General features: G+C 37.4%; 56 protein-coding genes (2 of these 56 only partly in view). 23 read left to right on the forward strand and 33 right to left on the reverse strand.

Going from position 1 to position 57,671, the window contains the following annotated elements:
• A protein-coding gene (locus AA0X95_RS26725) for a histidine kinase dimerization/phospho-acceptor domain-containing protein (protein ID WP_413303727.1) crosses the window boundary here: on the reverse strand, positions 1–252 show its beginning. 1,827 nt of this gene lie to the left of the window's left edge; only the first 252 of its 2,079 coding nucleotides appear in the window; the start codon lies at positions 250–252; its stop codon lies beyond the left edge, outside the window.
• Positions 227–913, reverse strand: coding sequence for a response regulator transcription factor (locus AA0X95_RS26730; protein ID WP_413303729.1), 687 nt, complete (start codon positions 911–913; stop codon positions 227–229). The genes AA0X95_RS26725 and AA0X95_RS26730 overlap by 26 nt, the downstream gene beginning before the upstream one ends.
• A 327-nt stretch (positions 914–1,240) precedes the next feature.
• On the opposite strand from AA0X95_RS26730, the gene AA0X95_RS26735 reads away from it, so the two are divergent.
• Positions 1,241–3,496 carry a PQQ-binding-like beta-propeller repeat protein gene (locus tag AA0X95_RS26735; RefSeq protein WP_413303731.1) on the forward strand — a complete coding sequence of 752 codons (2,256 nt, stop codon included), beginning with the start codon at positions 1,241–1,243 and terminating at the stop codon, positions 3,494–3,496.
• Positions 3,497–3,550: 54 nt separating this feature from the next.
• Here the strand turns inward: AA0X95_RS26735 and AA0X95_RS26740 are convergent, their stop codons facing one another.
• The 5 genes from AA0X95_RS26740 to AA0X95_RS26760 form a co-directional block, all read right to left on the reverse strand.
• Positions 3,551–4,660 carry a PQQ-dependent sugar dehydrogenase gene (locus AA0X95_RS26740; protein ID WP_413303733.1) on the reverse strand — a complete coding sequence of 370 codons (1,110 nt, stop codon included), beginning with the start codon at positions 4,658–4,660 and terminating at the stop codon, positions 3,551–3,553.
• 262 nt (positions 4,661–4,922) lie between these two features.
• Positions 4,923–7,427 (reverse strand): PBP1A family penicillin-binding protein, encoded by a 2,505-nt coding sequence (locus AA0X95_RS26745; RefSeq protein WP_413303735.1) that lies wholly within the window; start codon positions 7,425–7,427, stop codon positions 4,923–4,925.
• Positions 7,428–7,829: 402 nt separating this feature from the next.
• Complete coding sequence (locus AA0X95_RS26750; RefSeq protein ID WP_413303737.1) at positions 7,830–8,039, reverse strand: hypothetical protein; 210 nt, start codon at positions 8,037–8,039, stop codon at positions 7,830–7,832.
• Between the two features lie 473 nt (positions 8,040–8,512).
• Positions 8,513–9,859 carry a GntP family permease gene (locus AA0X95_RS26755; RefSeq protein ID WP_413303740.1) on the reverse strand — a complete coding sequence of 449 codons (1,347 nt, stop codon included), beginning with the start codon at positions 9,857–9,859 and terminating at the stop codon, positions 8,513–8,515.
• A gap of 61 nt (positions 9,860–9,920) precedes the next feature.
• A complete protein-coding gene (locus tag AA0X95_RS26760; RefSeq protein ID WP_413303743.1) occupies positions 9,921–10,634 on the reverse strand; it encodes a GntR family transcriptional regulator in 714 nt (237 codons plus the stop codon).
• Positions 10,635–10,895: 261 nt separating this feature from the next.
• On the opposite strand from AA0X95_RS26760, the gene AA0X95_RS26765 reads away from it, so the two are divergent.
• From AA0X95_RS26765 to AA0X95_RS26775, 3 genes are all read left to right on the forward strand, one after another.
• Positions 10,896–11,582, forward strand: a complete 687-nt coding sequence (locus AA0X95_RS26765) for a GntR family transcriptional regulator (protein WP_413303746.1) — start codon at positions 10,896–10,898, stop codon at positions 11,580–11,582.
• 453 nt (positions 11,583–12,035) lie between these two features.
• Positions 12,036–13,058 carry a zinc-dependent alcohol dehydrogenase gene (locus AA0X95_RS26770; RefSeq protein ID WP_413303749.1) on the forward strand — a complete coding sequence of 341 codons (1,023 nt, stop codon included), beginning with the start codon at positions 12,036–12,038 and terminating at the stop codon, positions 13,056–13,058.
• Between the two features lie 16 nt (positions 13,059–13,074).
• Complete coding sequence (locus AA0X95_RS26775) at positions 13,075–13,836, forward strand: SDR family oxidoreductase (RefSeq protein WP_413310276.1); 762 nt, start codon at positions 13,075–13,077, stop codon at positions 13,834–13,836.
• Between the two features lie 152 nt (positions 13,837–13,988).
• On the opposite strand, the gene AA0X95_RS26780 is transcribed toward AA0X95_RS26775, so the two are convergent.
• Together AA0X95_RS26780 and AA0X95_RS26785 are read right to left on the reverse strand one after the other, a co-directional pair.
• Positions 13,989–14,747: a hypothetical protein gene (locus tag AA0X95_RS26780; protein ID WP_413303752.1), complete on the reverse strand. Its 759-nt coding sequence runs from the start codon at positions 14,745–14,747 to the stop codon at positions 13,989–13,991.
• Between the two features lie 5 nt (positions 14,748–14,752).
• Positions 14,753–15,082 (reverse strand): PadR family transcriptional regulator, encoded by a 330-nt coding sequence (locus tag AA0X95_RS26785; protein WP_413303755.1) that lies wholly within the window; start codon positions 15,080–15,082, stop codon positions 14,753–14,755.
• Between the two features lie 383 nt (positions 15,083–15,465).
• Here AA0X95_RS26785 and AA0X95_RS26790 point away from each other — a divergent pair, with 383 nt between their 5' ends.
• The 4 genes from AA0X95_RS26790 (at position 15,466) to AA0X95_RS26805 (ending at position 18,012) form a co-directional block, all read left to right on the forward strand.
• Positions 15,466–16,110 carry a VC0807 family protein gene (locus AA0X95_RS26790; RefSeq protein WP_413303757.1) on the forward strand — a complete coding sequence of 215 codons (645 nt, stop codon included), beginning with the start codon at positions 15,466–15,468 and terminating at the stop codon, positions 16,108–16,110.
• Between the two features lie 34 nt (positions 16,111–16,144).
• Positions 16,145–16,741 carry a TetR/AcrR family transcriptional regulator gene (locus AA0X95_RS26795; RefSeq protein ID WP_413303759.1) on the forward strand — a complete coding sequence of 199 codons (597 nt, stop codon included), beginning with the start codon at positions 16,145–16,147 and terminating at the stop codon, positions 16,739–16,741.
• A gap of 99 nt (positions 16,742–16,840) precedes the next feature.
• The gene (locus tag AA0X95_RS26800) at positions 16,841–17,347 is read left to right on the forward strand and encodes a GNAT family N-acetyltransferase (protein WP_413303762.1); all 507 of its coding nucleotides are present in this window, start codon (positions 16,841–16,843) and stop codon (positions 17,345–17,347) included.
• Between the two features lie 20 nt (positions 17,348–17,367).
• Positions 17,368–18,012 carry a DUF2306 domain-containing protein gene (locus AA0X95_RS26805; RefSeq protein WP_413303765.1) on the forward strand — a complete coding sequence of 215 codons (645 nt, stop codon included), beginning with the start codon at positions 17,368–17,370 and terminating at the stop codon, positions 18,010–18,012.
• Positions 18,013–18,289: 277 nt separating this feature from the next.
• On the opposite strand, the gene AA0X95_RS26810 is transcribed toward AA0X95_RS26805, so the two are convergent.
• The 3 genes from AA0X95_RS26810 to AA0X95_RS26820 all read right to left on the reverse strand — a co-directional run bounded on the left by AA0X95_RS26810 (position 18,290) and on the right by AA0X95_RS26820 (position 20,901).
• Entirely contained in the window at positions 18,290–18,637 is a 348-nt protein-coding gene (locus AA0X95_RS26810; RefSeq protein ID WP_413303768.1) for a hypothetical protein, read from the reverse strand.
• 432 nt (positions 18,638–19,069) lie between these two features.
• Complete coding sequence (locus tag AA0X95_RS26815) at positions 19,070–19,888, reverse strand: ABC transporter permease (RefSeq protein ID WP_413303771.1); 819 nt, start codon at positions 19,886–19,888, stop codon at positions 19,070–19,072.
• Positions 19,885–20,901 (reverse strand): ATP-binding cassette domain-containing protein, encoded by a 1,017-nt coding sequence (locus AA0X95_RS26820; RefSeq protein WP_413303773.1) that lies wholly within the window; start codon positions 20,899–20,901, stop codon positions 19,885–19,887. Before AA0X95_RS26820 ends, AA0X95_RS26815 begins: the two co-directional genes overlap by 4 nt.
• Before the next feature lie 176 nt (positions 20,902–21,077).
• Between AA0X95_RS26820 and AA0X95_RS26825 the strand changes: the two genes are divergently transcribed.
• From AA0X95_RS26825 to AA0X95_RS26860, 8 genes are all read left to right on the forward strand, one after another.
• Positions 21,078–21,758: a response regulator transcription factor gene (locus AA0X95_RS26825; protein ID WP_413303776.1), complete on the forward strand. Its 681-nt coding sequence runs from the start codon at positions 21,078–21,080 to the stop codon at positions 21,756–21,758.
• The gene (locus AA0X95_RS26830) at positions 21,755–22,828 is read left to right on the forward strand and encodes a sensor histidine kinase (protein ID WP_413303778.1); all 1,074 of its coding nucleotides are present in this window, start codon (positions 21,755–21,757) and stop codon (positions 22,826–22,828) included. Before AA0X95_RS26825 ends, AA0X95_RS26830 begins: the two co-directional genes overlap by 4 nt.
• An 89-nt stretch (positions 22,829–22,917) precedes the next feature.
• Positions 22,918–23,676 carry a hypothetical protein gene (locus tag AA0X95_RS26835; RefSeq protein WP_413303780.1) on the forward strand — a complete coding sequence of 253 codons (759 nt, stop codon included), beginning with the start codon at positions 22,918–22,920 and terminating at the stop codon, positions 23,674–23,676.
• 15 nt (positions 23,677–23,691) lie between these two features.
• Complete coding sequence (locus tag AA0X95_RS26840; protein ID WP_413303782.1) at positions 23,692–24,153, forward strand: hypothetical protein; 462 nt, start codon at positions 23,692–23,694, stop codon at positions 24,151–24,153.
• A 68-nt stretch (positions 24,154–24,221) separates the two neighbouring features.
• Positions 24,222–24,542: a YbjQ family protein gene (locus tag AA0X95_RS26845; RefSeq protein WP_413303784.1), complete on the forward strand. Its 321-nt coding sequence runs from the start codon at positions 24,222–24,224 to the stop codon at positions 24,540–24,542.
• 3 nt (positions 24,543–24,545) lie between these two features.
• The gene (locus AA0X95_RS26850) at positions 24,546–24,773 is read left to right on the forward strand and encodes a hypothetical protein (protein WP_413303787.1); all 228 of its coding nucleotides are present in this window, start codon (positions 24,546–24,548) and stop codon (positions 24,771–24,773) included.
• 75 nt (positions 24,774–24,848) lie between these two features.
• The gene (locus AA0X95_RS26855; RefSeq protein WP_413310278.1) at positions 24,849–25,292 is read left to right on the forward strand and encodes a GNAT family N-acetyltransferase; all 444 of its coding nucleotides are present in this window, start codon (positions 24,849–24,851) and stop codon (positions 25,290–25,292) included.
• Between the two features lie 627 nt (positions 25,293–25,919).
• Positions 25,920–27,362 (forward strand): L,D-transpeptidase family protein, encoded by a 1,443-nt coding sequence (locus AA0X95_RS26860; protein ID WP_413303790.1) that lies wholly within the window; start codon positions 25,920–25,922, stop codon positions 27,360–27,362.
• A gap of 355 nt (positions 27,363–27,717) precedes the next feature.
• Here the strand turns inward: AA0X95_RS26860 and AA0X95_RS26865 are convergent, their stop codons facing one another.
• Positions 27,718–29,220, reverse strand: a complete 1,503-nt coding sequence (locus AA0X95_RS26865; RefSeq protein WP_413303793.1) for a malate:quinone oxidoreductase — start codon at positions 29,218–29,220, stop codon at positions 27,718–27,720.
• A 368-nt stretch (positions 29,221–29,588) separates the two neighbouring features.
• Here AA0X95_RS26865 and AA0X95_RS26870 point away from each other — a divergent pair, with 368 nt between their 5' ends.
• Entirely contained in the window at positions 29,589–30,779 is a 1,191-nt protein-coding gene (locus tag AA0X95_RS26870) for an MFS transporter (protein WP_413303795.1), read from the forward strand.
• Between the two features lie 108 nt (positions 30,780–30,887).
• Here the strand turns inward: AA0X95_RS26870 and AA0X95_RS26875 are convergent, their stop codons facing one another.
• On the reverse strand, positions 30,888–31,073 hold the full coding sequence (locus tag AA0X95_RS26875; RefSeq protein ID WP_413303797.1) for a hypothetical protein: 186 nt from the start codon (positions 31,071–31,073) through the stop codon (positions 30,888–30,890).
• A gap of 287 nt (positions 31,074–31,360) precedes the next feature.
• Between AA0X95_RS26875 and AA0X95_RS26880 the strand changes: the two genes are divergently transcribed.
• Positions 31,361–31,795 (forward strand): hypothetical protein, encoded by a 435-nt coding sequence (locus tag AA0X95_RS26880; RefSeq protein ID WP_413303800.1) that lies wholly within the window; start codon positions 31,361–31,363, stop codon positions 31,793–31,795.
• Between the two features lie 67 nt (positions 31,796–31,862).
• Here the strand turns inward: AA0X95_RS26880 and AA0X95_RS26885 are convergent, their stop codons facing one another.
• The 3 genes from AA0X95_RS26885 to AA0X95_RS26895 are packed head-to-tail and all read right to left on the reverse strand — an operon-like array spanning position 31,863 to position 34,523.
• A complete protein-coding gene (locus AA0X95_RS26885; protein ID WP_413303803.1) occupies positions 31,863–32,426 on the reverse strand; it encodes an SCO family protein in 564 nt (187 codons plus the stop codon).
• A gap of 25 nt (positions 32,427–32,451) precedes the next feature.
• Complete coding sequence (locus tag AA0X95_RS26890) at positions 32,452–33,861, reverse strand: sensor histidine kinase (protein ID WP_413303805.1); 1,410 nt, start codon at positions 33,859–33,861, stop codon at positions 32,452–32,454.
• Between the two features lie 2 nt (positions 33,862–33,863).
• The gene (locus AA0X95_RS26895) at positions 33,864–34,523 is read right to left on the reverse strand and encodes a response regulator transcription factor (RefSeq protein ID WP_413310280.1); all 660 of its coding nucleotides are present in this window, start codon (positions 34,521–34,523) and stop codon (positions 33,864–33,866) included.
• A gap of 250 nt (positions 34,524–34,773) precedes the next feature.
• Between AA0X95_RS26895 and AA0X95_RS26900 the strand changes: the two genes are divergently transcribed.
• Positions 34,774–36,147, forward strand: coding sequence for a PepSY-associated TM helix domain-containing protein (locus tag AA0X95_RS26900; RefSeq protein WP_413303807.1), 1,374 nt, complete (start codon positions 34,774–34,776; stop codon positions 36,145–36,147).
• Positions 36,148–36,174: 27 nt separating this feature from the next.
• On the forward strand, positions 36,175–36,645 hold the full coding sequence (locus AA0X95_RS26905; RefSeq protein ID WP_413303809.1) for a FixH family protein: 471 nt from the start codon (positions 36,175–36,177) through the stop codon (positions 36,643–36,645).
• Positions 36,646–36,735: 90 nt separating this feature from the next.
• Here the strand turns inward: AA0X95_RS26905 and AA0X95_RS26910 are convergent, their stop codons facing one another.
• The 6 genes from AA0X95_RS26910 to AA0X95_RS26935 all read right to left on the reverse strand — a co-directional run bounded on the left by AA0X95_RS26910 (position 36,736) and on the right by AA0X95_RS26935 (position 44,251).
• Positions 36,736–37,869, reverse strand: a complete 1,134-nt coding sequence (locus AA0X95_RS26910; RefSeq protein ID WP_413303812.1) for a Ger(x)C family spore germination protein — start codon at positions 37,867–37,869, stop codon at positions 36,736–36,738.
• On the reverse strand, positions 37,870–39,378 hold the full coding sequence (locus AA0X95_RS26915) for a spore germination protein (protein WP_413310283.1): 1,509 nt from the start codon (positions 39,376–39,378) through the stop codon (positions 37,870–37,872). It abuts the gene before it with no gap.
• Complete coding sequence (locus tag AA0X95_RS26920; RefSeq protein ID WP_413303815.1) at positions 39,368–40,465, reverse strand: GerAB/ArcD/ProY family transporter; 1,098 nt, start codon at positions 40,463–40,465, stop codon at positions 39,368–39,370. The genes AA0X95_RS26915 and AA0X95_RS26920 overlap by 11 nt, the downstream gene beginning before the upstream one ends.
• Positions 40,466–40,605: 140 nt before the next feature.
• Complete coding sequence (locus AA0X95_RS26925) at positions 40,606–41,907, reverse strand: MFS transporter (protein WP_413303818.1); 1,302 nt, start codon at positions 41,905–41,907, stop codon at positions 40,606–40,608.
• Between the two features lie 116 nt (positions 41,908–42,023).
• Positions 42,024–43,241, reverse strand: coding sequence for a MerR family transcriptional regulator (locus AA0X95_RS26930; RefSeq protein WP_413303820.1), 1,218 nt, complete (start codon positions 43,239–43,241; stop codon positions 42,024–42,026).
• A gap of 83 nt (positions 43,242–43,324) precedes the next feature.
• The gene (locus tag AA0X95_RS26935; protein WP_413303822.1) at positions 43,325–44,251 is read right to left on the reverse strand and encodes a DMT family transporter; all 927 of its coding nucleotides are present in this window, start codon (positions 44,249–44,251) and stop codon (positions 43,325–43,327) included.
• Positions 44,252–44,367: 116 nt separating this feature from the next.
• Here AA0X95_RS26935 and AA0X95_RS26940 point away from each other — a divergent pair, with 116 nt between their 5' ends.
• Positions 44,368–45,774, forward strand: coding sequence for a PLP-dependent aminotransferase family protein (locus tag AA0X95_RS26940; RefSeq protein WP_413303825.1), 1,407 nt, complete (start codon positions 44,368–44,370; stop codon positions 45,772–45,774).
• Between the two features lie 36 nt (positions 45,775–45,810).
• On the opposite strand, the gene AA0X95_RS26945 is transcribed toward AA0X95_RS26940, so the two are convergent.
• The 3 genes from AA0X95_RS26945 to AA0X95_RS26955 are packed head-to-tail and all read right to left on the reverse strand — an operon-like array spanning position 45,811 to position 49,466.
• Positions 45,811–46,968, reverse strand: a complete 1,158-nt coding sequence (locus tag AA0X95_RS26945; RefSeq protein ID WP_413303828.1) for a Ger(x)C family spore germination protein — start codon at positions 46,966–46,968, stop codon at positions 45,811–45,813.
• Positions 46,969–48,384, reverse strand: a complete 1,416-nt coding sequence (locus tag AA0X95_RS26950) for a spore germination protein (protein WP_413303831.1) — start codon at positions 48,382–48,384, stop codon at positions 46,969–46,971.
• Positions 48,384–49,466 (reverse strand): GerAB/ArcD/ProY family transporter, encoded by a 1,083-nt coding sequence (locus AA0X95_RS26955; protein ID WP_413303834.1) that lies wholly within the window; start codon positions 49,464–49,466, stop codon positions 48,384–48,386. Before AA0X95_RS26955 ends, AA0X95_RS26950 begins: the two co-directional genes overlap by 1 nt.
• Positions 49,467–49,547: 81 nt before the next feature.
• On the opposite strand from AA0X95_RS26955, the gene AA0X95_RS26960 reads away from it, so the two are divergent.
• Entirely contained in the window at positions 49,548–50,483 is a 936-nt protein-coding gene (locus tag AA0X95_RS26960) for a PD-(D/E)XK nuclease family protein (protein ID WP_413303836.1), read from the forward strand.
• A gap of 23 nt (positions 50,484–50,506) precedes the next feature.
• Here AA0X95_RS26960 and AA0X95_RS26965 read toward each other — a convergent pair whose 3' ends face one another.
• The gene (locus AA0X95_RS26965) at positions 50,507–51,496 is read right to left on the reverse strand and encodes a phosphotransferase enzyme family protein (RefSeq protein WP_413303839.1); all 990 of its coding nucleotides are present in this window, start codon (positions 51,494–51,496) and stop codon (positions 50,507–50,509) included.
• Between the two features lie 165 nt (positions 51,497–51,661).
• Here AA0X95_RS26965 and AA0X95_RS26970 point away from each other — a divergent pair, with 165 nt between their 5' ends.
• Positions 51,662–52,666 (forward strand): TRM11 family SAM-dependent methyltransferase, encoded by a 1,005-nt coding sequence (locus AA0X95_RS26970; protein WP_413310286.1) that lies wholly within the window; start codon positions 51,662–51,664, stop codon positions 52,664–52,666.
• A 159-nt stretch (positions 52,667–52,825) separates the two neighbouring features.
• Here AA0X95_RS26970 and rbsK read toward each other — a convergent pair whose 3' ends face one another.
• From rbsK to AA0X95_RS27000, 6 genes are all read right to left on the reverse strand, one after another.
• Positions 52,826–53,752: a ribokinase gene (rbsK, locus tag AA0X95_RS26975; protein ID WP_413303845.1), complete on the reverse strand. Its 927-nt coding sequence runs from the start codon at positions 53,750–53,752 to the stop codon at positions 52,826–52,828.
• 73 nt (positions 53,753–53,825) lie between these two features.
• Positions 53,826–55,103, reverse strand: coding sequence for a TRAP transporter large permease (locus AA0X95_RS26980; protein WP_413303848.1), 1,278 nt, complete (start codon positions 55,101–55,103; stop codon positions 53,826–53,828).
• Positions 55,104–55,120: 17 nt separating this feature from the next.
• On the reverse strand, positions 55,121–55,597 hold the full coding sequence (locus AA0X95_RS26985) for a TRAP transporter small permease (protein ID WP_413303850.1): 477 nt from the start codon (positions 55,595–55,597) through the stop codon (positions 55,121–55,123).
• A 32-nt stretch (positions 55,598–55,629) separates the two neighbouring features.
• Positions 55,630–56,682, reverse strand: coding sequence for a TRAP transporter substrate-binding protein (locus AA0X95_RS26990; RefSeq protein ID WP_413303853.1), 1,053 nt, complete (start codon positions 56,680–56,682; stop codon positions 55,630–55,632).
• Positions 56,683–56,694: 12 nt separating this feature from the next.
• Positions 56,695–57,171: a ribose 5-phosphate isomerase B gene (gene rpiB / locus AA0X95_RS26995; protein ID WP_413303855.1), complete on the reverse strand. Its 477-nt coding sequence runs from the start codon at positions 57,169–57,171 to the stop codon at positions 56,695–56,697.
• A gap of 88 nt (positions 57,172–57,259) precedes the next feature.
• On the reverse strand, positions 57,260–57,671 hold the 3' end of the coding sequence (locus AA0X95_RS27000; protein WP_413303858.1) for a LacI family DNA-binding transcriptional regulator. The gene runs 590 nt beyond the window's last position; only the last 412 of its 1,002 coding nucleotides appear in the window; its start codon lies beyond the right edge, outside the window; the stop codon is at positions 57,260–57,262.

Raw genomic sequence — 57,671 nt, forward strand, 5'->3', positions numbered from 1 at the left:
CTTTAATACATTTTCTTCACTTTTGTATTCCCCCATCAGGATGGTGAGGTTGTTTATGAGATTCTCACTTTCTCTCGCGTATGATTTGCTAAGAAAGTAGTTATCTTCAAAAATAATATTAACATCCCCATCATTAACTACAATGATATCCACCAGTGCTTTTACGGCACCTGTAAAGCAAGCAATCATCATAATAAAAACGGTCACTTTTATTGAAATTGAGTGACTAAATTTTTTCAACCTTATATCCAATTCCCCACACCACCTTTAAATATTTAGGCTCTTTCGGATTGATTTCTATTTTTTCTCTGATTTTTCTTATATGAACAGTTACGGTATTTTCCGGACTAAAGGATGGCTCGTTCCATACCTTCTCATAGATTTCTTCGATGGAAAATACTCTTCCGGCGTTAGCTGTTAGAAGTTTTACTATCTTATATTGGACCGGAGTTAGATGTACTGCCTCTCCATCGACAGTGACACATTTACTCTCATCATCGATTACAAGCCCCCCCGTCCGATATACAGTGCTCTTTGCTTCAAGACTCCCTAATGTTGTATACCTTCTCAGCTGTGATTTAACTCTAGCAATCAGCTCCAAGGGATTAAATGGCTTTGTCATGTAGTCATCTGCCCCTATATTTAATCCTAAAATCTTGTCGTAATCTTCGGATTTAGCTGAAAGCATGATCAATGGTATGTTATTCTCTTCTCTAATCTTCATGGTCGCTCTAATTCCATCCATTTTTGGCATCATAATATCCATGATAATCAGATGAATCTCTTGATGATCGATTATGTCAATTGCTTCTATTCCATCTGCCGCTTTGAATATTTGGTAGCCTTCATTTTCCAAGTAAATTCCTATCCCATCAACAATTGCCTTATCATCATCACAAACCAATATGTTCATGAACCTTCACTCCTCTATATGCTTCTGATATCCTATCTCTCCTTTATTATTCAATTTTAGATATTTTTCCCCTTTCGACAATCATAAATAGAATTGCATCTACCAGTTTATGACCATCTTTTGCTGATGAGATTCATAGTAACCAAAATATCTTACGAATTGTTAGATAGATTTCTTAAGATTTTCTTAAGGTTTTTTATTTGTATAGAGCATAGAAAAAAATTGGACCCCTGAAATACAAAAATTTCCCTGCAGCCAATCTAAATGAATAAAAATTTCTTATATACGGGCAAATTACTGTAAAAAGATTGAAAGGAGTGTGAATAGATGAAGAAGTCTGGTTGGATTATTATTTTATTATTCCTTTTGCTAATTGCAGGATGTAGCACAACACACAAGGCTGAGAAAAATAGAAACAATGAGGCGAAGTCTGAAGCAAAAAAAGCAGACAAGGGCGAGGACAGTAAGCAGGGAGCCACTGAAAGTAAAACGAAGGAGCAATTGTCTAACACTAACTATCATTCCTATCAGCATATGGATTATAAAAGGAAGATTGCACCGAAGTTTGCACCAAGTGAGCTAGCCAAGCCCCCAGCAGGAAATTGGGCAACACATGGCGGAGATATCCATAATAGCATGTACTCACCCCTTAACCAAATCACTGCCTCAAATGTTAAGAACTTAAAAGTAGAATGGGTTACCAGCCTAGGTTCAGGTTTTGAGTTTAAATATTCTGGTGAGGCGACCCCACTTGTCTATGATGGGGTCATGTTCACCATCACGGGGGCGAATCAAGTCCAGGCCCTCGATGCAAAAACCGGTAAAATGATTTGGGAATATAGACCCGAGCTCACGAATGGGCTGAATACCGTCTGCTGCGGGTGGACAAGCCGTGGTGTAGCGTTAGGAGACGGGAAAGTCTTTGTCGGATTATTAGATGCCAGGCTGGTTGCTTTAGATCAAAAAACCGGTAAGGTAGTATGGGAAACCAGAGTGGATAATTGGGAAAAAGGATATACCATTACCAGTGCCCCACTTTATTATGATGGAAAAGTCTACACCGGAATTGCCGGCGGCGAGTATGGAATTAGAGGGTATGTTGCCGCTTATGATTCAGAACTCGGCAGACAAATTTGGAGAACCTATACACTGCCTGCTCCAGGTGCAAAAGGAAGTGAAACCTGGCCAAAGGGCAGCAGGAATTGGCTTACAGGCGGAGCGCCTGTTTGGCAGACTCCGGCCATTGATCCGGAACTGGGATTCATTTATTTTTCAACCGGGAATACATCGCCGGACCTGGATGGAAGCAAGAGGGAAGGAGATAATTTATTCGCCAACTCGATTCTTGCACTGGATGCCAATACAGGAGAATACAAATGGCACTTCCAAGAAGTACATCATGATATTTGGGATTTGGATCCGGCCAATCCTGTCGTTCTATATGATGTGAAAATGAATGGCCAAATGAGAAAAGGAATTGCCCAAGCAGGCAAAACAGGATGGCTTTATCTTTTGGATCGGACTAACGGTAAGCCGCTGGTTGGCATTGAAGAAAAGCCAGTTCCACAAAATACCAACCAAAAAACATCTCCAACACAACCCTTTCCTATTGGAGATGCATTTGTACCACAAAAGGTTACCGAGGAAGATGTTAAACGCGATTTACCAAAAGATTTCAAGGGGACAATTGGAAGTTTATTTACACCTTTTTGGGATAAGCCGATTACCCTTAAACCATCGCCTCAAGGCGGAGCAAACTGGCCGCCTTCGGCTTACAACCCGAACACAGAGTATTTTTACGTATTAGGAAATGACAATTATTTTGCCTATGCTCATTATGGAGAAGAAGAAAAGGCAAGGTTTGAAGAGGGGAAAGAGTATATCGGCAGTGTATGGCAGCCGGTGGAAAAGTCCCCTAGCCGCGGCACCGTTACCGCACTCGATATTAAAACGAATAAAATCGTTTGGCAAAAGAATTGGGATGCCATCGCCTACAGCGGTCTCTTAACTACAAAAGGAAACCTGGTATTTACCGGCCATAATGATGGAAGGATTATTGCCTACGATGCAGCCAAAGGAAATCAATTATGGGATTTTAAAATGGATGCAGGTGCGAATGCACCTCCAATCACCTATGAAATCGATGGAAAGCAGTATATCTCCATCTACGCAGCCGGAAATACACTGGCTGGAACAAAACATGGAGATAAAATCTACACCTTCTCATTGGAGGGTAAATATGGATCTGTAAAGGATATCCCTAAGGATAAAATCAATATATCCCCTGTAAAACAAGGCGCAGCAGAAGAAAAGCAGCAGGCTGCCAATAATAAAACAAAAAAAGAAGAAACCAACACGGAAGCAGGAGAAACGGTCTATAAAAACAATTGCTTGGCCTGCCATGGTGCAGGTGGCTCAGGTGGGCATAATGGTCCAAGCTTAAAAGATACGAAAATGGATCGGGCTGCCATCATCAAACAGGTGGAAAATGGAAAAGGCCAGATGCCTCCATTTAAAAATACGTTATCTAAGGAAGAAATACAGGCTGTTGCAGATTATGTAAAGAGCCTTGGCGGCCGTTAATAACCGTTTGAAAAAGAAAAAGGTAATCGTCCTATTAATCGGACGATTACCTTTTTAATTAGTAGAAGCCTTTTCTGTTAAAGAAAGGTGGATTAACTGATCATCCTTGTCTGTTGGATTTCCACGGTTATCCCGGTTACTGGTAATTGTATACAACTCATTATTATCGACCAAAACATCCCTTAATCTTCCTGCATTTCCGAAGAACTCCTGAAAATTCTTATTGGCTAAATCATAGGTAAAGATTTGCTTTCCTGCTAAAGAAGCAACAAAAAGTTTTCCATCCTTAAAAGCCATACCTGACGGCGCCCAGGTTTTATCACCTGATTGAAGAATCGGCTTCATCATGCCTTTTGCACCTTCATCTCCTTGAACCACAGGCCAGCCATAGTTTTTCCCAGCTTGAATTAGATTAATTTCATCATGGCCTGACTCCCCATGCTCTGAGCTATAGAGGTTGCCGTCCCCATCCCAGGCTAATCCTTGAGGATTTCGATGTCCATAGGAATAAATATACGAATTTTCAAATGGATTATCCGTCGGAATATCGCCGTTTAGCTTCATTCTTAAAATTTTACCCGCTAAACTATCAAGATTCTGGGCGTTTTCCTTTACGCCGACATCACCTGTAGTGGCATATAGCATCCCATCCGGACCAATTTTTAGCCGGCCGCCGTTACTAACCGTACCTCCAGGTATCTCATCTAAAAGGACTTTGTCTTCCTTCCAGGTGTTATCTTCAAGTTTGAGTGAAATAATACGGTTTAGAGTCTTGCCGTCTTTCTGATAGGTGTGATATGCAAATGCTTTCTTTGTCGTAGTAAAATCAGGTGATAAAGTAAATCCAAGAAAACCGCCTTCCCCTTCATTGACAATATCCTGTGAAACCTTTACTTTCTGCACTTCTACCATACCAAGATTCCCGTCAATTTGAATCACCGAGCCTTCCCGCTGACTCAGGAAAAACAAACTGTTGCTCTTGTTAATAGTCCATGGAATAGACAAATGACTTGCATTCACACTGCCATCATCCGAAAGTGTTACCTCTACTGCCTTTTTCATTACCTCATTTGCATTCTGCTGAAAGGAACCCTGTTTGTTCTCACCAGCATTCCCCTTATCTTCCTTCTCCCAAAACACAGCAAAACCAAGTCCGGCTACCAAAACAACCCCCAAGACACTAAAACCTATTATTCTTTTCAAAATACTATTTAAACTTTTATCATTATTAAATTTTAGTAGGAGGACAACTCTTATGACTTCCAAAGTTTTACTTCATAAACCTTATGCTGGAGAATTCTTATATGAAAGATTGGCTTAATCAAGAAATAAGAATAAATTTTTCATAAACACCACAAAAAAGAATGCCCTTTATTAGGCATCCTTTTTTGTGTTAATTTTGATTGTTTTAGCAAATGTCACTTCGTTACGGTCTTCCTTTATTCGTATCCTTTGCCCCATCATGGTCATCACGATTGTCGTCACCAGGTTCAGCATGATCAACCGTAACCGAAACTGATGTAGGTTCGCTACTACCCGCTTCGTTAAATGCGACTACCGTAAAGACATAGGTTTGACCTGGCTGCGGGTTGGTCAATGTTGCATTTTCTCCAGATAGGGTAGTTAGTGTTTGTGTAGTACCATTCACCGTATAGGTGATAGTATAGTTTACATTTTGAGTGTTGGATTTATCAGCTTTCCAACTAATCTCAATACTATTAGATTTTTTATCATATCGAGCTTTTAAATTGCTTGGACTGCTCGGTATCTCTTTTGTTTCCTTAACTGTTATTGAAGTAGTCGCTGCATCACTTTTAGCTCCATCCGTGATTGCAACGATAGTAAATGTATAAGCTTTCCCTTTCTCTGGGCTTTGAAGAATGGCTTGCATGTCAGTCGTAGCTGGTAAATTGGTTGTTTTCCCATCTACTGTATATGAAACTTCGAATGTGGTTTCCGAACTACTTTCATTAGAGTAGTCCCATGATAATTGAATACTATCTGAAGCTTCATCATAGTTTGCTTGAACCTTTGTCGGGCTATTAGGCTTTGGTGGAGCTGGCTTTTCACCATTTTTCACGTAGTATTCCTTGCCCGATTTTTCAACACTGCTTGGTTGTTTAAATGTTTCTTTGCTCGCAGCTGATCGTGACAGAATTGCTTTAAACACTAACTTAGAGATATCCGCACTTTTACTTCCTAAATAGTCATCTGACGATTTAGTTTCCGGGTAACCTGTCCAAACGGCTCCCGTATATTGTGGTGTATAGCCTACAAACCAAGCATCTCTTGTCGCATTTTCCGGTAGACCATATTTTTTGATGGCAGACTGATCGAAGCTTGTTGTTCCTGTTTTACCTGCTAAATCAAGGTTCGATAGATTTGCCTTGATACCTGTTCCTGCATCCACTACTGTACGTAACATATCTGTGATTAAAAACGCCGTATAATCCTCCATTACTTTCTTTTTTCCAGATGCTAAATCTTCTTCTATTCCATCAGAAGAAACTATTTTTGTGACAGTATAGGGTTCAGTATAATAACCACCATTTCCAAATGCCGCATAAGCGCCCGCCATAATCAGTGGCGATGCAGCATCAATGGCCCCAATTGCATTAGATTCATTAGCTTTTTGTTTATCTGTAATGGGAAAACCAAGGCTATTTGCAAAATCTGTCGCGTAATCTGCGCCAACAGCTTGATAGGCTTTTAATGCAGGAATATTTCGTGACCACGCCAGGTGATCTCTTATGGTTTTATCTCCTGCATAGGAACGATTGGCATTTCGAATGGCGGTGCCATTTGAGTATTGATACTTTTCGTCTTTTAAAATATGTCCTGTAGACCATTTGAATTTTTCAATAGCTGGACCATAGTCAAGTATTGGTTTAATAGTAGAACCCGGATGGCGTTTAATTGATGTTGCGTAGTTATATCCCCCGGTTTGATAATTTCTTCCGCCGCCAATGGCTTTGATGGCACCCGTTTGTGTATCCAAAATAACAACTGCTGACTGCAATTTACTATTATTTGGATAGGTAATATATTTATTTGTTGAAAGGACATCCTCTGTTATTTGTTGGATCTCTGGATCAAGAGTAGTATAGATTTTCAGTCCATCTTCAAAAATATTCCTATTTGTTTTTTCTTGAACTTCTTTAATCACCGTATCAACAAACGCCTGGTATTTATTTGATGATTTTTGCTGAATATGTAACGTTTCTTCTATCGGTGTCTTTTGTGCTCTTTCCATTTCCGCTTTAGAAATATAGTCATGTCTATTCATATAGTAAAGAACCATATTTCTGCGTTTTTCTGCCTGCTCAAGATTCTCTTCCACAGTAGGAATATAGTTATTTGGACTTTGTGGTATACCTGCAAGTAATGCAGCTTGTTCAAGTGTTAATTTATCTAACTCATCTGGTCCTAAACCGAAGAATCGTTCCGCTGCTTTTGCTACTCCATAGACGTCACTGCCATATAAATTTTTATTAAAATACATTTCGAGAATTTGATCTTTAGAGTATTTTTTTTCAAATTGAGTAGCTAAATACCATTCTTGAATCTTCCTTTTTGGCGTCTTATCGATGGTCAAGAAAGAATTTTTCACAATTTGCTGTGTGATCGTACTACCCCCCTGCGAAGAACCTGTCGTGATATTCGTCCAAATGGCAACAAGAGTACGTTTAACATCAATTCCATGATGCTGATAAAAACGGGCATCCTCTGTTGCCAAAACAGCATTTTTTAGCACATCCGGTATTTGATTAATAGTAATATTATCGCGCTTTTCTGAACCAACCTCGGCAATGACGGTTTTCTCATCACTAGCATATAATTGGGATGATAAAGGATCTTTTAATAGTGTTTCGTCAAATTTTGGAGCATCCTTGATAATCCATAGGAAAGCGCCCACTCCAACAAGAATCATAGCTATTCCTAGCGTGAGACAAAAATAGAGAAACTTTCTCCACGATCTTTTTTGTGTCTTCTTTCTTTTTTTCTGATTTGAATTTCTTTGTTGTATTTTTTTTCGCTCTATCCGAGACTGATTATTTTCTGACATGTTACATGTTCCTACCTTTCGAAATCCTTTTACAATTCTATTCTTTGGTTTACTTATATAATAAAATCAATAGTAAGATACTATTAGATTTTATTAGAAAAAATAACACATAAAAATTAATAAATTTATGATAACCCACTGAAAAAATTGTTTCAGCATATTTCAGGAAAGACTTTAATAATATTTTTGTCTCTAGGAACATATTAACATCTATCAAATTAATGGTCAGTTTTAAAGTAAAGACTTCAACAGTAACATGAACACTTATTAATGGTAAACGCTTAAAGCAATAACACGGATGAAGGACATTTTTTCGTTATCCAACCAATTTTTGTCCTTCATAACACTGATGAAGGACATTTTTCTGTTATCTAACTGTTTTTTGTCCTTCATAACACTAATGAAGGACATTTTTTCGTTATCCAACCGTTTTTTGTCCTTCATAACACGGATGAAGGACATTTTTCTTGTTACCAAACCGTTTTTTGTCCTTCATAACACGGATGAAGGACATTTTTCTGTTATCCAACCGTTTTTTGTCCTTCATAACACGGATGAAGGACATTTTTCTTCTTATCCAACCGTTTTTTGTCCTTCATAACACGGATGAAGGACATTATCCTGTTGTCCGACCGATTTTTGTCCTTCATAGCACGGATGCATAAATTTTTTATTTAGGTTTAAATGATCAATTTTTATATCCCCCTAAAATCACATGTATCTCACACAACTAACATATCGTATAAATTGTCTTTTGATTTCATATGTAATAAGTTTGTAAATGCAAATTGAATACTCGCCATATCAACAAAAAACGCACTAGAATTATGTGAATTCCAATGCGTTTTTTCCTGATTTACTATTTGCACCTTTCAAGTAAACCCCCACTTCAAAGAAGTGAGGGTTTCTGCATTTCTGCATGTAAAGGCCTATCAATTTTAATTTTGGGTTTATACAAATAAACTTAGTAAGAGTACAAATCCTAACCCAGCTACCGAAATAATCGTCTCAAGTAGTGTCCAAGTTGCGAATGTTTCTTTCATGCTTAAACCAAAATACTCTTTAAACATCCAGAAACCAGCATCATTGACGTGTGAAGCAATTAAGCTTCCAGCACCCGTTGCAAGTACAACTAAAGCTAGATTTACATCAGATTGACCCAACATTGGAATAACTAAACCAGCAGTTGTTAAGGCTGCAACTGTCGCAGAACCTAATGAAATACGTAAGATGGCTGCAATAATCCAAGCTAGTAGAATTGGTGAAATGTTCGTTCCTTTAAATAACTCGGCTACATAGTCACCTACATGACCATTAATTAATACTTGTTTGAAGGCACCGCCGCCTCCGATAATTAATAGCATCATGCCAATGTGTGAAATCGCTTCTGTACAAGAATCCATTACCGTTTTGATCGGTATCTTTCTCGCTAATCCCATTGTGTAAATAGCTACTAATAAAGAGATAACCATTGCTGGGGAAGCACCGCCAACAAATCGGATAATGGCTAGTAAACTATTATCTGCAAATCCCATTGTTTTTTGAAGCAAAGTTAAAATTGTAGCGATTGACATTAAGATTACAGGAAGCATTGCCGTAAAAACACTGATTCCAAATCCTGGTGTGTCTTCAAGTTTAAATGTTTTGATTTCACCTAGAGAGGCAATATCACCCGTTTTTGTAAATGATGCAGGAACTAATTTTTTAGCTAGCTTTGTAAATAAAGGTCCAGCGATAATGACAGTTGGAACAGCAATAATAAAACCGTAAAGTAATACTTGGCCAAGATCGGCACCAAATTCACCTGCAATAGTAGTTGGTCCTGGATGCGGCGGTAAAAATCCATGTGTTACAGATAATGCTGCACCCATTGGAATACCTAGATAAAGGATAGAAACCTTTAATTGTTTTGAAATGGCAAATACGATTGGAATCAATAAAACTAATCCTACTTCAAAGAATAAAGCAATACCGATAATGAATGAAGCAGCCACTACAGCCCACTGAATATTTTTTTCTCCAAATTTATTAACAAGAGTCATCGCAATTCGCTGCGCGCCGCCTGAATCTGCAATTAATTTACCCAGCATGGCACCAAGTCCGAAGATCAGTGCTATATGTCCAAGAGTTCCACCTAATCCTGCTTCAATTGTTGCGATGATTTCATCTAATTTCATTCCAAGTGCGATGGCCACACCGAATGAGACAATGATCAGTGAAACAAATGTGTTTAATTTAAAGCCCATAATTAAAATAAGTAAAGCTATGATACCAATTGCTACTATTACTAATGGCATGCTATTTCCCCCAAAAATATTAATATATTTTTTTCTTAATTAAACCTCTTTAATAAGTCTCTTATTCTCTAGCTAGCATTTGTTGTGACATCCAAAGGTCTTCTACCGTACCTTGAACATCATCAAAGTTTTGATGTAATGACTTGTTCATTAGGTCTCTATTTTTTGTATGGATCGCATCGATATAAAGCTGATGATTTTCCATAACCCGTTCAAAATCATCATATTTTTCTTCGAGACGAGCTCGCATCGATAATAAAATTAAACTTTCCATTACAGGTTTTGCATTATTCCATATCAGCAAAATGTATGAATGACCAATCGAACGAATAATCGTTTCATGGAATAAGACATCTTGAAATGAAAACTCATCGGCATCTTTGTATTTAATAGCAATTTTCATCATTTCAAGTATTTTACTAAGTTCTTTCACTACCCCTGTAGTATCTATTTTTACAAGCCGTTCAAAAACAAACGTTTCTATTAGTAATCGTACATCATAGATCTCTTCTATTTCTTTCTTGGTTAGACCAATGACAACTGCACCCATTCTTTCTAATCGAATCATATTTTCAGAGGCTAGCATTTTTAATGCTTCACGAATGGGTGAACGACTTACATTATATTCTTCTGCTAATTTATTTTCCGATAGAATGGTACCGCTTTCAATCAATCCCGCAATAATTTGCATTCTAAGCTCACATGTTACACGCTCACCAGTGGAAGCTTTTGATAGCCATTTTGTCGGATATAGCAATTTCTTAGATTCTAGCAAGAACTCACCTCCCTTTCGAAAGTTTAATACATGTATACAAGTATTATAAGACAGATTATTCGAATTGCAAGCGCTTTTATATTTTTTTATTTTATTTAGGAAAGCTAACCCACTTCAGCTTATGGCTTCACATAAAACGCTTACATATTTTTATTGACAGAATTATCAACATTCCGTAAACTGAACCTTGTATACAAGTACACGACGAAATGACCTATTCTTATTTGTTTTCGTGTGGACTTATAGGGAGAGTTGAAAGACATGCAATATCCATCATCATGGCTACAAAGGGCCTCACTTGGGGAAAAAATCGTAAGTGAGATAAGATTAAAAATTATTAATGGCACCATTCCTCCAGGAGAATTACTATCTGAGAATCAGATTGCATCTGAATTCGGGACCAGTCGATCACCAGTCAGAGAGGCCTTAAGAACACTTTCTGCCGAAGGGTTAATCCGTTTAGAAAGAATGGGTGCTGTGGTATTAGGCTTAACATCAAAGGATATCGATGAACTAAACGATGTTCGTTTTATGATTGAAAGCTTTGTATTGCAACGTCTGGCTGAGATTGACAATGCGCCATTAGTGGAGACCCTTACTAAAATCATCGACAAGATGGAATTGGCTGGGAAGCACCAAGACTTTATTGAATTTTCTTATCAGGACCTATGTTTCCATGAAGAAATGATTTTGGGGATCAACCATACAAGAATTTCACATCTATGGAATAGTATTCGGGAAATCGTATTAACCGCTCTACTGGTAGCAACAGGAGAAAGATTTGTTGGAAAAACGCATGAAATAGAACCTCTCATTGAAAAACACCGATTAATCGTCAAAGCTTTAGTCTCAAAAGATTTCCAGATGATTGAAGAACTTATTCAGGAACATTTTAAAGATACTCGTAGAACTGTTAGTGAAACTCTATTAAAAAGGAACCAGGATTAATGGAAAGTTATCATCTTCTTTTTTTAAGGCTCTACCCTGAATAACTGTGGATAACTTTTAGCAGTTATTTCTTTCATTGATGTGCAAATACTTTTGCACGGATGTCTGTTATAACTGAATGTTGATTTCAAAGTGTTTGATAATAAGCGGAAGAATTCCGCTTAAATTGGGAAATACCCTAATTTCCTTAAAAATAAGGGTAGTTTTTCCGCTTATATGATCCAAATCGATGTATTTTGTCTTATTTTAGTGCAGTTAAGGGGAATTTCTCCGCTTATTTCTGCTTATTAAGCTTACTTTTTATACAATAGCGGGAAATTCTCCCCTTATGAATTCTCCTACCTACAAGGAAAACAACAATGAATGATAACAGAGCCTTTTTTAAAAAAAGATGTTTCTTTTTTAATCAACTTGTCGACAAGTAGACAACTTAAAAAATTGGAGGTTATGAAAATGGCAGTTATGAAGGCGGGTTTATATCTATCTGAAAAAAAGGTAATGGTTGGTGAGCTTGATAAACCAACATTAAAGCAAGGAGAAGCCCTTATTCGAGTATCCTATGCTGGAATTTGTGGAACCGATATGATGATTTATTCTGGAAAACACCCTCGTGCAAAAGCACCTCTAGCAATGGGGCATGAGTTTAGCGGTGTCATTGAAGAATTGAACGGGGAGTCAACTTTTTCAGTTGGAGACCGAGTAGTTATTGAACCAACACTTAGCTGTGGAACGTGTGAAGCCTGTAAGTCTGGACAATCTCATGTTTGTAAAACATTAAAACTCATTGGTATCGATTTGCATGGTGGATTTGCAGAATACGCGGCTGTTCCCCTACATCGACTTCATGTGATTCCTGAGGGATTATCAGATGCCCATGCGGCCTTAGCGGAACCAGTGGCTGTGGCTGTTCATACAGTAAGACGCTCCAATCTTAAGGTTGGCGATGATGTTGTCATTTTAGGGGCAGGACCAATTGGTTTGCTCATTGGATTAATGGCAAGACAGGCGGGGGCGAATCAAATCATCGTTTCCGATATTAGTCCTTACCGATTGGAAAAAGCAAGAGAACTAGGTTTTACCGCATTAGATGCTAAAGAAGTAGATGTAACGAAAGAAGTTTTATCGCTAACAAATGGAATTGGGGCAGATATTGTTTTTGAAGTGGCCGGTACACAAATTACGGCTCAGCAAATGGTGGAAGTCTGCAGAATACAAGGACAAATCATGGTAGTTAGCGTATACAAACAAGCACCAGCTGTAAATTTAGCAGGGATGCACTTTAGAGAAATATCGATGGCCACTACAAGATGCTACAGTGGAAGTGATTTTAAAACAGCTATTGAACTAATGGCAAGTGGTAAGATTGATGTTTCTCCATTTATTTCTCATGAGTTACCGCTAGAGCAAATTGCGGAAGGCTTTAAGTTAATGGAGAATCCAGATGTTTCTTTAAAAATATTATTTCAACCTAATTGATTGAGGAGGAACAATGATGGTACTCGAATTATTTAAACTAGATGGAAAAGTTGCAGCTATAACGGGAGCTACTAGAGGAATCGGTCGTTCAATTGCTCTCTCTTTAGCAGAAGCGGGTGCAGATATTGCCCTCCTTCAACGTTCTCCAGAACAATCTGACGTTAAGGAAGAAATCGAATCATTAGGTAGAAAATGCTTGATTGTTCCTTGTGATTTGGAGAATGTCGATCAAGTAAAAGCCGCCATTCCTAATGTGGTTTCGCATTTTGGCAAAATTGATATTTTAGTTAATAATGCAGGCATCCAACGCCGTTCGCCTTCCGTAGATTTCTCAGAACAAGATTGGGACGATGTGATTAATGTTAATTTAAAGACAGTATGGCTCCTTTGTCAGCAGGCTGGCCGGTATATGGTACCAAACGGAAAAGGGAAAATCATTAATATGGCTTCCCTACTTTCCTATCAAGGCGGATTGACAGTTCCTGCTTATGCGGCAGCTAAAGGTGGAGTGGCTCAGTTAACGAAAGCATTATCGAATGAATGGGCCAAGCATAACGTGAATGTCAATGCGATTGTCCCTGGATATATTGCCACAGACATGAATACGGCACTCATAAATGATGAAACACGTAATCGACAAATTCTCGAGCGCATCCCCTCTGGCCGTTGGGGAAATCCTGAAGATTTTAAAGGGACTGTTATGTACCTGGCATCAGATGCATCGAATTATGTACATGGTCATTTATTAGCTGTCGATGGTGGATGGCTTGGTAGATAAATAAAGTAATAGGGGTGACATCATCAATCAAAGCATGCAGTCTGGCGCATAAATTGTGCCAGTTGCATGCTTTTTATTATGGTGCTCGACAACTAATAAAAAACCGCTTTTTTTTATGAAATGGTTCTCCGAAAATATTTTTTAAATATACGCTACTTACTATTTTTCCTTTTTCTTATTATAAAGAAAATGATAAACACTGTAATACCTACTAATAGCAGTACTGTATAAAAAATATAGGTTCGATTTTTATTTATATCCTCAGGAATAAATCTATTCGCAATCGGTCCGAGTGATATAAACAATGGTATTAGAATTGAAAACCAAGTTTTTGTATAAAGTGCCGAAGCAATAAAGATTACAATACAAACAACTGCAATTAAGTTGTTTTGAAAAGGCGTCGCAATATAAATAGACTTAAAACCTTGCTCTTTATACCATAGTAAAACGACAACACCTAATCCAGTAACTAATAAACTCGTTCCAATAGTTAAAAAGTAGCCCCATTTTGAATGGAGGAATTTAGGTAATACTTTGAATAACAGAAAACTATAAATCACCATTCCTATAATTCCCGCAATTAATGCTATCAATATAATTCCTTTAGATAATGAAAATTCACCTTCAATTGCAGGTCCGATACTAAAATAGGCAGCCAATAGAAGGATCATCATGGGTACTAAACCTATAATTTGACGATAGTCAGTTTTCATTGATTCTCCGATACTCTTTATATATTTCTTTGGACTATCCCCAATAATATGTGTTACATCTTTTCCCTCTGACTCCGCTTCAAGTAAATGAACTTCAAGTTCCTCTGTAATTTCATTAATTTCTCTGTCATTTTTTCCTTTTGAAATTAAATATAAGCGAAGTTCTACCAAAAACTGTTCAGACTCTTTTGAAAGCATAATTTTTACATCCCCCTTTTATTTAGCACATTGTTAACAGTGAAACTTAACTGTTCCCAACGCTTAATAAATAACTTTAGCTCTTCTTCTCCTTTTTCAGTTAATGAGTAATATTTTCTTTTAGGTCCTGCAATTGACTTTCTTAAAGTTGTACTAACTAATCCTTCCTTTTGCATTCGAAGTAATAAAGGATATATGGTACCTTCACTGAAAGAGTTAAACCCATAAGACTCCAGCCTCGCCGCTAATTCATATCCATAGATTTCTCCATCTTTAATTATTGCTAAAAGACACCCATCTAATATTCCTTTTAACATTTGAGTTGTATCTGCCATAGAATTTACTCCTTCCAATACCTTGTTTTACAAGATAAATAACTAAAATAATTACCTTGTTATACAAGATATACTTTCATTATAATTTTTGCTATCTTGTATTGCAAGATAAACTTAAAATCAGAAGCTCTACTTTCATTCATTACACATACATGACTATTAATAAAAAGAAAATAGGTCATGCAAACTTGACCCGGAGTTAAAGCAAAAAATATTAATAACAAAAAAAAGACATAGCGGAAGGTTAAACCTCCATATTGTATTTCTCAACTCCATTGTTAGAAAAAAAATATCCTTAACTATTTTTCCCAAAAAACATTTGACAAACCGACGGTCGGTTTATATGATTGGAATATAAATACAGGAAAGTAAGGAGAGATAAAATGAACATAAGCTCTAAAAAGAAGGTTATTCAATCCGTTATCGTAAGTATCTTAATAAACGGACTCTTACCTGTTATCGTGTATAATTTACTCTTGGATCATTTCTCAAGTTTTGTTTCATTGCTACTTGCAACGATGGTTCCATTGCTGGATAATCTTTATCACATTATGAAACATAGGAAAGCTGATGCGTTTGGACTGTTTATGCTGACAGCTTTCGTTCTTAGCTTATTGGCGTTTTTACTAGGCGGTAATGAGAAATTAATTTTAATGAGAGAATCTTTAGTAACGGGAATATTAGGACTAATCTTTATAGGTTCCCTCTTCTATTCAAAACCGCTCATTTATCATTTTGCCATTAGATTCAGTTCAAATGATGAGTCAGTACAGAAGGGTAAGTTTGCGAATAACTGGGAGTTTTCCTATTTTCGCTTTGTCATCCGATTAATGACTGCTGTGTGGGGCATTGCCCTGTTAGGCGAAGCAGTCATTAAAACAATTCTTGTGTATGAACTCTCGATATCTGCATTCTTAGCCGTTTCACAGATCATTTTCTACAGTGTGATCGGAGTAACGATTTTATGGACGGTTATCTATCGTAGATACGCAAAAACTCGCTTAGATTTATTAATGAATGTAAAATGATGCATCAAGAACTTGAATAAGGAAGGTACAAAAAATGTCTAATCCAACTTTTCATGATAACCCAAGCTTCCAGAATATCTTATTAGCAACTGAGGAACTTATTCTGGAAAAAGGCTGCAGGAATACAACACTCAAAGACATTATTGAAAGAACCGGGCTTTCTAAAGGGGCCATATACCATTACGTTGCTAGCAAAGACGAATTGTTTGGGCTTATTTTAAAAACTAAAATAGAACAAGTGAATGAAAAATTTAATCAGTTAATCAGCCATTCGATGGCGGCTGCTCCTGATGCTGGACGGTTCGGGATGGCCACTCAATTTTTCCATTCTAGACAAAATCCAAATGATGTAGGGAATCTAATCTTCGTTTATCTGTTAAGCCAGGATGATGAAAAGGTTAAAAGTATTTTAAAAAGTGTATACCAATATAGTAAGGCAACTGGTGTTCAATGGATTGAGTTGGGGCAACAAAATGGTGTGATTCCCCCAAATATTGATGCGGAGAAAATGGCTACCTTATTTATGACATTTTCATATGGTCTAAGGGTAACGCAAATTCTTTCTTCTTCTGAAGATGAACAAGTAGCAACAAGTGATATTTTTAAATTACTCATTCATACATTGTCATAGAAAAAATGAAGTATGTTGGGCAAAATCCATGTAAGGATTCTCCCACCCCTAAAACATACCGACTGTCGGTTTATTTTATAGAACCCAGAGGTGATCAGCATGGAATTCGTAACAATAGGATTACAAGAATTACCCGAAGTGAAGCAGTTTTACGCTGCCATCACTTCTGATTTAAGAAAAAACGGTATCGATCAATGGGACATTTTTTATCCGAACCGTTTTGTTATGAAAAAGGATTTAAAAAATGGAACCCTTTTTGGAATCAAAGAGGAAAATCACCTTATTGGTGCCATTGTTCTCGATACAAACGAAAGTAAACAATATTTGAAACTTCAGTGGGAAGATCAAACAGGCAGGCCATTAATCATTCATCGATTAGCTGTCCATCCCTTCCATCAAGGTAAGGGTATAGGAAAAAAACTACTGACCTTTGCTGAAGAATATGCCTTGGAAAAAGGCCATACCAGCATTCGTATGGATGTGTACTCCCAAAATCCAGCTGCCGTTGGGATGTATGAAAGAGCTGGTTATCAAATAAGAGGGTCTGTCAGGTTTCCATTAAGAAAAGTACCGTACTTATGTTTTGAAAAAATCATTCAAATATAGATTAATAGGAGGATAAACTTGTGAAAAAAAGCAAAAAGTTAAATCTGGCTGTAGTCGGACTTTATTTTACTGTTTTACTATTCAGCGCTTATATAATCGTGATGTTTTTTATAATTGGGACCGAAAACGCACCAATGGTAAAAGGAAAGATGGAAGACGCAAACTTTAATTTGCCCGTTTGGGAAGCCTTTTTCTATCCTCATATTATTCTTGGTACGATTGCACTGGCAATCGGTCCATTTCAATTAACAAAAATGAGCCGTAAAAACCCAAAGCTACATCGGAATTTAGGGAAAATTTATGGGTTTACCATTTTTATTAATGTATTATTGGTTCCCTACATTTCTCTCTTTTCTACAGGTGGCCGGCCAACTATGATTGCCTTCCTCGTGTTGAATGCTTTTTGGCTTGGGACAACAGGTATGGGCGTCCTTCGGGGATTCCAAAAAAGAATACCCTCACATAAAACTTGGATTCTCAGAAGTTATGCCATCACATGGGTTTTTGTTTCCTTTAGAATTATTGTCATCCCTTTCTCCATTTTTTGGGATGCATCCATCAGTTTTCCGATTGCCGTTTACCTTGCTATTGCTCTAAATCTTCTTTTTGTTGAATGGAAAAGACCAAGTAACTCTAAAAGAATCTTTAAAAATACTATAATTTAGGCTTAACTAAGTGCCAGAACAGTGCCTGTGTCACTCTTCGAATAATGTCGATGTATATGACAAAATGCGGGTGGTTACGGGCACTTTTTTTATTGAATGGTGATTTAATTGAATCAACTAGTTGAAGTCGATTTATAAGGGTGTCTCTTTTCAATAAAGTTCGAAAGCCAAATGTTAGCGGCAAATACAACCAAATAAATTAAAAAGGATAAATACAATTTCCAACCCATATATGTAAAAACATGAAATTTCAATGAAGTCCATTCTAGAGTGATAGCTACCCCTGCCCAAAAAATAATATAAAATAGTGCTTTAAACCCTTGGGTTTATTATGTTGATAGAAGTTTACTACAAAGTAAGATAGAGTAGGGTAAGTTGCAAAGTGCAATAATACATCAAATAATTCATGTGTTTTATGATCGATCGTAAAGTAAAAATCATTTGGTTTTACACTAATGGTAATATCGGCCAACAAAGCAAGAAAGACATTAAATGTCCAAATAATAGTAATGGTAACGGCAGATAAATGTCTGGGTAATTTAAACATGAGGGACCAAGATAAAACTGTGGAAATAATAATATATATTTCATTTGAATCAAATTGCTTAGGAAGAGGTAAAATCATCTAGTCTTCACCTCCTTGTCTCTATTAATAAGTTTTTCTAAATAAAAGGAGTAAATAGCCAGAATATTTGATAAAAAATAACAACCCAAGACGTTAGTGACGTTCATTTTCTTCATCAAGATGTACAAGGAAAGCATAGAAAAAATTGCTAATATTAGAAAAAGCCACAACGTTTTTATGTTAGTCACCTTCTTTATTAATATGTATAGTATTTTATACATAAGGGAATTTTTTATTATTGGATTAACATAATTCAATTTAGGCTCCTCTATTATCTTATTTTTCCATACGAGCTTTTTCCAAAGCTGCTAAATCAATTTTTTCATTTTAAGAGGTGCCTTAGTGACTCTTTGGTTTCTATCTCTTGAGCCTCTAAACAAATCGAAAAGGACCCTTTATTTAGGGCCCTATTCATCCAATCAATCTTCAATTTTAAGTCCTACGCATATAAGCATGCACTGTTATTGGTGCAAAAAGTACCACTATGATCGCAGCTCCAATGAGGGAAATAGAAAAATCCCACCCAATATTTCCGTTATTGACCAGTTCTCGGACAGCAGTGATTAGATGTGAAAGCGGGTTTACTTTTACAAACCACTGAAGCCATTCAGGCATGGTATTGACCGGAACAAAGGCATTCGAGAGAAAAGTAAGTGGAAACAGCACAAGCATCGATATCCCCTGCACGCTTGAAGCAGTTCGGGCAATTACACCGAAAAATGCAAAAATCCAGCTCATCGCCCACGAACAGACTATGACCAAAACTGCTGCAATAGCAACGTTACCGAGTCCTCCGTCTGGCCGATAGCCCATGATGTACCCCATAGTAAAAGTAAGAACGGTCGCAATCGTATACCGTATTGTATCAGCCATTAGTGCTCCAGCCAAAGGAGATATTCTTGCGATCGGAAGTGACTTGAATCGGTCGAATACACCCTTATCCATATCCTCACGTAACTGAACTCCTGTGACAATGGAAGTCGTAATAACGGTCTGCACAAGAATGCCAGGAATAATGACTGGCAAATAGTTTTTCACGTCTCCCGAAATGGCACCGCCAAAGATATACGTAAACATTAATGTAAAAATAATAGGCTGTAGCGTTACGTCAAACAATTGCTCAGGTGTACGACGAATTTTTAGCACACCCCGATAAGCCATTGTAAAGGAATTTCGTACCGACTGCCCAAGACTGGTATGGTTTTTCAGCCGACGATTGGCTATTGAATTTATTGATGTATTACTTTTCATCCTCTAACCTCCTCTAATTTATCAGGTGCACTAGATGCCCCTTCCTCCGCACCGTGACCAGTGATAGTCAAGAAAACCTCATCAAGGGTCGGTTTCTGTACACTCAACTCTGTAAGGTGGATTCCTCTTTCACGAAGAGCAATCAGAAGATCAGTGACCTTATCGGCGTCTGCCAGCGGGGCAATAATTTTTCCGCCTTCAGAAGACACATTTGCCTTCGCCTTAAGTACTTGTTCAACAGTATGACGAGCAGTTTCAATTTCGAGTGAATTTTGTATCCTCAAGTGTAAAGATGAGCTGCCAACCGATCCCTTTAGTTCATCAACAGTCCCCTCAGCGACGACGATCCCTCGATCAATGACCGCAATCCTATCAGCAAGTTCATCTGCTTCCTGTAAGTATTGGGTTGTTAATAATACCGTTGACCCAGTATTTACTAACCTGCGGATGGTCTCCCACATTTGATTTCGCGTGCGAGGGTCAAGCCCCGTGGTCGGTTCGTCTAAAAAGATGAGCGGTGGCTGTGCAATGAGACTTGCTGCTAAATCAAGTCGCCGCCGCATGCCGCCGGAAAAATTTTTCAACGGACGTCGTGCTGCTTCTGTCAGTCCGAATTCCTCTAACAACTCCGCTGCTTTCCGTTTTGACTCTGCACGCCCCAATCCAAGGAGGCGGGAAAATATGACTAAATTTTCGGTAGCGCTTAGCGACTCATCAACTGAGGCATACTGACCAGTAACACCAATCAATTGGCGCACGATCGGTGACTCCTTCACCACATCATGCCCAAAGATGTGGGCAGAACCTGCATCAGGTCGCAGTAAGGTAGCCAGCATTCTAATGGTGGTCGTCTTACCTGCCCCATTCGGACCAAGCAAGCCGTAAATAGTACCAGCACGGACGTTCAAATCTACTCCATCCACTGCTTGATTTTCGCCAAATTTTTTTATGAGACCGTGAGCTTCAACGGCCCAATCTCCATTGTTTGGTCTTGTTCGTTGTAAATGTTCCATGTTCTTACCTCCTCTAATCTTGCACAAATATTAACAGGCAATTATGAACTGAATATGAACTACTCATTCTTTCGCTTTTCAACTTTTTTGTTCATATTAAGTTCATATAGAAGGAGTATCCTAAAACAAACGTGAATAGTTTTAATCAAACATCACTAGGAAAAGGATTGAACGTTATGACCAAAATTTTAATAGTAGACGACGACCCTCATATTCGGAAATTGGTTCGTGTCATCTTGTCCGCGGAAGGCTTTTTCATTCTTGAGTCTGGAAATGGGCATGACGCATTATCCTTGCTTGATTCCGAACGGGTCGACCTCATCATTCTTGATATCATGATGCCAAACATGAATGGCTGGAACCTTTGCGAGAACATAAGAAAGTATTATTCTGATTCTCTTCCTATCTTAATGCTGACTGCTATGGGAGAAACCACACAAAAAGTCAAAGGTTTTGATCTAGGGGCAGATGACTATCTTGTCAAACCATTTCATCCCGCTGAATTGATTGCTAGAATAAAAGCACTGCTCAAACGGTACCAGATTATCCACTCAAATAAGGTGAATATCGGAAATATAGAACTGAATCGCACAGCACACCAAGTTGTGAATGGGATGAATGAAATCACCTTACCGCTTAAGGAATTTGAACTTTTGTATAAGTTTGCAGCACATCCTAATAAAACTTTTTCAAGAGAACAGTTGATTGAAGATATTTGGGGATATGATTACGAAGGAGATGAACGAACCGTAGATGTTCACATAAAACGGCTTCGTCAGCGCTTTTCAGATGAGAGCTGCCCTTTTAAAATTACTACTATACGAGGGCTCGGTTATCGTTTAGAGGTGAAAAAATGAAATTCAAAAAGTTTCTTAAAAAAAGCGGTGAGGTTATTGCCGCTATCACCCTATTGTTTCTATGCTGGACAGCGGCTTTTTTCATTACTCCTTGGTTTTTCCATATCTTTTCATTGTCTTCCTATTGGAAACAGATTATTGATTCCTTTTTTGGATTTTTTCTGTTTGGCTTAATCATGTATGGCATTTCCAAAATTAGATTTTTTCAGGAAAAGCAGAGTCTCTTTTTACGTCCCATGATTGATGCCATGAAAAATATGGCACAAGGGAATTTCAATATTGATCTTTCTTCCTACAAAGAAGAGTTTGGAAATCGAAATCATCCTTTCAATGAAATAGTAGAAAGTATTAGCCATATGGCAAAAGAACTTGGAGAAATGGAACAAATGCGTCAAGAATTTATTTCCAACGTTTCTCATGAAATTCAATCACCGCTAACATCAATTTCAGGATTTGCTCATGCATTAAAAAGTGACCATTTATCTGCTGCCGAACGAGTACAGTATCTAGAAATAATTGAGGTGGAAAGTATGCGGCTTTCCAAGTTAAGTGAAAATCTGCTGAAACTCACTTCATTAGAGTCCGATCATCCACCATTCGAGCCCAACCCCTATAGATTAGATCAACAATTACGCAGGGTTATTCTGTCAAATGAACCACAATGGAGAAATAAAGACCTTGATCTGGATATTTCTCTAGATAAAATAACCATAAATGCTGATGAAGACTTAATGGATCAGGTTTGGATTAATTTAATCCATAACAGCATTAAATTTACTCCTGATAATGGAAAAATAAGTGTAACTTTACTAAAAAATGATTTTAATAAGATAGAAGTGATTATTAAAGATACGGGGATTGGGATGACTAAAGAAGTTCAGATGCATATATTTGAGCGTTTCTATAAGGCCGACCCATCAAGGAATCGCTTATCCGGCGGTAATGGACTAGGACTTGCCATAGTAAAGAAAATCATTGAAATGCATAACGGGGATATACAGGTTGAAAGTACACCGAAGGAAGGGACGGAAATAAAAGTGATTTTGCCATTTGCTTTTCCCTCAAAATAATTAGATTTCTATGAATGGAAAAGAATGAAAATTACATTTCCCCACATACTAAATTAATAAGAAACTAATCCAAAAGTAGGTACTCGGTAATGACCAACCAAAATCGCACTCCCCTTGCAAAAATTAGTGTTTTTGGAATTACGCATCTTCAACAACAAAATCCAATTATGATTGCTTGGTGGTCAGCTGTATTTCCTGGTTTCGGGCATTATTTACTACATCAATATTTCAGAGCAACCTTATTAACACTTTCTGAAGTTTTTACGAATACGTTTGCACATATAAATGAGGCTATGGTTTTTTCCTTTTGCGGAAAATTTGAACAAGCTAAATCAGTTCTTGAACCTAAATGGGTTTTCGGATACCTAATAATCTATTTAATAGCTATGTGGGATAGCTATCGGTCAGCTGTTTATCAAAATAAATTATGCCAATTAGCGTATCTAGAGAACCCGCCAATCCCTCGAATAGAACTGACCCCTCTGGAGATTCAATATTTAGAAAAAAAAAGTCCCTTAGTGGCAGCCATATATTCTCTTTTTTTCCCTGGCTTGGGTCAATTATATAATCACAGATTCGGACTTGGCTTTTACGCTATGTTTTGGTGGTGGCTCTATCTAATTTTATCAAGGTTTCATGAATCTCTTTTATACTTACTATTGGGTAACATTCATGATGCAAAAACCATTCTTCATCCGCATTGGTTACTATTTATGCCATCTGTTTTGGGCGGAGCCATGTATCATGCTTATATTGTAGCAATTGAACACAACAAACTTTACCGAATGTCGCAGCGCCAACTTCTTACTAAACGATATGGATGTGCTAGGCTTCGTATCTTTCAATAAGCAGGTGTGTGTAGAATGATTATTGTTGGAGCCTTTGAACAATCCATTGAATTAGAGAAAGCATTAGCTATTTTGGAGAATCACTGGATTCAAAGAGATCAAATACTGGTGGTTTTTATGGACGAAGAGCCATTGGCGGAACAATTACATGTGCGCTCACGAAATATTCATTCTAATGCTTTCGAAGTAGGAATGGCTTGCGCTACTGGAAGTGCAGTTCTTGGGGCAAGCATCGGGTTTGCTCTATCATGGGGACCCATCATATGGGGACTCATTACCGTAATTACTGGATTTGCTATTGGATATGGCATTTATTTTTTTTCAAAAAAAAATAAATTTCGTTCAATCAAGCATAAAAAAATCCCTGAAGTCTCTCTCATTATTCAATGCTCAGAAAATCAAGCAAATCAAATAATAGATATACTGTGGAAAAATCAAGCTCTTACTGTTGGAAAAGTTGCTTCCCTAAATAACTAATGGTATTTATATCCAAAGCAAAGTAAAATAAATATGTAGTATTTATTTTTGTTAGGGGGCGGATTCATATGATTATTGTAACAACCGAAACTATTGCTAATCATAAAGTCACAGAAGTATTAGGTCCAGTATTTGGATTAACCGTAAGGGCAAGAGGAATTGGCAAAGATATCGTTGCTTCTTTTAAGGGACTGATTGGGGGAGAAATCAGTCAGTATACAGAAATGCTTGAAGATGCCAGAAAACAAGCAATCGACCGAATGGTAAAAAACGCTACATCAATGGGGGCAAACGCAATCATTATGATGCGCTTTGACTCAGGTGAAATTGGCCAAAATATGAGTGAAATTGTGGCTTATGGAACAGCAGTTATTGCGGAAAAGGCTTAACCAATGAAATGGGTTATTGGCTTTTACGGTATCCAACTGTTAGTCCTGATTGTTCTTATCTTCGGATCATGGCTCATTTGGGACCGCCGCTTCAAAGCAAAACATGGACAAAAAGTACCTAAAGGCTTTGTTCGTACAAATGAGGTATCCATCGATCCAACAACGAATAAAAGATTAGTAGTTTATTTTAACCCGGAGACCGGAGAGCGTTTTTATAAAGAAGAAGAATGATATAAACAGGAGCCAGGCATGATTTTCTTAGCCAGGCTCCTATTCATTTGGAGATATTATGAAAGGAAAGAAAATATGCTGCATTTAAAAACGATTACAAAAGAGAATTGGTGGAAGGCGATCTCATTACGTGTGCGGGAAGATCAAGCAAAGTTTGTGGCATCCAATGCGGTATCACTTGCCCAGTTAAATTTTCTTGAAAATTTTCATGCAAAAGGAATCTTTCATGGCGATGAAATGATTGGCTTCACACTTTTTGGAATTGACGAAGACGACCATGAGTACTGGATTTATCGCATGATGATTGATCAAAAGCATCAAGGGAAAGGCTATGGGATATCGTCTATTAAACTTGTAATAGACGATATCCGGAAAATTAAAGAGGAGCGCCATCAAACGATCACACTTTCTTATGTCCCAACTAATGAACATGCAAAACGCGTTTATGAAAAAGCAGGTTTCCAAGAAATAGACGGATTGATTATCGGAGATGAACAAGTATCTCGGTTTTTGTTTTAACACGAAAAGCTGACAAAGGTCATGTCAGCTTTTTCTTTGTTATGGTTCTCCGTAACTACCAAATTAACGGTTACCTATAGTTATGAAGGACAAAATTCTTCATGGAAACCGTGAAATTGTCCTTCATCCCCTCTATGAAGGACAAAACTCTTCTTGGAATCCATGAAATTGTCCCTCATCCCCTCTATGAAGGACAAAACCCTTTTTGGGAATAATGAAATTGTCCTTCAACCCCTTTATGAAGGACAAAACTCTTATTAGAAACCATGAAATTGTCCTTCATTATCCCTTTTTAGATTATTTTTCTATACGAGCTTTTTCCAAAGTGCCTAAATCAATTTTACCGTTAAATGTTTAAAAAATACTGCAACTACTTAAGCTCTGAATTGAATATGAATGACATAAATACGGGTTATTAATCTCCGAATCTTTTGCTAATACGAATGAATTAATAACAAATAAATATTAAATTTTTACAACCAAACAAATAATGACAAACTTCGACTAAAACATCTTGTACAATAGTAATCAAAAGTTATAATAATGTAATATAATTGTAATCTTAGGATGCAGTTTAAAGTCGGTGAACATTGAAACAAGTCCACCATGTTGCGGGGGGAATTATAAATGGAAAGTTCTTTAAATACGGAAGAAAGTAATATACCACGGAGACAATCCTCTAAGAGTTTTTCGAATTGGAAGGTTGTCACAACAAGCATAATCATTATTATTGCAATCATATTAGGTGCAATCAGCTATTATCAGGCAACCCACTTTAATGCACAGATCAAGATAAATGGTATAAACGTCAAGGGTCTGACCGCTGATCAAGCTCTGAAAAAATTAAAAACATCTGATTTAAAGAACATTGTTTATATCGGTGATCAACAAATCTTAGATGGAAATGACACAAAGATGGTATTTTCAAATAAAGATTTGTCTGCTGTCAAAAAAATATTAAACACCCAACGGACATTTTTTCCTTCATCAAAAGCAAAGAACTATTCATTACTGCCTAACCAAACAGATCAGTATCGAAGCCAGACGATGAAAAAACAATTGGAAGAAAAGTTGGTCTCTCTTAATAAGAGCTTAAAAGTGCCTAAAGATGCAGAGGCTACTTTAGAACAAGGTAAAATTGTCGTCTCTAAAAGTATTAGCGGAGAGCAATATGATGTGGCCAACCTATTAAAAGACTATGAGAATCATGAATATACTAGTGAAATCCGTCTGAATTCAGCCTTCATACAACCAATCAAGGAAGACAGTCCGATTGTAAAAAATGAAGAGAAAAAGCTGCAGGAACTCCTTCAGCAAACTTTAGAATATAAGGTACAGGATCAAGTTTATTCGCTAAATGCCAGCGAACTAATTAAAAATGCCTCAGTGTCAAAAGATATGAAGGTAACGATTGATGCAAGTGATATTAAGAAAAAGATTGCTGAAATTAATAACACTCAATCCACTTTAAATAAAAATTTCAGTTTTAAAACCCATTCAGGTTCTGTTGTTCCGGTAAAAGGACAAGGGTATGGCTGGGCATTAGATGTGGAGAAAGAAACCGACCAGATTAAGGCAGCTTTTGAAAAAGGTGAGAAATCCATTGCTGCTTCTAATATTATCGGACATGGCTGGAAGAATGAAGGATACGGCTATGAAACGACTACGAACAATGGTATTGGTGATACGTATGCTGAAGTTTCCATTGCTGAACAGCGTATTTGGATTTACAAAAAAGGTAAATTAGTAGTCACAACAAATGTTGTGACCGGCAAACACAACACCGGTAATGATACATCAAAAGGCGTGTGGTATGTCCTCTATAAACGCTCACCTTCTACACTAACAGGCAGAGAGCTCGGTGGAGATGAAAGTTATTCTGTAAAAGTTAATTATTGGGCTCCTTTTACAAATGACGGCCAAGGATTCCACGATGCCAGCTGGCGATCAAACTGGTCAAGCAGCGCCTATCTAAATGCAGGATCGCATGGCTGCGTCAATACACCGCCAAATATGATGAAAATCGTGTATGAAAATCTAAGCACCTATGAGCCGGTTGTAATCTATTAAAAAATGGCAATCTCAAACATAAAAAATCAGGAAATCGTTAATGATTTCCTGATTTTTTGTTCTTTTGCAATAATCCATTATGTATATAGTGGAGAACACCTGGTGCGGTATGTAACTAGGAAACTATCAGTATCTTCCCACTCGTTATGAAAGACAAAATCTTGTTGAAAAGGACGGAAATGTCCTTCATCCCCTTTATGAAAGACAAAACTATTCTTCCAAACCTGGAATTGTTCTTCATCCGGTAATTTAAGTAGTGTAGCAATAATTTAATATTAAAGATTCTCCGAGAATAAAAAAAGAACCTTCAATCTAATGCTAGATTAAAGATTCTATGTTTGTTACATCAATAGTATTAACTATGAACCAATTCTTTATCACTCAGCCCCAGCGTCTGCGCTGTAGTTGTATTAATTTTTTGGAACATCTCTGGATTATCCATTAGTGACATGCCATAAGAAGGAATCATTTCTACTATTTTTGCTTCCCACTCTTCAAAATGTTGTGGGAAGCATTTTTCTAATACTTCAAGCATTACGTGAACAGCAGTAGAAGCACCCGGAGAAGCGCCGAGCAAGGCAGCTACCGAGCCATCAGCGGCACTAATAACTTCCGTACCAAATTGAAGTGTTCCTTTACCACCGGCCTCAGTATCCTTGATCACCTGCACACGTTGGCCCGCCACCACTATATCCCAATCCTCCATTTTGGCATTTGGAATAAACTCGCGTAATTCTTCCATACGCTTTTCATTCGATAACAAAACTTGCTGGATTAGATATTTTGTTAGAGACATCTCTTTTGCACCTGCTGCTAACATAGTGAGAAGATTATCCGGTTTTACAGAACCTATCAAATCCAAATTCGAACCAGTTTTTAAGAACTTTGGTGAGAAACCGGCAAACGGTCCAAACAGTAATGATTTTTTATTGTCGATAAATCTTGTATCTAAATGCGGCACAGACATTGGAGGAGCACCAACCTTAGCTTTACCGTACACTTTGGCATGATGCTGCTCCACAACTTCCGGATTGTTACATACCATAAATAGTCCGCTTACCGGGAACCCTCCGATATGTTTTGACTCAGGAATACCGGTTTTTTGTAGTAGAGGTAGACTTCCACCCCCACCGCCGATAAAGACGAATTTGGCCGTATGGCGTTCGATGTTACCGGTAGCCATATTCCACACTTTCAATTCCCATAAGCCGTCACTAGTCCGTTTAATATCATCCACTTGATGATTGTAGTTGATTTCAACATTTTGAGTCTTTAAGTGGTCAAACAAAATACGTGTTAACGCACCAAAGTTAACGTCTGTTCCAGAGTCGATTTTTGTAGCGGCTATTGGTTCATTCGATGTACGGCCTTCCATGATCAGCGGAATCCACTCTTTTAGTTTTTCAGGGTCATCAGAAAATTCCATTCCTTGGAACAGAGGATTGTTTGATAGCGCTTTAAATCTTTTTTTCAAAAACGATACATTTTCTTCCCCTAGTACTAAACTCATATGAGGTATCGGCATGATAAAATCCTGTGGATCACGAATCAAATCCTTGTTTACAAGATAAGACCAAAACTGTCTAGAAAGCTGAAACTGTTCATTAATTTTTATTGCTTTGCTAATATCTATAGATCCATCTGGTTTTTCGGAAGTATAGTTAAGCTCACACAGTGCAGCATGACCCGTCCCCGCATTATTCCATTCATTTGAGCTTTCTTCACCAGCATTTTCAAGTTTCTCGAACACTTTGATTTCCCATTCAGGTGCTAGCTCTTTTAGTAATGAACCCAAAGTTGCGCTCATGACCCCGGCACCAATTAAGATAACGTCTGCTGTTTTCTGTACGTTGCTCATGATAACCATCCTTACTCCGTATATTTGCAAAAAAATTAGTCGCTCTAGCTTTAGATGTCACAAAAAGCAGGGCGCAACCTAAGAACACACCTTATCTGTCTCATTTATAAACACTTATTAGTCTATTATAGTTATTTATAGATTCAATTATCTACTATTATCTAATAATTATAAACTATTTAAACCTAGTAAAAAAGTGAGAAATCATCCCACCGTATCCTAAGTATACCCAAAACCGCTTTCCTCCTATATAATTCAAGCAATTATTTTTAAAACAAAGGTTTCTCCGTAAAATGGTTTTATGGTATGATGAGTAAATTGTTCACCTATCTTATTACATTTTCATTCATCTAAGAAAAGAGGTATTTATGCAAGACACAGCATTATCTAAGCAACATTGGTTTCTTATTTTCACACTTACCTTATTAACATTTGTTCTCGGGACAAGCGAGTTTGTGATCGTTGGGATCTTAACGGATATTTCCTCGAACCTTCATATAACAAATGCAAAGGCCGGTACGCTCGTTTCTGCATTTGCCATTACATTTGCCATTGCCACTCCCATTGTGATGTCAGCCACAAGCCATTTTCCAAAGCGGAAGTGGATATTGTTTTTAATCGGAGCATTTATCGTCTTAAATGCATTGAGCGTTATTTCGAAAAGTTACCTTATGCTCCTTGCCCTTCGTATGCTGACAGCGATTGTAACAGGGGTTTTAATCTCACTTGCCATGATTGTAGCTAGTGAAACCATTCCAATCGCCAAACGCAGTATTGCCATATCCTTCGTTTTCGGTGGATTTACACTAGCAAACGTGGTTGGAGTTCCCATCGGTACGGTCATCGCTGAATGGTACACTTGGCATGCCACATTTATGTTAACCACAGTTCTCGGTGGAGTAGCCTTTGTGGCCTCTTTCATCAACTTGCCAAGTAAGCTCAGCCAATATCGCAGCTCGATGCGGGACCAATTTTCATTGTTGACACACCCACGAATTTTAATGGCTTTCTTTATTCCATCTCTTGGGTTCGGAGGGACGTACGCGGTATTTACGTATCTTGTACCGATTCTTAAGCAGATGGATGCACCGAGTAGTTCCATCAGTTTAATTTTGTTTGGCTACGGTTTTATATCTATTTTTAGTAACATTCTTGCTGGGAAAATCGCCAGCCACAATGCGATTGGCCGTTTGCGCTTTGTTTTTCTCATCCAAGCATTTGTTCTGATTGCTCTCTATTGGACGACTGATAACTTTATCTTTGGTTTAGTAAACATCGGCTTGATGTCATTAATGGCCATTCTTTTAACAACTTCTACCCAGCTTTATTTGATTGACCTTGCGGGTATTTATCAACCAAAAGCAACAGGACTGGCCGCTTCCTTGATGCCAGTAGCTAGCAATGTTGGTATTGCTTTGGGTTCGGCATTAGGCGGAATTGTCTACCATGAAGGAACTTTAATTAATGTGACACTTGTCGGTGGGTTTGTTGCGATCTTAGCGAGTTTGCTCACTTTCTTCAGTCACCGCTTGGACCAACAGCAGAAAAAACTGGCTTAAGGGTGAAGCGATGACCTTACTTATAAATAGCTTAATGCAAAAACAGCGGTGCCCTTAAAAGCACCGCTGTTCCTATATTACCTATTATTTTTTGAAAAACTACTTCTATTACTGCATGACCTTCCAGAATTCCGCGGCTACTACTTGATAACCTGGTAAACTTAGATGGATATTTTGCGGATTTGTAATATAATCTGCAAAATGACTACCATTTATTGCTTGAACGGTTGGAACAAATGTATCTCCATGCTGAACTGCCTGAGCTATGATGATTGCAAATTTTTTCTTTATCATACGGAATACCCAGGCCAAGATGGAGCAGATGATTTATGACAAACCAAGGAATCAGAGATTGTGAAAATAGGAACTGGCTGATAATTAGATATAGTTTCATAAATTCCTCTAGTAAATGGTTAAAATCCTCCCTTTCTACTAACTTGCAAGTTGGATAAAAACCATTCCCGTTAAAAATGTTAACAGAATATTCATTTTCCCTTAAGGATAACCCGTAGACTTTTTATAAAATAAGCTTAGAGATTAAGAAAGGAAGTGGCTTATGTATTTATCAAGGTGGATGAGGTATGAGAACTAGAAACGTAAAACCATATGCTTATGGTTCGTTTTACAAACAGGACGGTGCCGCTCTTCCCGTTGTTACCGGAGAACTTGTTGATTTTGATATTGCAGGACCGTCCCAGAATACGAGACCCGATGTGGTTGCAAATCGGATTAGTATATTTAAATCAGGTGTCTATCAAATCACGGCAGATGTATCCGTTTTGTTAAAAGATGGACAATCCGTTTTATTTAACATTAATCTCTGTCCTAATGGGACCCTTCCACTGATAGGTTCCTATTTTGATGCCACCAACATGAACACGGTTACCGGGATAAGTGTTCAAGCCTACTTAAACGTTGGCGATCAAGTCGGAGTTTTTATCGCTGATACGTTTACTCCTGTGGGTAGACCTAAATATAAAAGAGCATCACTTACCGTGCATTTGTTAGACTCCTAGACTAAAATGATTTGGTATTGTTAATAGTAAAGGCGATTCCTGTCAGGAATCGCCTCTTACATTCACACTATTCATATAGTTTTTTAACATCGTTAATAATTTCGTCATAGTGAGTCTTCTGAAACCCATAGTGTTTGACGCTCTTTCCGTTTTGGTCAATTAAATAAAAACTAGTTGAATGTATGACCTGATTGGAAGATTTCGGTTTTTGGATTAGCGTCTGAAATTCCTCTCGAGCAAACGACTCAATTTCTTGTTGGCTATAGCCCGTCAGTAGGTGCCAGTTTCTCTCGTCATTAGTAAATTTCGTGATAAACCCTTTCAATACATCGGGCGTATCAACCGATGGATCAACACTGAAGGATACTACCTCTACATCGAGTTTTTCCTTTTTCAATTCCGCCCGAAGTTCTGCCATACTGGCTGTCATTGGCGGACAGACCGTTTCGCAAGAGGTAAAAATAAAGTTAGCCAGCCACACCTTTCCTTTAAGTTGATCTGAACCAAAGGGTTGATGATTTTGATCCGTAAAAGTGAACGGTTGGATAGGATAGGATTCCTCCTTATTCATCCCGCATGCAGTTAATAGAGTTAAACTGAATAAACAAAAAATCAGCCACGTTTTTTTCATATAAAAACATGCCTCTCCTCCATTTTTATTCGTCCTTTAAAACAGGGATTTGAACCGACACCATCGTCCCCATCAAAGGATCACTGGTCAGCAAAAATGTCCCGTCATGCAAGCTTACAATTTGCTTCACAATCGATAGGCCTAATCCAGAACCGCCAGTAGAACGACTTCTTGCTTTATCTGTTCGAAAAAAACGTTCCCCGATTCTAGGAATATCTTCTTTCTCAATCACATTTCCTTGATTAGTCACACGAAAAACCATCATATCCTCTTCCTCCTGAAGTAGTTCCACCATTATGTTACTTCGGTTCACAGAATATTTGACTGCATTATCAATAATATTATAGAAAACCTGCTCCATACGTTTGGCATCCCCGCAAATAATGATGTCCTCATCAATATCTACATCCACTAGGAGCTGCTGTTGAGCCAAACGGATTTGAAAAAGCTCAAGTGTATCAAACAGGAGCTGAGCGACCGCAATCGGTTCCTTCTCAATTACATATAGATTTTCCTGTAAGTAATTCAAATCAATCAAGTCATGAACAATCTTGTTTAATCGCTCAGTTTCCTTTTCTATCGTGGTTAAATAACTCTCCGCTTCCTCTTTAGAAGTATATAAACGTTGTTTAAGCGCTTGGGTATACCCGCCTATGTAGGTTAATGGGGTCCTTAATTCATGTACAACATTGGAAATAAACTCCTTCTTTCGTTCCTCTTGTTTTTCCAAGGATAGACTCATGACATTAAATGCTTCCGCCAGTTGTCCTACTTCATCAAGATTTTTCTGTTCAAGACGCATGGAGTAATTTCCTTTAGCCACTTCTTTCGAGAGCTTTTGCATATCGGTTAGTGGTTTAAATAACGAATGTCGAATTCGATTCACTACGATAAACAACAAGAGAAAATAAACAGTGCCAGCAAGGACGAGGATGGGGATACTCCCTTGGAAGACTTCCTGCATCGCTGCAAGCGGAACATAGATAAAAATCAATCCAATAATGCCTTTATCACTTAAAATCGGGAACACCGCTCCAACAATACTACGTTCAAATTCTTTCACGTAGCCATCCTTTATTACATAGTCTCCTTGGGCTAGTTTTTTCCTGTCTGCACGGTTTATCAGTGCGTTATCTCCAATTTGATAGGGAAAATGCTCGTGCAGCTCATCAAAGTCATTTACAACAATGACTTCATACTCCGAAACGACATTAAACCAATGTATCTTATCGATTAACTCCTCATTTAAGGACCCATAATGAAAATGGGAAGCCGTATTTTCGCCTTGGTACACTACCGACTCCCGGATGCTTTTTAAATATAAATCTTTATAGAGAAAATGGAGAAAAAAGAACGCAAATAAGATCGTACATCCGATAATGGCTAAAATCAGAATAAATACCTTTTGACTTAAAGTCATATTCCATTTCTTCAAAATTACACCTCGAATTTGTAGCCTTTCCCCCATATCGTCTGAATGAGTGTGCCATGCTCTTTTAGTTTTAACCTTAAAGTCTTTACATGGGTATCAACGGTTCGTTCACTGCCCGTGTAATTATGACCCCAAATCGAACGTAACAGCTGCTCTCGCGAAAACAGCTTTCCTTTATTTCTGGCTAGTAAATAAAGGAGCTCATATTCCTTTAACGTTAAAGAGAGAGATTGACCATCGAGCAAAGCTGTGTGTGCCTCCACATCCAACATCAGCGGTCCAATCTTAAAGCGAGCGCTTGACCAAGCAGCACTCTTTGTTCTTCTTAATACCGATTCGATTCGAGCCAGTAATTCCCCCGCGTGGAAAGGCTTGACGATATAATCATCACCGCCGATTCGTAAGCCGTAGACCTTATCCCATTCCTCCCCTTTTGCTGATAAAAAAATCAGGGGGATGTCATGAACCTTTTTTACCTCTTCGGCAAAAGTAAATCCATCCATATATGGCATCATAATATCCACGAGTAATAAATCAGGCGTGACTTTATGTATTTTACTAAGAGCTTCCATTCCGTTCGAAGCCTGGATTACTGTATATCCTTCATTTTCAAGAAATGTTTTCACTAAACCTCTCATCTGTTCCTCATCATCAACGATCATGATTGTAATACCCATCAAAGGTTTTCCTCACTTTTTAAATAGTATTTCTATAATACCTAGCTTACAGGTTAATTGTGAAGTTTTTGTGTGATTCCTCCTAATCTATATCTTCCTCTGCAACCGAATCATTGATTTTCCCTTTAAAATATTTTTTATAAAAAATAATAAACTTCATTTTTCTCTCACAAAGCTTTTATATTATAAAAAAAGAGACTCTACTATACCTACTATAAAAAAGAGGAGACCAAAGTAAATGGAAGCAGTTAAATTAAACACGACCACGCAAACTCAACAACAAGCCAATACCTCTCTATATAAAGCCATATGGCGTTGGCATTTCTATGCAGGCATTATCTTTGCACCGTTTCTTATTATTCTTTCTATTACAGGCTCGATCTATTTATTTAAGCCTCAAATTGAACAAGTTCTCTATCATGACTACTATTATGTCAACCCACAAGGAGATAGAGTTTCAGCGAGCCAGCAGATTGAGGAAGTAAAGAATCTATACCCTCATGCGGTTGTGACAAAATATCGTCCGGGAGAAAATGCTACACGGACAAGTGAGGTCGGCATTCTCTCAGATAATAAGTCTCTCACCATTTTTATGAACCCTTATACAGGTAAAAAGGTCGGTGAGTTAAATAACGAAGATCGGATCATGAATAAAATTGAAGAATTTCACGGTGAATTAATGGCTAGTACTCTAGGTGACCGAATCGTTGAGTTAGCGGCGTGCTGGACCATCGTGTTAATCATTACGGGACTTTATTTATGGTATCCAAAGAAAAAGAATGGACTATCTGGGGTATTTATTCCAAGATTTACAAAGGGAAAACAAATTCTGAGAAGAGACTTACATGCGGTACCTGCCGTTTGGATCACAGCTGGAATGTTCTTTTTAGTCATGACAGGGTTGCCTTGGTCTGGCTTTTGGGGCAGTCACTTTCAAACGATTGCAACCAATGCAGGCGCTGGATATCCACCTTCCATTTGGGGAGGTAATTCACCAACTTCTACTGTTAAAACAAAAGACATTGCAGAGGTCCCTTGGGCAGCGGAAAACTTGGATGTTCCTGCCTCGAAGATTCAAGGCTTTATCCCACTGTCAATTGATGAGGTGATGAAGATTGCCAAACGTGAAGGAATCCATCCAAGCTATACGATTTCCATTCCACAGGATCAAACAGGCGTCTATACCTTATCTGCCTATCCACCGAAAGCAGAAGATGAGGTCACCCTTCATGTTGATCAATACACAGGGGCAGTACTGGCTGATTATCGTTTTGAAAATTACGGACTTGTAGGAAAAATCGTAGCATTAGGGATTACCTTGCACAAAGGAACTCAATTCGGTTTCATCAACCAATTGATTAGCCTTCTGATTTGTTTAGGGATTATGTTCGTTGCAATAAGTGGATGTTATTTATGGTGGAAACGCAAGCCGGAACAAAATCTAGGTGCCCCTAAAGCCCCTAGTATTAAAAACATGAAAGTATTCCTACTCATATTAATAGCTTTAGGAATCCTATTCCCATTAGTAGGTTTATCGCTTATTGCGGTCTGGATTATTGACTGGATAATTATCCAAAGAATTCCTTTTTTGAAGCGATTCCTGAATGCATAACTTGAAAAAGTAAAGGGTGCCTATGATATGAAAATAATTAAATATATATTCTTACTCATGATTTTAAGTGTATTTTTAAGTGCATGCTCTCTTAGAAAGGATGCTGCTGATCTTTACAAAAAAGAAACCCCTCTTAAGGCAGAAATAGTCATACCTGATTCTTTCTCCGAAAACAAACAGGAAACAATAAAGGCCATTCTGACTCAAGGTGGTAAAAAAGTGGAACGTGCAGATTTTGTTCATTTTGAGATTTGGAAACAGGATGGTACACTACAATATCCTATGGAAGAAGCGAGAAATTCTGGTAATGGGACTTATACCTTAAGTAAAGAGTTTGATAAAGATGGTCTATATTTTATCAAATTACACGCAGGCAACGATGGTTCGATCATTATGCCTCAAAAACAATTTATTGTAGGGAAGCTTTCCAAAAGTGAGCTAGAATTCTTGCAAAAAGATGTACCTGTTCAAAATGGTACTCAAGAACATCACCATTAAAAACTGGATTTGTTAAGAAAGTGTTGGCTACTTTGAAGTGAAAATGAGTATAGATAGGCTGCCCCAATAAGAGGTCAGCCTATCGTACCTTTATTTATTTTTTAACTGCTCCGTATTTAATACCGTTACATTCACATTGATTTTATTGATCGTATCTGGATCGAGAGGAATCACCCCATTTTGCGCTATTTTTTTCCATTCTTTATTCTTCTGTTTGTAAAGGACATCAGATAGCTCATATATATCAATTTGTTTCTTTAAGCCTTTTTTATAGGTTTCTTCTATTTGCTTTCGTATTTCATTTTCTGCCAATTTCTTTAATTCTTTATGCGTTTTTTGTTTCAAGATTTCCGTTGTCTTAAAATCTGCTTTTACATCAATCGTGAACTTTACTTTGTTATTCAGTATGACGGGAGTAATTTTAGATTTAATATTAATAGTGGGTCCTACTACAATCGTTTTATTGTCCTCTTTAATACTTAACTTCGTTCTGTTTACCTTTTTTGTCATCCACCGATCGCCAAGCAATTCATCGCGTGAAAGAAAGCCTAAATACTTTTTCCCATTTAAAAATCCACTGCCATTAATGTATACAACAGAATGTTCTTTCCTATTTTCTTTCCATGTCTTTTCTGCCACACTTAAGTAGGGGATATGTGTTGTAAAGGCTGGTTCAGATAACTTTCTATCTAGTTCAAACAGTTGTATTGGTTTTATACTGGAGCTTTGCTTATAGATGTCATCGGGATTACTAAGTTGTGAATATAAAACGGTAATATTCAGAATCGGTTTAGCTGAAAAAACTTCTTCAACAGGATCGTTTGTTCCGAAGGTCCAAAGGATATTCCTAATCTGGTAATAACGTTTTAAGAAATCATTTACATGAACAATTTTTCCACTTTTTAATAAGTTTTGAGTATAAACAATTGCGGTTATATGTTCCCATGAATATCGTTGCTGTGCGGTAGTATATAAATCAAAAGCAGCATCGTTTATCGTTTCACCTGTACCTTTCACCGTTGCAATCGTTTGAGGCTGTCTGCTAGCAGCCCCCTCTTGTTTAGCCAGACTATTAAAGTCAATCACCTGTCCATATAGCAAGTATTTCCCATCTTTATAATCAACAGAAAGCGCATGGATATATAACTGTTGTTCCACTTCTTTTATATCCCAACAACCTGATAGGATCATAACAACAAATAAGATTAAACAGCAATTTCTCATTTAGGAATCTCCTTGCCTTGTCGGGTCTGTGGGATTCAGTGAACCAGGTCTTCTTTTTAGAAAATTCCACGGTAGTTGAAAATGACCAGACAGTAATTCCTTAAACCGAATAGGAGATAATGGTGTGAGATAGGGAACTCCAAACGAACGTAAATTAACCAGATAAGTCAAAAAGAAAAACACAGACAGGAAGTAGCCTAATAGCCCTAGGATTGACGAGGTTAATATGATGATAATTCTTATGATGGATATAATCCCGTTTAACTCCTGATTCCCAATTGTATAGGTGGCTACAATTGATACAGCAATAACAACTAATACAGTAGGTGCGGTTAATCCAGCACTTATTGCTGCTTGCCCGATGATTAACCCGCCTACCACTGATAGAGTTTGTCCAAAGGGTGTGGGCATTCTTAGTCCGGCTTCTTTAAAAAGTTCAAAGAGTAACGCCATAATCATCACTTCTATTGGAACAGGTAAGGGTACCCCTTGACGGCTAAGTAGTATCGTTGCTAATAAACTATATGGTAATTGATCCGTATGATAGGACATTAGCGCTAACCAAAAACCTGGTAAAAACAATGAGATAATTAAGGATACATATCGTATTGCTAGGCCGAACGAACCTAAAAGGAATGGATTGTGGGCATCCTCTGGTGATTTTAATAAAAAAGACAAGGTGGTTGGTCCAATTATCGCAGTGGGTAAGCCATCAATGAGAATGGTAAATCTCCCATGTAATAGCGCGTCTACAACAAAGTCTGGTCTTCCCGTATACATAAACATCGGAAACAATTTTTTATTACCATTTATCAGTTCAGTTAGTTGATCTGTTGAAATAATCCCATCGTAGTTTATCTGATTGATTTTGCCTTTTATGTTCGATATTAAATTCGGATCAGCAATATCCGATATATAAAGTAAGCCTATTCTAGTATTCGATCGTTCTCCTACCACAATCTGCTCATATTTAAAGGTGTTTGACTTCAATCTTTTTCGAATCAATGCAATATTAATTGATAATGTCTCAATGAACCCTTCCTTTGGTCCTTTAATAGATACTTCTGTGTTCGGCTCCTCGATGGATCTTTTCGGTAGGTTACAAAAATTGAGTAGATAGAATGTGTTTAATTCTTCAATGAAGAAAATAAGGTTCCCACTAAAAACTTCAAACATAACACTACTTTCAATATTGTTAGTATCCATTTTTTTTATCGGAAATTCTAACACTTCTTCAAATGAATCCGAAGTGATCTGATTATTCTTTATGACAAATGTTATGTGAGGAATAATGGTTTCCACTGCTTTTTGATAATTACATAGTTCATCACAATAGATAATGGATAAATGAAAATCATTTTCCCCCACAATATGTTTATTGAGAATGTGAACGTCGCTGCACTGTTCAAATTGCTTACGGAGTGTATCCATCGTATTATCGGGCTGTTCCTTACTCTCAATTGAACTAGAGTGATTTTTTTGTTTGAGTACTAATTCCTTACGCTTCATCAATGACCATTTCACCTCTTTTTCGTTTAAATATGGAAATGGTGAAAAGAATAATCGAAACTCCTAAAATGAACCAGAATGATACTGGCAAGATCCAATCCTTAAGTAATTGAAAGTAGACGATATCACTTATTGGCATAAGTACAATAATTGCAAGGACTGCATACAGACCGATTAGAAAAAAGACTCTTCTTTTTTCTTTTTCAACATTAATGAGATTAGGGACTAAGAAGATGAAAAAAGAAATCCGTATGTAGGCGCCCGATAACCATTGGTAAAAAGCGAGAAAGTCTAAATGTTCAATATAAACCCCTAACGAAACTAAGCGCCATTCTTCAAATGCAGGAAACCGTTGGTTCTTCGTATTAAACGGGCCGAATTCTGCAATGGCTCCTGTTAATGGACCAATAATCAGACCTATTAATGCAATACATAAAATAAGTAAGTATTTAAAGCGTAGCTTTTGATTTAAATGTTGCTGCACGAACAGGATGGTGACTATTTCTGTTAATCCAGCAAGAACGCTGATCAACCCTTTCCTAATGGGCGTATATCCATTTTCCAAGTAGGGCTTTAACAGGGAATAATCCTTGTTTTCCATATTTGCAGTCATAACAAAAAAGCCGAAGATAACGATGGCCGGTAATAAAATCCCAGAAATTAAACCTATCGATCTGATACCCTTATAGCTGTTATAAAAACAGACTAATAAGATGGTTGTGATGACCACGATTTTCGGTGTTAATTCTAAGTAGAATGTATTAATAAAACTAAACGTATCAAGTAAGGTTATGACAGCAAGGACAAATACGTAGATACATAAAGATAAGATTAGGATATAAGTAACAATCGTCCCAACTCTATCTTTCAACCATAGGAATAGGTGTTTACCAGCTAATTTTTTGTATATGTAAAAGATGATTGCAGACCAGGCTAGGAAGGGCGCTCCTGCTACAAGAACGGTAATCCAAGCATCCCGTCCAGACTTATCTAGAAGAACCGGGATGACCATCACATGATTCATTAGTCCGGTGCTAATCATAATAATGAAGAATAACTGCAAGACCGTAATCTTTTGACTTATCATCCCATCCACCCTCCGTTCTATGATATGTTTTCCAAAATCTGAGTAAATATTTAGGATAGTGGATGGCTTAAATCACAATAGAAGATAAAACAAAGAAAACCTATCTCATTTAAGCAAGATAGGTCTATAACAGCTAAACATTAAAATTCCGTATCTATAGATACTTTTTTCATTTCAATTTTGTTCTTAGTAGTAGATCGCATATTAAACAGAAGAAACAATCCCCCACCTAGAATTTGAATTATATACGATGGTATAAGAGTTAAAAGCACTCCTGAAATCACTAGTGCCAATGGAAGCATGGCCTTTCCGATACTAATGCCAATGCTTAGTACTCTGCCTCTATATTCATCTGGAATCTCGTTTTGCATGATATATGAAAAAGGTATGTCAATTAGAGCCACGATGGACCCAATAAGGAACATGACAAGACTGTAATAAAAAACGTAAAAGAGTGTGGCAAACTGAAATTTTTCTATAATTATAGGCAGACCTAAGGACATCATAAAAATCGCTAATGATACACTTAAATACCTTAATAGCAAGGAATAGGACATCTTCTCTGTTATTTTTTTTACCAATAGAGCTCCTACAATCATACCTATAGGAAAAGAGCCTTGGATAATACCAAAGTTCTTTGAACCAAGCCCCAGGACCGTATTCATAATATAGGGTAATGGTACAATCACAGTGAAGCCAAGAAAGAAATTTAATGAAATTAATAGGATAAACAAATTCAGGATATTCTTTCTTGCCGTTATATATTGAAATCCGTCCTTGATTTCTCTAAAAAAATGAATTTTCTCTTTTGGCTTTTCTTCATTGGATTGATGCTTGAACTGTTTGAAATTAATTAACATCATTGAAATACCTGAAAAGATGAAGGAGATTCCGTTAATCATAATAAACGTTCTAATGTCAAAAATTGCAAATACAATCCCTCCTAGCATCGGTCCCATAATGGAGGATACTGAATCAATGATTTTACTAATGGAATTAATGTTCATTAACATGTTTTTAGATACGATGTTTGGCTTTGCTGATTCCAGCGCTACTCCAAAAAAGGTGCTAAACACTGTCATTAATATGGTAGTAACATAAATGAGCCAAAGCTCGAATCCAACTATATTACTTAACAGATAAACGACAACCAACAACACTCCGTTTAACAAATCCATTGAAACGATTAATCTCTTCTTGTTGAATTTGTCGGCAATTACTCCCGCAAACGGATTGATCACAATCATGGGAATGATCCCTAATATAAGGGTAGCAGCAAAGCTTATCGCCGATCCCGTCAGCTTTAAAACGTACAGACCTAACGCAAATTGATAAATCGCTGTACCGAATATAGAAACGGTCTTCCCTGTTGAAAAGAGAAATAAGTTTTTTATTTCCGTTCGGTTCTTTTCCCCATTAACACTAAAGGGTAAAGTAATCATTAATCATCCGCCTCCATTAACTTTTATAAGAAAAGTGTAAGTGGTGGAGTGAACCCTACATCAATAGCCATAATGAAGAAATTTTTATAAATAAAATAAAAAAGATAGGGTTAACCCTACCTTTTGCCGAAAAATGTATACGTAGATATTTCTTCCCCCTGGACAAAAAAATCTTCGTACTTTCCGCCTTTTGTAATGGTTTCAGAAAGCCGGTCCTCAATGGTTTTATATTTTAATTCTTCGATATTTTTCTTTATGCTATTGACAGAAAAATGATCACGATAGTTGACTTCAATTTTACTTTTATAGCTGAAATTTTTAAAAGTTAAATAGGTCCCCAATAGATATGCATCTAATTTAATTAGTGAATCCACTTCACGAAGTAAAAACGCTTCATGTTCAAAGCTATAATTGCTTGTGCCGGAATAATCAATAACTATATCTACAGTTTGATTGGATAGTGGTATGTCTAGGAAATCCGCACAGACAAAGAGTAAGTTCTTTTTTGAACCGCTTCTCTCAAGTAAGCTTTTTAAAAACTGATGTCGCTCTAAGCTGTGATCAACTGCAATATATAGACAATCTTCCGGCAATTCCTGATAAATATTTCGAAGAAAAAAACCAACTCCCGAACCTAATTCAAGAATTACTTTCCTATGCAAATCCATCTGACCTAGTTTCCTTTTTGACCAGTGCAGCCCTTTATTCATATTTTCTAAATAAAGGGGATCCGTTTCCTGAATATACTCTGGAATATTATTTAACAGGGAAATTTGTTTGTTTGACTCAATTGCGTTACCTACTCTTAATATTCCTGCTTCAATCAGGTACACTTGGTCACAGTGACAGGTCAGTTTGCCTTCAACTATCTGATTTTTCTTGATTATTCCGTTTTGAAGAGTGAGGGATACAGCACATTTATTACATTTGAGCATGTCTAGTACGCTTAATTCAATACCAAACGTATTGCTTGAGCCAGAAGATGAAGTTGATAGCTGGTCTACTTTTCCTTTAAGTCTGTCTTTCATTTCTATTAAATTCTTAATCTCCTGTTCTAGCTTCTCATATTTATCCAGGAACAAGGATTGATAAAAGGCATCTCTTTCATATTCAGTCAATTGCCCAAGGTTTTTATAGTGAAAAATCATCTTAATTTCATTTAAATGAAAGCCCATTCCTTTTAACTCTAGAATAAGCTCTAAATCATTTTGACAGCTCGCATCAAAATAATAATGACCTCCTTGCTTTTCAGGCACGATTAATCCCAATTCCATATAGTGTCTAATGGTATCATGACTTATTCCATTCACTTTTCCGAAGTGACCGATTCTCATTGTCTCATCACCAGTACTTGTATATTTCTATATGACTAGTTCTCCTCTTACTAAAAAAAATCCTACAAACTATGAATCTTTTTTCAATCTCTATTCGCCTCGATACACTCCTGAGTGGTGACAGACACCGGTTGATGACGGTTGCCACTCTGCACCAGAACAGTCCCAAAAACAACTGTTAAAGTACCGATACCCGCTTCCCAAGAAAGATATTCATGATAAAACACCACTCCTAGTACCATCGCAATAAGAGGTGAAATGAAAAGCCACTTAGCAGGAAAAACAGGATTAGTCTTAGATACAAGCCAATAAAAGAGAGTATGGCCGATCATCGAACCAAATACGATTAAATAAAAAAAAGAACCCATAGAGGCTGGACTAGCCCAGCTCGTAAACTGTATCTTCTCAGTAAAAAGGGACAAAAGAATGAGTAAAATCCCCCCATGCATCATTTGGGCTGCATTTAACGCAATGGGGGAAGTTGTTTCAAATTTTTCAATCACATGTTTCGAATAAATAGCGCCAGAGGCATAGAATACCTCCCCAATGACAATTAAGAGACATCCCATTAACCAGAGCCTTCCTCCCTGAAGAGTAAAACTTGGCAGAATGAGCAGAGCCACACCTACTATACCTACAAGGCATCCTATAAAGGAAATTTGGCTTACCTTTTTCTTTAAAATCAGGGTTTGAATTAATAAAATCATCATCGGACCAGTAGCGGATAATACAGCCGCTGTCCCTGACGTCACATATTGCTCCGCCCAATATAAAGTTGCAAACGTACCAAAGGTTAAGCCAATGCCCGTAATCAGCATTTCCTTACGAAAAAACAAGCCTATCGTGGTTTTTCTTCGAAGAAGCATGACCACAAAAAGAATCGAACCAGCAATAAAAAATCTAATTCCAGCTGAGAAAAAAGGGGGGATTCCTGCATTGATCCCTATTTTTATTGCTAGAAAGGTCGTACCAAAAATCAAACACATAATCAAATAACCAACTATCACCATTAACGATTCCTCCTTTTTTATCCATTATAGGAGAATGAGAATAGAACAGATGAATATCACTAGAACAGATCAAAATGAAATCGTGATACAATCTAGAAAAGAAATGGGGGAACTGCATGGCAAATGGGGAATATCTTTTTAAACAAGTTTATGATTATGTTTTAAATCGGATCGAAAGCAATGAGTGGCAGGAAGATGATAAGCTTCCTTCTGTAAGAAAACTAGCGGACGAAATGAAGGTCCATCGCTTAACTGTTTTAAAAGCTTATCAGTTGCTTAAACAACAAAATAAAGTATATGTAAAAGATAAATCTGGTTATTACGTCTCATTAAGTGGACGAGAAAAACTGGATCAGCTGGATGCCCCTCTATTTTCAGCAAACTCACAAAAAAATCAATTAGCTGAGATTCATCAAGTATCGGTTTCTTATAATTTTTCACAGGCATTAATTGACCCTAGCCTATTGCCAAATCTCTTTTTATCTGAATATGTGAAAAAAGTGTTCGATTTTTACCCTAAAGTACTGGCAACCTACTCAACCGTTCAGGGAGATCAGGAACTTAGGGAAGCACTCTCGGCCTACTTTATTGAGCAATATAAAACGTTTATTACAGCGGATAACCTGTTAATCACCACTGGTTCTCAACAAGCAATCTATCTCATCGCTCAAGCATTTATTAAACCAAGAGATACCATATTAATAGAACGACCAAGCTATAGTGCGGCCATAGACACTTTTAGAGCACGAGGAGCAAACATTATACCCGTTGAGATCTATATGGATGGATATGATTTAGAGCAGATAGAATGTTTGATGAAAACCTACAAGCCTCGTCTCTTTTATTTGAATCCAACCTTTCATAATCCAACTGGATACACAGTCCCAGCCGCCCAAAGAAAGCAATTAGTCCAATTAGCAGAGCAGTATCGTTGTCTCTTAATTGAAGATAACGCCTATCATGATATCTATTTTGACCAGGAGCCGCCGCCTCCCTTTTACACATATGACACAGCTGGCATCGTGATTTATGTCAGGAGCTTTTGCAAATATATCTCACCTGGTCTACGAATTGCAGTCGTCTATGCCCAATCACCACTAATGAATGCCCTTGTAGGAGCAAAATCATTAGCGGATAACGGTTCGCCACTTTTGAATCAAAAGATATTCCTTCATTATTTTTCATCGCCTAGACTGCAACAACACGTAGAAAAACTACGGATTGCTTTACAAATAAGAAAGGAAATCATGGAGGAAGAACTAGCTGGAACGGATTGGCAGTGGGTAAGCCCAGGCGGTGGTTTGAACCTATGGGTGCGGCTCCCTCATCACTTATCGACAGATGAACTATTAGTTAAGTGCCTCCAACAATCCATTTCGTTTGTTCCTGGTCGTGTTTGTGATCCATTAAATCAGCCATCCTCATGGGCGCGCTTAAGCTTTTCTTATGCAAACGAAGAGCAAATTCGTCATGGTATACGAAAATTTATCGAATTAGTCAACAGCCCTCTACGACAAAACTAAGGCACCTTCCCATTTAGGGTAGATGCCTTTGTTTCGCTATTCTAGAGGCAGTTTAATGCCTGAATTGATTTTATTAATGCTTTTTAATGGTCTTATCTTTACTTCGATGTTTTCTTTTGTTAGCATAGGGAAATCTTTATTTTTCATAGTTTCCTTCCAATCCTCGTACATAAAGCGGTACATAAAGTCCTCAAATTGATAAATATCTCCACCGATTTGGAGGCTTTTTAGATAGGATGAGTACACTTCGTTTGTAATTTTTTCTTTGATCATTCTTTTTATCCTCGGAGAGAGGACCACTTTTTGCGACGATTCTCTAATAATGGCTGAAATATTAATATCTAATCCAATCCTTACTCCATTTTGGTCTCTATCAATTACCCTTTTGACCTTCGGTTTTAACATTTCAATTTGTACTAAATCCTCTTTTCCCTCTATCCCTTCAACTACGATTACAGGAGAGCGAACAGCCTTGTTATTCACTTGAATATAGCCTTCCAAATCTTGTTGCGACAAGTATCCCTTCAATGTTTTATCCTTCATAATATATGCACCATCAAAAATGGTAACTGGCAGTTTTTCTTGACCTCTTTTCACAATCTTCTCCGCAATAGAGATTCTTGGCAGGATGATTGTTTTTGTTTTTTCATTAAATTGATAAACTAGTTCTTGCAATGAAATAGCTGGAACGGTAGAATCCTGTTGTTGCATGAATTCCGGCTGATTGATTCGGGAATTAGAATAAGGATAATTAAACGGAACCTCTGTAGTGAAAACCTCTTCTACCTTTTCCTCTGTACCGTATACCCAACCCGTTTGACGAATATTGAAGTTGGTGTCTAATGATTTTAGTGTTTTTTCTAAGCGATGTTCCAATAAAGACGTTCCAAAAACAAATAAGCTAATCTGATCATAATTTATGGGAATCTGTATGCCATGGTAGATTTCAATTATGGCATCTTCTACTGTCCTTCCTTTCCCTGATGCGATCCAAACAGGGACCGGCTGATCACTTTTACCTTGCTCCGTTTTAGCTACATTTGAAAAGTCTAAGAACTGAAGCACAACATGATATTCATGATCTTTATAGTCAATTCCGACTCCAACTGCGTATGCCTGAAATTGTATTTCTCTAATATTTGCACATCCAGAGAGAAGAAGAATGAGAGAAGTAACCATTAAGACTTTTTTCATCTAATCACCTGACCGTGTGTCATCTTTTACAAATAATGAAGCAGTCCTTTTTTTCATGAAAGAATAAGGTAAACGGATGATAGTGGATATGATGTCTTTCCCTTCTGTTGAAGAGATATCGGCTAGTATTGGAACACCGAACGATTTTAACTTAGTTAAATAAAGGAAAACGAACATCAAACTTATAAAAAAACCATATATCCCCATCGCGTAACAAAAGACGAGAACAAACACTCGTATAAAAAATATATTTCCAGATAGAGATTGATTAACCAATGTAAAGCTAGAAATGGCTGTTATCCCAATGATAACAAGCGTAGTGGGAGAGGTAATTCCCCCTCTAATGGCGGCATCACCTATAATCAACCCTCCGAGAACAGCCACTGTTTGACCAATTCCCTTAGGCAGACGAGCACCGCCCTCTTTGAATAACTCAAACATGACAAGCATGACAAAGACTTCAATTAAAGGTGCAAATGGCAATCCTAATCTTGACACTGTAATTGTGGCAATAAGCGGCAGTGGTAATTGTCCTACATTATGGGTAATTAAGGCCGTATAAAAACCGGGCAGAAAGGTTGTCGTAAAAAGCCCTATAATTCTCAAGGTTCGTTCCAAGGAGGCAAAATAAAAACTGGTGTTAGCATCTTCAGGTGTTTTAAATAAAAAGGAAAGGTCGGCAGGTGCTAGTAGTACTGTTGGGGCTCCATCCACTACAATGGCAAATCTCCCTTGATTGATCGATTCTACGACGAAATCAGCTCTACCCGAATAATTTACGGATGGAACAAGCGTGAATTTTTGTTCCATCAAATATTCCATCAACATCGAAGTACTTGTTAAAATATCAACATCTAAAGCTCCAAGTCGTCCCTGTATATCTCGCAATACCTGTTCATTAATGACATCTTTGATATAAATGAGAGCTACCTTTGTATTGGTCCGTTTACCGATAGTGTAATTTTCTACAATTAATGAAGATGTCCGCAGCCGCTTGCGTATTAACCCAAGATTAATGGTTATATCCTCTACAAAGCCATCCTTTGCTCCGCGAATGGACACTTCGGCAACTGACTCATCCGGTTGTCTTGTGGGAGCTTTACTAATATCATAAAAATAAACTGTATCTCCGGCAGGAATCACCATTAATTTCCCCGTAAAAATAGCCTCTTCTATTGTTTCTGCATATATCGTGTCCTTCTTACGTACCTCCAGCTGCAACGTTTGATAAATTGAGTTAGCCGTCTCCATGGAGGGCAGGTCTAATGATGAAATCAAACTAGCGTCCGTTAACGGCTTACAATACACAAAAATTGCTGGACTCTCCTGACATTGCCCCTCTTTTATTTCAATATCAGCTGAATGATTGAAAAGCTGTTTTAAATTTTCAATAGAAAATAATCTTTCCTTTACCATTACTCACTGCCTCCTACCCATTTCTGTTTATTTTTCACGATGTATATAGCTAAGATAGAAATTTGTATGATTAGTAAAAGGAAGGATAACGGCCTGAAATATCCATAAATGATGCTCGATAAGGGGCTCTGGTCAAAGGGATACACGCAAGCAATAAAGAGAAGGAAAAATATCATTCTTATTATCTTTACATTCTCCATTCCTTTTGTGAGAATTTGACAGGCGATAAAAACAAATAAACTGATCCTAATCACTCCACCTGAAAGCCATTGGTAGATGGCGAAAAAATCTGCATGTGAAAAATATCGGCCAATAGAGATTAAGCGCCACTCTTCATAGGCAGGATAGCGGTACTGCGCTGCTTTTTCCGGGCCGAATTCAACAATTGCTCCAACAGTAGGTCCAAACATTAACCCAATTATGATCAGACCAACGATGAATAATTGTTTTCTTGAAACAGCTTTCTGTAAAATCGGTGTTAAGAAAATAACGATAAATAACTCTAAGATCGGTAAGGACGTATATAAAATTCCTTTTGTTAGAGGTAAATAGCCATCCGTAAATACAGGTAATAATAGTTCATAGTGTTTTTTGTTCGTGTTTGCAAGTGAAATAAAAAATCCAAACAAAAGGACAAATGGGCACAGAATGCTACTTAACAACCCAATCGAAAACAATCCTGCTTCGGTACAAAACAAACAGAAAACGAGTAATACAAGGGCAAGTGTAAAACTGTTAAATCCTTGTTTGTAGCTCAATTGTGACCAGTAAATAATATCTTTCGCAGTGACAAAGGCACTAATAAGCATATAAACGGCAAGTGGTAAAAGAAGAAGGTAGTACCTAACTGAGCTCAGCTGTTCCCTTAAAATCTGAATAATGGACTGTTTTCTTATGCAGTCGACAATCTTATACAATAAGAAAATCCAAAATGGCAGGATGATGATTGTTAATAAAATGCTGATCCATGAACCCCTTTTTGCGGTGGATAATAGAAAGGGAATAATTTCAACATGTGCAAAAAGGCCCACAGAAAGTAAAATGATGTATACAATGGATATAAATCTTAACTTATTCTGCATTTATTCGTTTCCTTTTTTTCCATATTATTTAACCTATCATCTATCTCTATTCAGATTTATTTATAGTGAAAGGAGCATTCAATGTACGTTCACCGTGATTACCCTGATTTTTCGTGGTCAAATTCAAGGCATAAGACCTTTTTAGAATGCGCCCGAAAGTATTTTCATCAATACTATGAATCTCATAATGGCTGGCTGTATGAATCACCTGAAGAAAATAAGGCAGCTTACCGTTTAAAAAACATTAAAAATATCCCTATTCTTTTGGGAGATGAAATACATAAGGTCATTGATCGGCAGCTTAAGAATTTCCTTAATGGGAAAGGTTTATTGAGTGAAAATGAACTGATGGGGATGGTTACCCAGAATCTTAACAGGGCCTATCTCGATTCAACTAAGTTTCGTCAGCATTGGTTTCAAAAACCTAAGCGACACCAAATGCTGCATGAAATCTATTATGGGGATGGGCTTAGCTCAGAGGAAGTTAGTGCTGCAAAAATCAAGCTAGAGTTGTGCTTGAAAAATTTCTTCATGAGTAAAACCTACCAAGATATCCTGACAAAGATAGAAATGCACGTATTGCATTCCGAGGAATTTCAAACGTTTGAAGTCAATGGTGTGGATGTATTTGTGGTGTTAGACTTTGTGTACAAAGATGTGAGTCAGGAGAAATGGATTGTGGTCGATTGGAAAACCGGGAAAGAGTCAGGGGATGACCGGAAACAGCTTGCGTTTTATGCCCTCTTTCTTTCTAGGGAACACAACATACCAGTCGAAGATATCATCTTACGGAATGAGTATTTATTGTCTGGTAAGTGTCAGGAATATAAATTGACTCCGTTCGAAATTGACTCCGCTCAGCAGTTGATGAATGATAGTATCTATCATATGCTGAACTATCTAGAGGATCCAGTGAAGAATAAGCCGCTTGCTAAAGAGCAGTTTGAGATGCAGGAATCAAAACGGTGTTATCGCTGCAATTTTAGAGAGAAATGTGAAAAAGTCCACCTAAAATAACCGATAGGTGGACTTTTTCCTTCTCACGAATTAACATTACTCAAGAATTCCCACCTCAAGTTTGCTTGAACACGGATAAATTTTTCTCGTACACTTTCTAGCCAACTGGGAGCATCCTCCATTTCACTATCTTCTAATGACCATAACAATCTAGCAAATGTATATAAGTTCTTAAACCTTTGGAACGTACGATATTGTTGGAATAGGGCATGATCCAAGGACAAAACTGAGCGATATCCCGTTAAAAATGACTGTACTCTATCATTTGAAAAAGGGGCATCTCCCTCTAGGAAATCATCCAGGGCTGCAACAAGATCTATTGCATACCAACCATACATCGCATCATCAAAATCTATCACATTGAACATGCTAGATTCTTCCTCATAAAAAAGATTATCCAATTGAAAATCATAATGAATGAGTCCATATGTCTCCTTAGAGGTCGGAAGTTCCTCTAGCAATTCTGTAACGTTCCTTAGTTCTTCTAATGCTTCATGCTCATGAGGATGCCTATTTATCACACCTTCGATTTTTTCTAACACATCTTGCCAGTTTTTTCTTTTTGGACCACCAACAGGATTGTAGTTTTTAGATAAAGAATGTAATGTCGCTAAGGTTCTTCCCCAGGCTTCAAATTGCTGATTGTTCGCATTTTCGTCCAACATTTTTCCTTTTGCCGCTTGAAAAACAACTGCGAGATAGGTTCCTTCCGATGTTTGTTCAGACACTATTTCCGTTCCTTTTATTGTTGGAATGGTAGAAACACAAGGATAGCCGCAATTTTTCAAGTAGTTCAGGAAATCCAGCTCTGCTTTCATTTCTTCCCACGTTCTTTCCTGCTCTGAGTTAAATCGTAAAAAATACCGTTGTTGGTTATGCTCAAAAACATATACAAAGTTAGAGCTGGCCCGCCAAAATTTCAATGTTCCTTCATCATGTTTCCAATGTTGGGTTAGCTGACTTGCTATCTTATCAGATACCAGTCCTTTTACCATTGTTCCTAGATTCATCATGCTACGTTTACCCCTTCCCATTATTAGGAAATATAAGTTTTCTATATATTCGTTGTAAATTTCACAATTTCCTTCTTATGACCGGTAAAGCCTCATTACAACCAATTTAAGGTAAGAGGAAATTGTTCGGCTATAGCTGGTATAATTGGTAGAATAATCGTGTTAATGACATTTGAGGTGAATAAAATAGATAGATTACAGTCGGTTAATACAGTAGATAGTTTGCAGGAAAATCAAACGAACTATATTTATACTTACTCCCATTCTGAGGATGAACACTCTTTGTGTGCTTTAGAAATGCGCTCATTGTTCGGAGAGGAATCTCCCTCTCACGTATTGGAAAGCTTCCTAAAAATTGATCCAAGTCGAAGCCCTTTTATTAAGGAAAGAATTACTGTGTTATATGAAGCAGAAATCCTTGAGGATCTTTTTGTAATGGTACAGACTTTACAATTATGCGGGGCAACATTTAAAGTCACATATGTGAAAAATAATGGACAGCCCAAAAGTGAAAAAGTAAGTTTCGAGAGGCGTCGTGCTATTGAACGGACCGTTGGTTTACATGTCAATGGTAAAGCCGATCTCAGCCAGCCTGAGCGAGTGTTTGGTGTGATGAATGTCAATGGAAGATGGATATTCGGTGATTATTTGGAAGGTGAGTCTGTTTGGTTTCGCCATCAACAGAAGCCGCATAGTTACTCCACAGCGCTTAGCACTCGTGTGGCAAGAGCGGTCGTAAACATAGCCATTCCAAATCCAGATGGCATTAAAGCTATTGATCCTTGTTGTGGGATTGGAACGGTACTAGTTGAAGCTCGTTCCATGGGAATTGATATCGTTGGAAGCGACCGAAATCAGCTGATCCTTCCTGGAGCTCGAGAAAACATGGCGCACTTTGGCTATGATGGAAAAATAACCTTGGCGGATATGCGTGATATTACCGGTCATTATGATGTTGCCATTATTGATTTGCCTTATAATTTGTGTTCTGTGTTATCCCCTGAAGTCCAGTTAGAAATGCTTCAAAGTGCACGGAGGTTTGCAGACAAAGTAGTCGTGGTTACGGTTGAACCCATTGATGAGGTCCTTTTTGAAGCAGGGTTTTCAATTATCGATCGTGCTATTGCGAAGAAAAGTGTGTTTATTCGTGAAGTGATTGTTTGCAATTAATCTATTATGGAAATAGCCTTAGCAAGATGAAGTCACCACTGCAAAAATATAGTTAGAACTGTGTGTAAACAACTTTTTTGCAGCAAAACCTTTCTATTTATTGCCTGATCCCAGATACATTAATGCATTATCGTATCGGGGATCATGAATTTCTATTTGTTACAATCTTTTAGATTTTTTATACACCAGCTTTGATGCATTCAGTTCATAAAATTTTTCCAATTCCTCAACATATGGCATTCCCGTTTGAGCTCCCATTTTCGTGACTGATATGGTTGCAGCCATGGTGGCAAATAAAACAGCGTCCTTTAGATTCTTATTTTTGCTTAGTTCCACTGCAAGAGCCCCATTAAAGGTATCCCCTGCACCAGTTGTATCAACAACCTCCACTTTCACCCCATTCAATGTAATTCTTTGGTTATGAGATTGAAATTCAACCCCATCTTCCCCTTTTGTCACGATACTTTTAGCTATAATTTGAGCTTTTTCTTCTGGAGAAGCTTCATCTAAGAGTTGACTATACTCATGCATATTTGGTGTAAGATATGTGACTCCATCTATGAGTTTTTTTGGTAGCTTTTGATACGGAGCTGGATTTAAAATGACAGGAACTTGATACCTATTTGCAATTTCTGTTATTTTTATGACCGAATCTAATGGGATTTCTAATTGCAACAATAATAAATTACTATTTATTATTTTTTCTTCATGTGCTATAACCCATTCAGGTGTTACTTCACTATTTGCTCCTGGTACTACGATAATTCGATTGTCCTGTCCAGAGATAATGATAGATGCAGTACCCGTTTCTTTTATAGTAGCAACTTCAACAGATTCTTCATTCACGCCCTCTTGCTGAAGTACATCTTTAAGTTTAGTTCCAAAAAGATCTTTACCTACTTTTCCGAGCATATGAACTTCTGCTCCAAGTCTTGCTGCCGCAACAGCTTGATTGGCCCCTTTTCCACCAGGATATGTTGAAAACGATTGACCAGTTATTGTTTCACCTTGTAAAGGCATTCGTTTTGTAACAGTAACTAAATCCATATTTAAACTTCCAATTACAGTAATGATGGGCTTTTTCATATTTTTACCACCTTGCATTCGAGAGAATAAATTTGTATTAAAAGAAAAAGGGTACCAAAAACCGGCCCCCTTCTTATTTCATCAATAAATTAGGTACATAAAGAACAATTTCAGGAACTAATGCAAATAAAATTAGTAATCCTATTAACATTAATAAAAACGGCCAAATTTCCTTTGTAAATTCAACTACCGAACATTTAGCTATGCTTATACCTACATACATAATCGTACCTACTGGCGGCGTAACTGTTCCAATCATCACATTAATAGCTAAAATAACACCGAAATGCAGAGGATCAATGTTATATTGGGTTAATAATGGTAAGATCACTGGAGTGGTAATAATGATAATAGCCATTCCATCTAAGAAGCACCCTAATATAAGAAGGATTAACATTAATAATAACAAAGCAGCTAGGTTGGAATTGGCAACATTTTGAAACATGGCCAATACTTTTGCAGGACCTTGCGCGTATGCTAGAACCCAAGCAAACGGTGAAGAAGCAGCAATAATAATTCCTATTGATGAAGACATCGTTACAGTTTCTAAAATTTTTTTTGGTAATTCATTTATCTTTAAATCCTTATATACAAAAAGTCCAATAATTAACGAATAAATAACAGCAATAACCGCAGATTCTGTCGCTGTAAATATTCCCGAAAATATCCCCCCAACAATGATAACGGGCATAAGTAGTGCCCAGAAGGATTCTTTTAACGCGATTACAATCTCCTTAAATCGGGCTCTCTGTCTTTTTTCGAATCCTCTTTTTCTTGCAATAATATAGGAAACGATCATTAATGAACCGCTCATCATTATGCCAGGAAGGGCACCGCCTAGAAACAACTTACCTATAGACACACCTGCAAGACTCCCATAAATTATCATCGGAATGCTCGGAGGAATAATCGGACCTACCGTTGCACTGGCACCTAAGATTGCTGCCGCAAACCCTTTCCCATAACCTCTTTTTACCATAGTTGGAATTAACGCAGATCCAGTGGCGGCGGCATCCGCTACCCCAGACCCCGATACTCCACTCATAAAAACATTTGATACAACCGAAACATGTGCTAAACTTCCCCTTATATGCCCCACTAGCACTTCCGATAAGTGGATCAGGCGTTTTGTTATACCGCCTGCTTCCATTATCGTCCCTGCCAAAATAAACAGTGGAATAGCTAGCATCGGAAAAGAATCCAAGCCTAAGGCGAGTCTCTGTGGAATGGCCTGCAAAGGAATCGTATCTTGTAAAAAAATTGTTAGTAAAGATGCTCCAACCAGAGAGAATCCAACAGGAACACCAACAAGTAGAAGAGCCAATAAACAAATAATAAGTATAATAAGCATTTAATTGTTCTTCCTTCCTATGTTAGATTGCTATCCCTCTTGAAGGTGGTTTGGTAAAGATCTTTGATCGTATAAATAATTAATAGAAAACTTGATAATGGTATTGACAGATATATAAGCCCTGTTGGTATCTGTAAACTGGTTGTAGGCACGTTCCATGTTTGCAGAGTTAACGTCCATCCGTATTTTACAAGAGTGAAAAATAAGATAAGCAGCACCCCATGAATGAGAACATAGATTGTTTGATTAATAGATTTTGAAAATACATTTCCTATTAAATCAATAGCTATATGCTTTTTGTGTTTAAATGCCACCACAGTCCCTAGGAGCACTGACCAAATAAAAGTATATCGAGCCAACTCATCTGTCCAAACTAAGGCTAGTTCAAAGAATCTAGCAATAACTCCAAGGGCTACCGAGGTACACATGATGATAAAAAGGAAGCTGCTTAAAATCTCCTCGATATTTGTTATTAATAACTTCGCACTCTTCATACTTCAATCACTCCAAAAATGGTGTATACTCGTTATTTTTGAGCAGCAATAATTTTTTCGTAATATCCTTTTCCTACTTTATCCTCAAAAGATTTATAGGTATCCGCTGTTGCTTTTTTAAAGGCCTTTACATCCACTTCTACTACTTCCATTCCTGCATCTTTTAATTTATTTAATTCCTCTTCATTAGCTTTTAATTGGAGCTCTGACATATATTTTCCAGACTCACTCATTGCTTCAGTAACAATTTTCTTCTGCTTATCACTTAGGCCTTTCCACCATTGCAAACTAACAACTGGAAGTTCGTTTTGTGTCATATGCCCAGTCAAATTAACGTACTTTTGTACTTCATAAAATTTATTGGTATAAATTTGATTTATGGAGTTTTCTTGAGCCTCGATTGTCCCTGTCTTTAATGACATATATACTTCAGAAATATTCATCGGAGTTACGTTTGCTCCCATTATCCTAAATGGCTCTGTATGGGCAGTTGCATCAGGCGTTCTAATCTTTAATCCTTTTACATCTTCAGGTGTCTTTACAGGTTTTTTACTAGTTGTTACATGACGATCGCCTACCCACCATACTGCTTCAGGAAATGCAACCAAATTTACAGTTTCTGCTTCAGTGCCAATTTCTTTATAGGCATCTGTCTTCGCGAGTTTAACAAAAGTTTGATATTTTTCACGTTCATTATTACCTTTTATCACATATGGTAATGTTAATACAGAAGCTTTAGGTACAAAATTAGAAAGTACAGCAGACGAAGGAATTGTAATTTGAACAGTTCCTATTTGCGTGCTTTCAATTAGATCTTTTTCACTACCTAACTGTCCGCCAGGTATAACTTCAACTTCCATCTGACCATCCGATTTTTCTTTCACCAATTCTGCAAACTTTACAGCACCCTTATGAATAGCAGATTGATCATTTGTTACGTGAGCAAGTTTAATTTTCATTACTTCATCAGATTTTCCATTTGTAGAGTTTGAATTTGTAGAGGATTCCTGTGTTTCACTGCATGCAACTAAACTCAACATTAATAGAGAACTAGCAACAAATGTTAACGCTTTCTTAATCTTCATCCTTTTATCCCCCTAAATTTTTTTTACTTCTACTAATTGATTGGCATATTCCTTTTCCATTAAGCTAAGCTTTTCTACTCTGCGTCTGAATTCTTCAGCTGTGCTAAACTCTGCAGTTAAAAAGGAATGAACTAGTTCCTTCACTAAGGCTGGACCAATAATTTGAGCACCTATACACATTACATTGACGTCATCATGCTCAACACATTGATGAGCAGAATAAATATCATGACAAACCGAAGCGCGAATGCCAGGAATTTTATTCGCTGCAATTGAAGCGCCTACACCTGTTCCACAAACTAGAATCGCCTTTTCCACTTCGCCACTACGGACTTTTTCGCATACGACCTTTGTAATATCCGGAAAGTCGACTGGATTTGGATCAAAACTACCACAATTTGTTACTTCGTGCCCTAATTCTTTTAAAACATCAATCACATGTCCTTTTAATGGAAAACCTGCGTGATCCCCGCCAATTGCTATTTTCATTTTTACCCCACCCTTAATTTTTCTATATATATTTAAACGTTTAACTAAAATTTTAAAAAAATATTGTTAAACGTTTAAATAACAATGTTCAACACCCACATGATTTTCTTATTATCATGTTAGGGTCTAGATACTTAATTTCTCTTATTTCTGGACATGTACCCTGTATAGTATCTATCATCTTTTGGGCAGCATATACACCTAACTCAAAAGCAGGCTGTGTTATACCAGATAATGGTGGATCAACAACATCCGCCCATTCTGGATCGTCAAACCCATACAAAGCAATATCTTGAGGAATCTTTAAGCCCTGTTCTTTTATATATTTATATGATCCTAAAGACATAGAGTTATTAGAAATAAAAATAGCGTCTATTTTCATTTTTGACTCTATTATTTCTTTCGTTAATCCATAACCGCTTTCAATAGTGAAATCACCTTCTAACACAAGCTCATCATGGTAGGAAATAGCATAATCCTCTAGTGCTCTTTTATAACCG

It is taken from the genome of Neobacillus phoenicis, assembly GCF_047302305.1.
Taxonomy (GTDB): domain Bacteria; phylum Bacillota; class Bacilli; order Bacillales; family Cytobacillaceae; genus Neobacillus.

Bases quoted from the DNA above. Each gene is read 5' to 3' on its own strand.
- AA0X95_RS26825 (WP_413303776.1), top strand. From the start codon at position 21,078: ATGACCAAAATTTTAATAGTAGACGACGACCCTCATATTCGGAAATTG.
- AA0X95_RS26850 (WP_413303787.1), top strand. From the start codon at position 24,546: ATGAAATGGGTTATTGGCTTTTACGGTATCCAACTGTTAGTCCTGATT.
- AA0X95_RS26980 (WP_413303848.1), bottom strand. From the start codon at position 55,103: ATGCTTATTATACTTATTATTTGTTTATTGGCTCTTCTACTTGTTGGT.
- AA0X95_RS26870 (WP_413303795.1), top strand. From the start codon at position 29,589: ATGCAAGACACAGCATTATCTAAGCAACATTGGTTTCTTATTTTCACA.
- AA0X95_RS26945 (WP_413303828.1), bottom strand. From the start codon at position 46,968: ATGAAAAAAGTCTTAATGGTTACTTCTCTCATTCTTCTTCTCTCTGGA.
- AA0X95_RS26970 (WP_413310286.1), top strand. From the start codon at position 51,662: ATGACATTTGAGGTGAATAAAATAGATAGATTACAGTCGGTTAATACA.
- AA0X95_RS26755 (WP_413303740.1), bottom strand. From the start codon at position 9,859: ATGCCATTAGTAATAGTAGCAATTGGTATCATAGCTTTACTTATTTTA.
- AA0X95_RS26955 (WP_413303834.1), bottom strand. From the start codon at position 49,466: ATGCAGAATAAGTTAAGATTTATATCCATTGTATACATCATTTTACTT.
- AA0X95_RS26765 (WP_413303746.1), top strand. From the start codon at position 10,896: ATGCAATATCCATCATCATGGCTACAAAGGGCCTCACTTGGGGAAAAA.
- AA0X95_RS26775 (WP_413310276.1), top strand. From the start codon at position 13,075: ATGGTACTCGAATTATTTAAACTAGATGGAAAAGTTGCAGCTATAACG.
- AA0X95_RS26790 (WP_413303757.1), top strand. From the start codon at position 15,466: ATGAACATAAGCTCTAAAAAGAAGGTTATTCAATCCGTTATCGTAAGT.
- AA0X95_RS26900 (WP_413303807.1), top strand. From the start codon at position 34,774: ATGGAAGCAGTTAAATTAAACACGACCACGCAAACTCAACAACAAGCC.
- AA0X95_RS26800 (WP_413303762.1), top strand. From the start codon at position 16,841: ATGGAATTCGTAACAATAGGATTACAAGAATTACCCGAAGTGAAGCAG.
- AA0X95_RS26950 (WP_413303831.1), bottom strand. From the start codon at position 48,384: ATGGTAAAGGAAAGATTATTTTCTATTGAAAATTTAAAACAGCTTTTC.
- AA0X95_RS26875 (WP_413303797.1), bottom strand. From the start codon at position 31,073: ATGATAAAGAAAAAATTTGCAATCATCATAGCTCAGGCAGTTCAGCAT.
- AA0X95_RS26780 (WP_413303752.1), bottom strand. From the start codon at position 14,747: ATGCTTTCAAAAGAGTCTGAACAGTTTTTGGTAGAACTTCGCTTATAT.
- AA0X95_RS26815 (WP_413303771.1), bottom strand. From the start codon at position 19,888: ATGAAAAGTAATACATCAATAAATTCAATAGCCAATCGTCGGCTGAAA.
- AA0X95_RS26915 (WP_413310283.1), bottom strand. From the start codon at position 39,378: ATGAAGCGTAAGGAATTAGTACTCAAACAAAAAAATCACTCTAGTTCA.
- AA0X95_RS26810 (WP_413303768.1), bottom strand. From the start codon at position 18,637: ATGATTTTACCTCTTCCTAAGCAATTTGATTCAAATGAAATATATATT.
- AA0X95_RS26735 (WP_413303731.1), top strand. From the start codon at position 1,241: ATGAAGAAGTCTGGTTGGATTATTATTTTATTATTCCTTTTGCTAATT.
- AA0X95_RS26835 (WP_413303780.1), top strand. From the start codon at position 22,918: ATGACCAACCAAAATCGCACTCCCCTTGCAAAAATTAGTGTTTTTGGA.
- AA0X95_RS26865 (WP_413303793.1), bottom strand. From the start codon at position 29,220: ATGAGCAACGTACAGAAAACAGCAGACGTTATCTTAATTGGTGCCGGG.
- AA0X95_RS26770 (WP_413303749.1), top strand. From the start codon at position 12,036: ATGGCAGTTATGAAGGCGGGTTTATATCTATCTGAAAAAAAGGTAATG.
- AA0X95_RS26910 (WP_413303812.1), bottom strand. From the start codon at position 37,869: ATGAGAAATTGCTGTTTAATCTTATTTGTTGTTATGATCCTATCAGGT.
- rpiB (WP_413303855.1), bottom strand. From the start codon at position 57,171: ATGAAAATAGCAATTGGCGGGGATCACGCAGGTTTTCCATTAAAAGGA.
- AA0X95_RS26990 (WP_413303853.1), bottom strand. From the start codon at position 56,682: ATGAAGATTAAGAAAGCGTTAACATTTGTTGCTAGTTCTCTATTAATG.
- rbsK (WP_413303845.1), bottom strand. From the start codon at position 53,752: ATGAAAAAGCCCATCATTACTGTAATTGGAAGTTTAAATATGGATTTA.
- AA0X95_RS26785 (WP_413303755.1), bottom strand. From the start codon at position 15,082: ATGGCAGATACAACTCAAATGTTAAAAGGAATATTAGATGGGTGTCTT.
- AA0X95_RS26840 (WP_413303782.1), top strand. From the start codon at position 23,692: ATGATTATTGTTGGAGCCTTTGAACAATCCATTGAATTAGAGAAAGCA.
- AA0X95_RS26880 (WP_413303800.1), top strand. From the start codon at position 31,361: ATGAGAACTAGAAACGTAAAACCATATGCTTATGGTTCGTTTTACAAA.
- AA0X95_RS26940 (WP_413303825.1), top strand. From the start codon at position 44,368: ATGGCAAATGGGGAATATCTTTTTAAACAAGTTTATGATTATGTTTTA.
- AA0X95_RS26730 (WP_413303729.1), bottom strand. From the start codon at position 913: ATGAACATATTGGTTTGTGATGATGATAAGGCAATTGTTGATGGGATA.
- AA0X95_RS26855 (WP_413310278.1), top strand. From the start codon at position 24,849: ATGCTGCATTTAAAAACGATTACAAAAGAGAATTGGTGGAAGGCGATC.
- AA0X95_RS26820 (WP_413303773.1), bottom strand. From the start codon at position 20,901: ATGGAACATTTACAACGAACAAGACCAAACAATGGAGATTGGGCCGTT.
- AA0X95_RS26960 (WP_413303836.1), top strand. From the start codon at position 49,548: ATGTACGTTCACCGTGATTACCCTGATTTTTCGTGGTCAAATTCAAGG.
- AA0X95_RS26905 (WP_413303809.1), top strand. From the start codon at position 36,175: ATGAAAATAATTAAATATATATTCTTACTCATGATTTTAAGTGTATTT.
- AA0X95_RS26925 (WP_413303818.1), bottom strand. From the start codon at position 41,907: ATGATTACTTTACCCTTTAGTGTTAATGGGGAAAAGAACCGAACGGAA.
- AA0X95_RS26795 (WP_413303759.1), top strand. From the start codon at position 16,145: ATGTCTAATCCAACTTTTCATGATAACCCAAGCTTCCAGAATATCTTA.
- AA0X95_RS26885 (WP_413303803.1), bottom strand. From the start codon at position 32,426: ATGAAAAAAACGTGGCTGATTTTTTGTTTATTCAGTTTAACTCTATTA.
- AA0X95_RS26860 (WP_413303790.1), top strand. From the start codon at position 25,920: ATGGAAAGTTCTTTAAATACGGAAGAAAGTAATATACCACGGAGACAA.
- AA0X95_RS26920 (WP_413303815.1), bottom strand. From the start codon at position 40,465: ATGATAAGTCAAAAGATTACGGTCTTGCAGTTATTCTTCATTATTATG.
- AA0X95_RS26845 (WP_413303784.1), top strand. From the start codon at position 24,222: ATGATTATTGTAACAACCGAAACTATTGCTAATCATAAAGTCACAGAA.
- AA0X95_RS26985 (WP_413303850.1), bottom strand. From the start codon at position 55,597: ATGAAGAGTGCGAAGTTATTAATAACAAATATCGAGGAGATTTTAAGC.
- AA0X95_RS26830 (WP_413303778.1), top strand. From the start codon at position 21,755: ATGAAATTCAAAAAGTTTCTTAAAAAAAGCGGTGAGGTTATTGCCGCT.
- AA0X95_RS26745 (WP_413303735.1), bottom strand. From the start codon at position 7,427: ATGATTCTTGTTGGAGTGGGCGCTTTCCTATGGATTATCAAGGATGCT.
- AA0X95_RS26935 (WP_413303822.1), bottom strand. From the start codon at position 44,251: ATGGTGATAGTTGGTTATTTGATTATGTGTTTGATTTTTGGTACGACC.
- AA0X95_RS26930 (WP_413303820.1), bottom strand. From the start codon at position 43,241: ATGAGAATCGGTCACTTCGGAAAAGTGAATGGAATAAGTCATGATACC.
- AA0X95_RS26965 (WP_413303839.1), bottom strand. From the start codon at position 51,496: ATGATGAATCTAGGAACAATGGTAAAAGGACTGGTATCTGATAAGATA.